Origin of the sequence: Empedobacter sp. UBA7611, assembly GCF_002484365.1 — a bacterium.
Classification (GTDB): Bacteria; Bacteroidota; Bacteroidia; order Flavobacteriales; family Weeksellaceae; genus Empedobacter; species Empedobacter falsenii_B.
In genome coordinates this window covers 1-56707 of the sequence record NZ_DLJR01000023.1, presented here as the reverse complement: position 1 = coordinate 56707, position 56707 = coordinate 1, and the positions used below count along the sequence as shown (strand labels likewise).

At 29.5% G+C, this 56707-nt stretch carries 56 protein-coding genes and 1 other RNA gene; 21 read left to right on the top strand and 36 right to left on the bottom strand.

What is annotated here, in order from left to right; all coding sequences use genetic code 11:
* Positions 1-449: 449 nt before the first annotated feature.
* The 5 genes from B3R94_RS03340 (at position 450) to B3R94_RS03320 (ending at position 6380) form a co-directional block, all read left to right on the top strand.
* Positions 450-1763 carry a T9SS type A sorting domain-containing protein gene (locus B3R94_RS03340; protein ID WP_038335404.1) on the top strand — a complete coding sequence of 438 codons (1314 nt, stop codon included), beginning with the start codon at positions 450-452 and terminating at the stop codon, positions 1761-1763.
* A gap of 182 nt (positions 1764-1945) precedes the next feature.
* Positions 1946-2044: signal recognition particle sRNA small type (gene ffs, locus B3R94_RS03335), an RNA gene on the top strand.
* 81 nt (positions 2045-2125) lie between these two features.
* Complete coding sequence (locus B3R94_RS03330; RefSeq protein ID WP_125349700.1) at positions 2126-3778, top strand: CTP synthase; 1653 nt, start codon at positions 2126-2128, stop codon at positions 3776-3778.
* Positions 3756-5600, top strand: a complete 1845-nt coding sequence (yidC, locus tag B3R94_RS03325) for a membrane protein insertase YidC (protein WP_125349701.1) — start codon at positions 3756-3758, stop codon at positions 5598-5600. Before B3R94_RS03330 ends, yidC begins: the two co-directional genes overlap by 23 nt.
* Positions 5601-5813: 213 nt before the next feature.
* Positions 5814-6380 (top strand): acetate uptake transporter, encoded by a 567-nt coding sequence (locus tag B3R94_RS03320; RefSeq protein ID WP_114998990.1) that lies wholly within the window; start codon positions 5814-5816, stop codon positions 6378-6380.
* Positions 6381-6445: 65 nt separating this feature from the next.
* Here B3R94_RS03320 and B3R94_RS03315 read toward each other — a convergent pair whose 3' ends face one another.
* The gene (locus B3R94_RS03315) at positions 6446-6760 is read right to left on the bottom strand and encodes a GlsB/YeaQ/YmgE family stress response membrane protein (RefSeq protein WP_125349703.1); all 315 of its coding nucleotides are present in this window, start codon (positions 6758-6760) and stop codon (positions 6446-6448) included.
* A 119-nt stretch (positions 6761-6879) separates the two neighbouring features.
* Between B3R94_RS03315 and glmM the strand changes: the two genes are divergently transcribed.
* The 4 genes from glmM (at position 6880) to B3R94_RS03295 (ending at position 12124) form a co-directional block, all read left to right on the top strand.
* Positions 6880-8262: a phosphoglucosamine mutase gene (glmM, locus tag B3R94_RS03310; RefSeq protein ID WP_291098678.1), complete on the top strand. Its 1383-nt coding sequence runs from the start codon at positions 6880-6882 to the stop codon at positions 8260-8262.
* A 92-nt stretch (positions 8263-8354) separates the two neighbouring features.
* Positions 8355-9734, top strand: coding sequence for a tetratricopeptide repeat protein (locus tag B3R94_RS03305; RefSeq protein WP_291098675.1), 1380 nt, complete (start codon positions 8355-8357; stop codon positions 9732-9734).
* A 104-nt stretch (positions 9735-9838) separates the two neighbouring features.
* Positions 9839-10432: an ACP phosphodiesterase gene (locus tag B3R94_RS03300; protein ID WP_291098672.1), complete on the top strand. Its 594-nt coding sequence runs from the start codon at positions 9839-9841 to the stop codon at positions 10430-10432.
* A 63-nt stretch (positions 10433-10495) separates the two neighbouring features.
* Entirely contained in the window at positions 10496-12124 is a 1629-nt protein-coding gene (locus B3R94_RS03295; protein ID WP_291098669.1) for an acyl-CoA carboxylase subunit beta, read from the top strand.
* Between the two features lie 53 nt (positions 12125-12177).
* On the opposite strand, the gene B3R94_RS03290 is transcribed toward B3R94_RS03295, so the two are convergent.
* The 10 genes from B3R94_RS03290 to B3R94_RS03245 form a co-directional block, all read right to left on the bottom strand.
* On the bottom strand, positions 12178-12753 hold the full coding sequence (locus B3R94_RS03290) for a sugar transferase (protein ID WP_291098666.1): 576 nt from the start codon (positions 12751-12753) through the stop codon (positions 12178-12180).
* A gap of 5 nt (positions 12754-12758) precedes the next feature.
* The gene (locus tag B3R94_RS03285; RefSeq protein WP_291098663.1) at positions 12759-15242 is read right to left on the bottom strand and encodes a polysaccharide biosynthesis tyrosine autokinase; all 2484 of its coding nucleotides are present in this window, start codon (positions 15240-15242) and stop codon (positions 12759-12761) included.
* Between the two features lie 2 nt (positions 15243-15244).
* A complete protein-coding gene (locus tag B3R94_RS03280) occupies positions 15245-16030 on the bottom strand; it encodes a polysaccharide biosynthesis/export family protein (RefSeq protein WP_280045535.1) in 786 nt (261 codons plus the stop codon).
* Positions 16031-16032: 2 nt separating this feature from the next.
* A complete protein-coding gene (locus tag B3R94_RS03275; protein WP_291098657.1) occupies positions 16033-16989 on the bottom strand; it encodes an MraY family glycosyltransferase in 957 nt (318 codons plus the stop codon).
* A 133-nt stretch (positions 16990-17122) separates the two neighbouring features.
* Positions 17123-17869: a glycosyltransferase family 2 protein gene (locus B3R94_RS03270; RefSeq protein WP_291098654.1), complete on the bottom strand. Its 747-nt coding sequence runs from the start codon at positions 17867-17869 to the stop codon at positions 17123-17125.
* Positions 17860-18978: an EpsG family protein gene (locus B3R94_RS03265; RefSeq protein WP_291098651.1), complete on the bottom strand. Its 1119-nt coding sequence runs from the start codon at positions 18976-18978 to the stop codon at positions 17860-17862. Before B3R94_RS03265 ends, B3R94_RS03270 begins: the two co-directional genes overlap by 10 nt.
* A 6-nt stretch (positions 18979-18984) precedes the next feature.
* Positions 18985-19974 (bottom strand): glycosyltransferase family 2 protein, encoded by a 990-nt coding sequence (locus B3R94_RS03260; protein ID WP_291098648.1) that lies wholly within the window; start codon positions 19972-19974, stop codon positions 18985-18987.
* A complete protein-coding gene (locus B3R94_RS03255; protein WP_038335334.1) occupies positions 19974-21038 on the bottom strand; it encodes a glycosyltransferase in 1065 nt (354 codons plus the stop codon). Before B3R94_RS03255 ends, B3R94_RS03260 begins: the two co-directional genes overlap by 1 nt.
* An 8-nt stretch (positions 21039-21046) precedes the next feature.
* Positions 21047-21595 (bottom strand): serine O-acetyltransferase, encoded by a 549-nt coding sequence (locus B3R94_RS03250; RefSeq protein WP_286474923.1) that lies wholly within the window; start codon positions 21593-21595, stop codon positions 21047-21049.
* A gap of 3 nt (positions 21596-21598) precedes the next feature.
* Positions 21599-22735: a glycosyltransferase gene (locus B3R94_RS03245; RefSeq protein ID WP_291098642.1), complete on the bottom strand. Its 1137-nt coding sequence runs from the start codon at positions 22733-22735 to the stop codon at positions 21599-21601.
* A gap of 71 nt (positions 22736-22806) precedes the next feature.
* Here B3R94_RS03245 and B3R94_RS03240 point away from each other — a divergent pair, with 71 nt between their 5' ends.
* Positions 22807-24162 carry a hypothetical protein gene (locus B3R94_RS03240; protein ID WP_291098640.1) on the top strand — a complete coding sequence of 452 codons (1356 nt, stop codon included), beginning with the start codon at positions 22807-22809 and terminating at the stop codon, positions 24160-24162.
* A gap of 4 nt (positions 24163-24166) precedes the next feature.
* On the opposite strand, the gene B3R94_RS03235 is transcribed toward B3R94_RS03240, so the two are convergent.
* From B3R94_RS03235 to B3R94_RS03205, 7 genes are read right to left on the bottom strand one after another with little or no spacing between them, the layout of a single operon-like run.
* A complete protein-coding gene (locus tag B3R94_RS03235; protein WP_291098637.1) occupies positions 24167-24757 on the bottom strand; it encodes an HAD-IB family phosphatase in 591 nt (196 codons plus the stop codon).
* Entirely contained in the window at positions 24757-25482 is a 726-nt protein-coding gene (locus B3R94_RS03230) for an SDR family NAD(P)-dependent oxidoreductase (protein ID WP_291098634.1), read from the bottom strand. The genes B3R94_RS03235 and B3R94_RS03230 overlap by 1 nt, the downstream gene beginning before the upstream one ends.
* Positions 25479-26801, bottom strand: a complete 1323-nt coding sequence (locus B3R94_RS03225) for an FAD-binding oxidoreductase (RefSeq protein WP_291098631.1) — start codon at positions 26799-26801, stop codon at positions 25479-25481. Before B3R94_RS03225 ends, B3R94_RS03230 begins: the two co-directional genes overlap by 4 nt.
* Positions 26791-27666 carry a UbiA prenyltransferase family protein gene (locus B3R94_RS03220; RefSeq protein WP_291098627.1) on the bottom strand — a complete coding sequence of 292 codons (876 nt, stop codon included), beginning with the start codon at positions 27664-27666 and terminating at the stop codon, positions 26791-26793. The genes B3R94_RS03225 and B3R94_RS03220 overlap by 11 nt, the downstream gene beginning before the upstream one ends.
* A 1-nt stretch (position 27667) precedes the next feature.
* Positions 27668-28720 (bottom strand): acyltransferase family protein, encoded by a 1053-nt coding sequence (locus tag B3R94_RS03215; protein ID WP_291098625.1) that lies wholly within the window; start codon positions 28718-28720, stop codon positions 27668-27670.
* A complete protein-coding gene (locus tag B3R94_RS03210; protein ID WP_291098622.1) occupies positions 28720-29631 on the bottom strand; it encodes a glycosyltransferase family A protein in 912 nt (303 codons plus the stop codon). Before B3R94_RS03210 ends, B3R94_RS03215 begins: the two co-directional genes overlap by 1 nt.
* Positions 29618-30802, bottom strand: coding sequence for a glycosyltransferase (locus tag B3R94_RS03205; protein ID WP_291098619.1), 1185 nt, complete (start codon positions 30800-30802; stop codon positions 29618-29620). Before B3R94_RS03205 ends, B3R94_RS03210 begins: the two co-directional genes overlap by 14 nt.
* A gap of 104 nt (positions 30803-30906) precedes the next feature.
* On the opposite strand from B3R94_RS03205, the gene B3R94_RS03200 reads away from it, so the two are divergent.
* Positions 30907-31422 (top strand): hypothetical protein, encoded by a 516-nt coding sequence (locus tag B3R94_RS03200; RefSeq protein WP_219035330.1) that lies wholly within the window; start codon positions 30907-30909, stop codon positions 31420-31422.
* Positions 31423-31465: 43 nt separating this feature from the next.
* Here the strand turns inward: B3R94_RS03200 and B3R94_RS03195 are convergent, their stop codons facing one another.
* From B3R94_RS03195 to B3R94_RS03180, 4 genes are all read right to left on the bottom strand, one after another.
* A complete protein-coding gene (locus B3R94_RS03195; RefSeq protein WP_422653381.1) occupies positions 31466-31885 on the bottom strand; it encodes an alpha/beta hydrolase in 420 nt (139 codons plus the stop codon).
* Positions 31886-32073: 188 nt separating this feature from the next.
* Entirely contained in the window at positions 32074-32832 is a 759-nt protein-coding gene (locus tag B3R94_RS03190) for a TIGR02757 family protein (RefSeq protein WP_286486431.1), read from the bottom strand.
* Between the two features lie 39 nt (positions 32833-32871).
* Positions 32872-34092, bottom strand: coding sequence for a LuxR C-terminal-related transcriptional regulator (locus B3R94_RS03185; protein ID WP_291098611.1), 1221 nt, complete (start codon positions 34090-34092; stop codon positions 32872-32874).
* Between the two features lie 68 nt (positions 34093-34160).
* Positions 34161-34835, bottom strand: a complete 675-nt coding sequence (locus B3R94_RS03180) for an ABC transporter ATP-binding protein (RefSeq protein WP_114998944.1) — start codon at positions 34833-34835, stop codon at positions 34161-34163.
* A 285-nt stretch (positions 34836-35120) separates the two neighbouring features.
* Here B3R94_RS03180 and sucC point away from each other — a divergent pair, with 285 nt between their 5' ends.
* From sucC to B3R94_RS03165, 3 genes are all read left to right on the top strand, one after another.
* Positions 35121-36314: an ADP-forming succinate--CoA ligase subunit beta gene (gene sucC / locus B3R94_RS03175; RefSeq protein ID WP_180905863.1), complete on the top strand. Its 1194-nt coding sequence runs from the start codon at positions 35121-35123 to the stop codon at positions 36312-36314.
* Positions 36315-36489: 175 nt separating this feature from the next.
* Positions 36490-36960 (top strand): hypothetical protein, encoded by a 471-nt coding sequence (locus B3R94_RS03170; protein WP_291098609.1) that lies wholly within the window; start codon positions 36490-36492, stop codon positions 36958-36960.
* A 39-nt stretch (positions 36961-36999) separates the two neighbouring features.
* On the top strand, positions 37000-37521 hold the full coding sequence (locus B3R94_RS03165) for a hypothetical protein (RefSeq protein WP_286474944.1): 522 nt from the start codon (positions 37000-37002) through the stop codon (positions 37519-37521).
* Between the two features lie 56 nt (positions 37522-37577).
* Here B3R94_RS03165 and B3R94_RS03160 read toward each other — a convergent pair whose 3' ends face one another.
* Positions 37578-37958, bottom strand: a complete 381-nt coding sequence (locus tag B3R94_RS03160; protein WP_219035017.1) for a PUR family DNA/RNA-binding protein — start codon at positions 37956-37958, stop codon at positions 37578-37580.
* Positions 37959-38075: 117 nt separating this feature from the next.
* On the bottom strand, positions 38076-39833 hold the full coding sequence (locus B3R94_RS03155; protein ID WP_291098605.1) for an ABC transporter ATP-binding protein: 1758 nt from the start codon (positions 39831-39833) through the stop codon (positions 38076-38078).
* On the opposite strand from B3R94_RS03155, the gene nusB reads away from it, so the two are divergent.
* The 6 genes from nusB to B3R94_RS03125 all read left to right on the top strand — a co-directional run bounded on the left by nusB (position 39824) and on the right by B3R94_RS03125 (position 44762).
* Positions 39824-40846, top strand: a complete 1023-nt coding sequence (nusB, locus tag B3R94_RS03150; RefSeq protein WP_291098603.1) for a transcription antitermination factor NusB — start codon at positions 39824-39826, stop codon at positions 40844-40846. The genes B3R94_RS03155 and nusB overlap by 10 nt on opposite strands.
* Before the next feature lie 44 nt (positions 40847-40890).
* The gene (locus B3R94_RS03145; RefSeq protein ID WP_038331125.1) at positions 40891-41382 is read left to right on the top strand and encodes a DUF1573 domain-containing protein; all 492 of its coding nucleotides are present in this window, start codon (positions 40891-40893) and stop codon (positions 41380-41382) included.
* Positions 41383-41406: 24 nt separating this feature from the next.
* A complete protein-coding gene (yajC, locus tag B3R94_RS03140) occupies positions 41407-41763 on the top strand; it encodes a preprotein translocase subunit YajC (RefSeq protein ID WP_125350678.1) in 357 nt (118 codons plus the stop codon).
* 70 nt (positions 41764-41833) lie between these two features.
* A complete protein-coding gene (gene coaE, locus B3R94_RS03135; RefSeq protein WP_291098601.1) occupies positions 41834-42436 on the top strand; it encodes a dephospho-CoA kinase in 603 nt (200 codons plus the stop codon).
* A 72-nt stretch (positions 42437-42508) separates the two neighbouring features.
* Entirely contained in the window at positions 42509-44062 is a 1554-nt protein-coding gene (locus tag B3R94_RS03130) for a sensor histidine kinase (protein WP_038331121.1), read from the top strand.
* Between the two features lie 4 nt (positions 44063-44066).
* The gene (locus B3R94_RS03125; protein ID WP_019974263.1) at positions 44067-44762 is read left to right on the top strand and encodes a response regulator transcription factor; all 696 of its coding nucleotides are present in this window, start codon (positions 44067-44069) and stop codon (positions 44760-44762) included.
* 60 nt (positions 44763-44822) lie between these two features.
* On the opposite strand, the gene B3R94_RS03120 is transcribed toward B3R94_RS03125, so the two are convergent.
* The 3 genes from B3R94_RS03120 to B3R94_RS03110 are packed head-to-tail and all read right to left on the bottom strand — an operon-like array spanning position 44823 to position 47216.
* Positions 44823-45851: a glycosyltransferase gene (locus B3R94_RS03120; protein ID WP_291098598.1), complete on the bottom strand. Its 1029-nt coding sequence runs from the start codon at positions 45849-45851 to the stop codon at positions 44823-44825.
* On the bottom strand, positions 45848-46657 hold the full coding sequence (locus B3R94_RS03115) for a glycosyltransferase family 2 protein (protein WP_291098595.1): 810 nt from the start codon (positions 46655-46657) through the stop codon (positions 45848-45850). The genes B3R94_RS03120 and B3R94_RS03115 overlap by 4 nt, the downstream gene beginning before the upstream one ends.
* Position 46658: 1 nt before the next feature.
* Positions 46659-47216: an acyltransferase gene (locus tag B3R94_RS03110; protein ID WP_291098592.1), complete on the bottom strand. Its 558-nt coding sequence runs from the start codon at positions 47214-47216 to the stop codon at positions 46659-46661.
* A 108-nt stretch (positions 47217-47324) separates the two neighbouring features.
* Here B3R94_RS03110 and B3R94_RS03105 point away from each other — a divergent pair, with 108 nt between their 5' ends.
* Complete coding sequence (locus B3R94_RS03105; protein ID WP_291098589.1) at positions 47325-48332, top strand: glycosyltransferase family 2 protein; 1008 nt, start codon at positions 47325-47327, stop codon at positions 48330-48332.
* Here the strand turns inward: B3R94_RS03105 and B3R94_RS03100 are convergent.
* The 9 genes from B3R94_RS03100 to B3R94_RS03065 all read right to left on the bottom strand — a co-directional run bounded on the left by B3R94_RS03100 (position 48320) and on the right by B3R94_RS03065 (position 56496).
* The gene (locus B3R94_RS03100) at positions 48320-48994 is read right to left on the bottom strand and encodes an NAD-dependent epimerase/dehydratase family protein (RefSeq protein WP_291098586.1); all 675 of its coding nucleotides are present in this window, start codon (positions 48992-48994) and stop codon (positions 48320-48322) included. The two genes, B3R94_RS03105 and B3R94_RS03100, sit on opposite strands and share 13 nt — an antisense overlap.
* A 1065-nt stretch (positions 48995-50059) precedes the next feature.
* Entirely contained in the window at positions 50060-50905 is an 846-nt protein-coding gene (locus B3R94_RS03095; protein WP_291098583.1) for a hypothetical protein, read from the bottom strand.
* Positions 50902-51693, bottom strand: coding sequence for a glycosyltransferase family 32 protein (locus tag B3R94_RS03090; protein ID WP_114998910.1), 792 nt, complete (start codon positions 51691-51693; stop codon positions 50902-50904). Before B3R94_RS03090 ends, B3R94_RS03095 begins: the two co-directional genes overlap by 4 nt.
* Positions 51690-52676, bottom strand: a complete 987-nt coding sequence (locus B3R94_RS03085; RefSeq protein ID WP_291098578.1) for a hypothetical protein — start codon at positions 52674-52676, stop codon at positions 51690-51692. The genes B3R94_RS03090 and B3R94_RS03085 overlap by 4 nt, the downstream gene beginning before the upstream one ends.
* A gap of 3 nt (positions 52677-52679) precedes the next feature.
* Entirely contained in the window at positions 52680-53048 is a 369-nt protein-coding gene (locus tag B3R94_RS14200; RefSeq protein WP_349680737.1) for an acyltransferase family protein, read from the bottom strand.
* Between the two features lie 7 nt (positions 53049-53055).
* Positions 53056-53730 (bottom strand): acyltransferase family protein, encoded by a 675-nt coding sequence (locus tag B3R94_RS14195; protein WP_349680736.1) that lies wholly within the window; start codon positions 53728-53730, stop codon positions 53056-53058.
* Positions 53730-54752, bottom strand: coding sequence for a hypothetical protein (locus B3R94_RS03075; protein ID WP_286474975.1), 1023 nt, complete (start codon positions 54750-54752; stop codon positions 53730-53732). Before B3R94_RS03075 ends, B3R94_RS14195 begins: the two co-directional genes overlap by 1 nt.
* Positions 54753-54778: 26 nt before the next feature.
* On the bottom strand, positions 54779-55585 hold the full coding sequence (locus B3R94_RS03070; RefSeq protein ID WP_291098573.1) for a glycosyltransferase family 2 protein: 807 nt from the start codon (positions 55583-55585) through the stop codon (positions 54779-54781).
* Positions 55586-55779: 194 nt separating this feature from the next.
* A complete protein-coding gene (locus B3R94_RS03065; RefSeq protein WP_291098570.1) occupies positions 55780-56496 on the bottom strand; it encodes a hypothetical protein in 717 nt (238 codons plus the stop codon).
* Positions 56497-56707: the final 211 nt, after the last annotated feature.

Below are 56707 nucleotides of genomic sequence, written 5' to 3'. Positions count from 1 at the left end.
TAACAAGGGGAAGATTACAAAGATCCTACATTAAAAAGAAATATCTATAATTTAATTAGCCTAAATGCAATTGCAAAACAAGATTGGCAACTTTTTGAAGAAGCTGATAGTTTATCTTCTATCTATAATAAGCAAGTTGTATTATCAGAAACGAAATCTGTATATAAAGCTATACAATCAATTGAAGAAGACGCAAATTATGATGAAAAGAAATCGTTATTTACTTCTATTTTCACCATTATTCTATCATTCATTATAATATTATTAATCAGTTTTTTATATTTTAGAAAAAAGAAAAAAATCACTTCAGAAAACATTGCTTTAAATCAAGAATTATCCAGATTATTAAATAAAGAAAAGTAAATTAATAATTCACGAATTTCAAATAGCAAACAGAAGTGATTTCTGAAAATGAATATTAATTTTGAATTCAAGAAATTAATATTTATATGAAAAAACATTACTTTTTATCCCTATTTGTTACTTTATGTACTTTACAAATAAATGCACAAACAGAAGCTTATTTTTCTCAAGCTTTAGGTACATCAATTAGAAGTATTAATAATAATGGATTAGGTTTATCTGCTGTAAAATATTTCGATTACAACACAAAGGTTTACACAATTGCTGAAACAGCTTTAGGAATAAGTCAATTAAATACAATTAATGACAATGGTGATATTACTGGAGAAATGAAAATTTCTGGAACAAGTAATAAAGTACCTGCTTTTAAAACAAAAACAAGTGATTGGAAACAAATTGGCGTTTTTCAAGATTTTGTTTTCGGCAAAAGTACCTTTACTGTTTTTGATTATTCCGAAAATGGAAAGTATATCGTTGGTCAAATGTCAAAAAGAATTAATAATAAAGACATATATGGATCTTTTATTTACTATACAGAAACAGGCGAACTAAGACCTATATTTAATGAAAAATATTTAGCATTAGCTGTTTACACTATTAATGACGAAGGGTTAATGGCTGGATGGGTTGATGATGAAGGAAATAATGGAGGAACAAGACGAATCCCCTGTTTAATCGATCAAGATTTAAAGATTACATACATAGATGAAACTCTTCCGAAATCCGCAGTTTCAGATATTATGAAAATTAATGTAAATGGGCTAATGGCAGGAGAATGGGAAGGGCTTCCTATGGTCTATAATCATAAAACAGGTGAAAGAAAATCTATAAAAATCTATGATGGTTTTTATGCAGGAGCTTTTGAAGATATTTCTGATAATGGAATTGCTGTAGGATATATGACTACTATGAATAGTGCTAATCAACTAGTTAGAGAAGCTGTAATTTGGCATGAATCTTTTGGAGATCAAGTACAACTTTTAAGCGATTATGTTAAAAAAGCTGGTTTCTCTATTGATACTTATGATGGAATGATGGGAACAGCTTTAACAATATCTAATAACGGAAAATATATTGGAGGTTATGATAATTCTGCTTTTAACTTTGGAAGAGGATGGGTTGTCAAGCTAAGTGAAAAACTATTAAATACAAACGAAAGTATCAAATATACAAGTAATATAAACGTCTATCCTACTTTGGTTACATCAACACTTAACATTTCATCTGATTATATTATCAATCAATATACAATTACAACTATTGACGGGAAAGTAGTTAAAAAATCAAATCTTAATAATATAAAAGAAAAGATTGAAGTATCATCATTATCAAAAGGAATTTACATTATTACAATCAATTCAAATCATACTACCAAATCTGTAAAATTTATTAAACAATAATAAAGTAAATTCATTTCATCAATTACTTTTATTAAAGTAAATTAATTTTTTTCAATGTGGGTGGAACTTTTATAGTTCCACTTTTTTATTGTAAATCAATTCATTATTTACATTTTTGATAAAATTATTTATTTTTTTCCCTAAACCCTTTTATTTTTACAAAACTTTCTTACCTTTGCATCAGGCAAGTCCTACACAACCAGCTCCTGTTGAATCCTCCAGGACGGGAACGTAGCAAAGGTATACGGTCGTAGCGGTGTGATGTAGATCGCTTGCCTATTTTTATTTTTCTAAATTTCACTCCCACTTTTTTTTACCCCATTATTTATTCGTAAATTTGCAACCATTGATTTAAAGATTCAATGGAAACAAACAAAGCACCAAAGTACATTTTCGTTACCGGAGGAGTAACATCGTCGTTAGGAAAAGGAATCGTAGCATCATCATTAGGAATGCTACTAGAAGCAAGAGGATATAGAGTAACAATTCAGAAATTGGATCCCTATATAAATGTAGACCCAGGAACACTTAATCCTTACGAGCATGGAGAATGTTACGTTACGGAAGACGGTGCAGAGACCGATTTAGATTTAGGACATTATGAGCGTTTCTTGAACCGTGCAACATCTCGTGCTAACTCAGTTACTACAGGTCGTATTTATCAAACAGTTATAGAAAAAGAACGTCGTGGAGATTATTTAGGAAAAACAGTTCAAGTTGTTCCTCATATCACAAACGAAATAAAACGTCGTATCAAATTATTAGGTAATACAGGTGATTATGATATCATCATTACTGAAATTGGAGGTACGGTTGGAGATATTGAGTCTTTACCTTATATCGAATCTATCCGTCAGTTAACTTGGGAATTAGGAGAACATAATTCTTCTGTTATTCACTTAACATTAGTCCCTTATTTAGCTGCTGCGGGAGAATTAAAAACAAAACCTACTCAACATTCTGTTCGTACATTAATGGAAAATGGTATTCATGCCAATGTTTTAGTTACACGTACGGAGCGTCATTTACCAAAAGATGTAAAAGCTAAATTGGCTTTATTCTGTAATGTTCGCAAAGAAAATGTAATCGAAAGTATGGATGCAGACACAATTTATGAGGTTCCATTCTTATTACATAAACAAAATTTTGACGAAGTTGTTTTAAAAGGCTTAGATTTGCCAACTGATCAAGAACCAGATTTTACAGTTTGGAACAAATTCTTATCAAATCATAAAAATCCTAAAAACGAAATAGAAATTGCTTTAGTTGGTAAATACGTTTCGTTACACGATTCTTATAAATCAATTACAGAAGCATTTACACATGCTGCTGCAACTTGCGAAACGAATGTAAAAGTTCGTTGGGTATATTCTGGCGATATTACAGAAGACAATGTTGGAGAGCAATTGAAAGGAGTTTCGGGAATTTTGATCGCGCCAGGTTTTGGAGATCGTGGTATTTTAGGTAAAATAATTGCTGCAAATTATGCACGAAGAAATAATATTCCAACATTAGGAATTTGTTTGGGAATGCAAATTATGGCAATCGAATTTGCGCGTAATGTTTTAGGTTACGAAAAAGCAGATTCAGCAGAAATGGATTTAACAACGCCTTATCCTGTTATCAGTTTGATGGAAGATCAAAAAGATGTTTCGGACAAAGGAGGAACAATGCGTTTAGGAAATTGGAAATGTGAATTAACTCCTAATTCAAAAATTGAGAAAATTTACAACACAACCGAAATCTTAGAACGTCATCGTCATAGATATGAATTCAACAATGATTTTTATGATGAATTTGTTGAAAACAATTTTATTCCAGTTGGTAAAAATCCTGAAACAGAATTAGTAGAAATTTTAGAACATAATCAACACCCATATTATATAGGTGTACAATTCCACCCGGAATATAAAAGTACAGTTGCTTCGCCACATCCTTTATTTATAAGTTTTATCGAAGCTTCTTTATTGAATAAACAAAATGATTTATTAAATGCAACAAGAGAAAAAATTTGATTTTAACCAAACGATTGGTTTTATTTTAATTGCAATTCTTTTTGGCGTATTCTATTTTCTAAACAAACCTTCGGAAGCGGAGGTCGAAGCTCAGAAAAAAGAATTAGTTCAAAAGCAAGAGCAAGCAAAAAAACAGGAACAATTAAATAAAACAGCTACAACACAAGCTTTTCAAACTGTAGATCCTACATTAGCAAAAGATATTGAAGTTAGTAATGATAAATTAAAAGTTACTTTTTCGCCAAAAGGAGCTCAAATTTCTGACGTACAAATCGTTGGATATACAGCTTACAATGACAAAAAAGATGGACACAAAGATCTTTTACATTTGATAAAAGATGGATCAAGTAAGTTCAACTTATCATTCAAAACAAAACAAGGAGCTGTTCTTAATGTTTCGGATTTAGTTTTTGTGCCTCAAGTACAGAAAAATGCGAACAATACAATTGTTACGTTTACAGCGAATGCTCAAAATAGTCAAATTCAATACATCTATACATTAGGAGATTCTTATGGTATCGATTTCGAAATTAAAACGCAAGGTTTATCTAACATCACTTCTGAGAAAAATGTAGATTTAGCGTGGACAATGGACGGTTTCAGTACTGAGAAAGGGAAAGATCAAGAAAAATATTGGTCGCATACTTATTTTCAGTTCAAAGGAAACAAAGACATCGAATACGAATTATTTGGTTCTGACGAATGGGAAGAAGAGGAAGCTATTTCTTGGGTAGCCAACAAACAACAATTCTTCGCAACAGTTTTATCAAATGATGAAGGGTTTAAAACAACAAAAGGTGGTTCTAAAAACTCTGATAAAGAGGATTTAACTTATAGTAAACACTATCACTTAAACTCTAAATTAGAGTTGAAAAATAGTGAAATCAATTCTAAATTCACATGGGATTTTATTCCATTGGATTATAAAATGTTGAAAGATTACAACGACAAAGGATTCCAAAACTTAATTGACTTTGGTTGGGGATTATTTGGTTGGTTGAATAAATATTTCTTCTTGAATGTTTTCAAATGGTTAGCTTCAGTAGGAATCACTTACGGATGGGTAATCTTTTTGATGACAATCGTTGTAAAATTGATTTTATCTCCAATTATGTACAAACAATACCGTCAATCTGCATTGATGAAAGTTGTTCGTCCAGAGTTGAATGAAATCAACGAAAAATACAAGGATCCGAAAGATGCGATGAAGAAGCAACAAGAAACAATGGCAATTTATCGTAATGCAGGAATCAATCCATTAGCAGGATGTTTACCAGCATTATTACAAATTCCTATTTTCTATGCGTTATTCCGTTTCTTCCCGAACTTAATCGACTTGAGAGGTGTTCCTTTCTGGTTCGTAGACGATTTAACAGCATTCGATGATTTAATCAAATTACCAGAATGGGTTCCATTCCTTAATGGTCACTTAAGTGTATTCGCTTTATTATACATTGTTGCAATGATGATTTATTTTAAAGTTTCTGGATCTATGGATAACTTCCAAATGCCACAACAAGAAGGAATGCCAAACATGCAATTCATGAAATACATGATGTATGTAATGCCAGTTTTCTTCTTTGTATTCCTTAACAATTATGCTTCTGGTCTATCTTGGTATTATTTAGTATCCAATGCGATTAATATTTTCATCGTGTTATATATTAAGAAATATATGATTCACGAAGCGAAGATTCATCAAATCATCGAAACAAATAAAACAAAACCTAAAAAGACAGGTAAGTTTGCTTCGAAAATGCAAGAAATGATGAAACAAGCTCAAGAAATGCAAGAGCAACAACAAAAGAACAAAAAGAAATAATCAAACTATATTTCAAATTCAAAGATCCGTTAATGATAATTAACGGATTTTTTATTTATTCAAGACAATAAAAAATTAAGTATTCAATTTATTACATACCAATAATTTATTCAATTAAAAATACTTTTGTAGTGTATATTATACACTTTTTATGAATAAATTCTTTTTTATTTATTATTTTCAGATTATTATTGTCTCAAAATAATAAATAACATGAATAATATTTACTCGATTAAAGACCAAACAGCAAACCCTGGACCTTTAGGATTATTTGGTTTTGCAATGACAACTGTTTTATTAAACATACACAATGCAGGCTTTTTTCCTGTTAATAGTATGATTATGGGAATGGGTGTTTTCTTTGGAGGTGGAGCACAATTTGTGGCTGGCGTTATGGAATGGAAAAAAGGAAACAACTTTGGTAGTATTTCATTCATGTCTTATGGCGCTTTTTGGTTAACACTTGTATTTACATGGTTAGCACCGATGTTTGGCGTAGAAAAACCGGACGGAAATTCAATGGGATGTTATTTAGGAATGTGGGGATTATTTACATTAATCAACTTTTTACAAACATTAAAAGGTAATTTGGTCGGAAAATTATTATTTGGTTCATTAACTTTATTGTTCTTTTTATTGGCAGCAGGTAACTTTACAGGAAGTCAAAGTATTTTACATTTTGCTGGTTGGACAGGAATCATCTGCGGATTTATTGCTTTTTACGAAGCTTCTGCAATTATGATTAATCAGAAATACGAAAAAGCAATTCTTCCTCTATAAATAGTATGAATAAAAAAAATCCTTTATCAGAGACTGATAAAGGATTTTTTTATAATTGTAATGAATTATTTATTAAACATTGGAGCTAATAATTTTTTCCAAATAAATAAGATTAATAATGATCCTAAAATTGAAAAAATCCAATCCAATGGACTGAAAAAACTTACTTCTCCATCATGAGAAATTCCTAAAATTGTACGCATATAAGCTCCTAAATATGCACCAATAATACCTATAAGTGCAGTTACCCAAAATCCTCCCGGATCTTTACCTGGCATTATTGCTTTAGCAATTCCAGCACAAATTAAACCGAACACTAAGTATACCAAAAAGCTCCAAACTCCGGTAATACCTAACATAATAAATGAAGTTGTCATCATAATTAATACTATTTTTTATGGTTTTAAAAATTGTTAAGTAAATCTTAACTAAAATCGTTCCAAAAAGATAAGAAAAGTTTTTGTAATTTGTAAATTTGTAACACTATAAAATAAAATTTATGTCTCTAATCAAATCTATTTCAGGTTTTCGTGGAACAATCGGAGGAAAACCAGGAGATAATTTAACTCCAATAGACGCTGTAAAATTTGCAGCAGCTTACGGAACTTGGCTTAAGAATCAATCAAATCAATCAGAATATAAAGTAATTGTAGGGCGTGATGCTCGTATTTCTGGACAAATGGTTTCTCAATTAGTTTGTTCAACTTTACAAGGATTAGGAATTAATGTTGTCGATTTAGGTTTATCTACAACGCCAACTGTAGAAGTTATGGTGACACATTTGCATGCAGATGGAGGAATTATTTTAACTGCTTCTCACAATCCAAAAGAATGGAATGCGTTGAAATTATTGAATGCAAAAGGAGAATTTGTTTCTGCTGCAGACGGCGCACAAATTTTAGCTTTCGCAGATAAAGATGATTATACATTTGCAGAAGTTGATGATTTAGGTTCTTATGAAACGTTTGATGATGCAATTGATTTACATATCGAGAAAATTTTGGCTTTGCCATTAGTGAATACAAAAGCGATTCAAGAGAAAAATTTCAAAGTTGCGATTGATGCGGTAAATTCAACTGGAGGAATTGCAATTCCTAAGTTATTACAACGTTTAGGTGTGATTCATTACGATATGTATTGCGAGCCAAACGGACATTTTCCTCATAATCCAGAGCCTTTAAAAGAACATTTAGGTGATATCTGCAAAAAAGTAATCGACGAAGAAGCTGATTTCGGGATTGTAGTTGATCCAGATGTTGACCGTTTAGCAATTATCGACGAAAAAGGTGAAATGTTTGGAGAAGAATACACATTAGTTGCAGTCGCAGATTATGTATTATCAAAAACGCCTTCAGCAACAGTTTCTAACTTATCATCTTCTCGTGCATTACGCGATATTTCTGAAAAATATGGTCAAAAATATTCGCCATCAGCAGTTGGAGAAGTGAATGTTGTGGTTGAAATGAAAAACGTTGACGCTAAAATTGGTGGAGAAGGAAACGGTGGAATTATTTATCCAGAATTGCACTACGGACGCGATTCTTTAGTAGGAATTGCTTTATTCTTGACATATTTAGCTGAACAAGATAAATCAGTTTCTGAAATTAGAGCTTCTTTTCCAGCATATTTTATGGCGAAAAAGAAAATCGAATTAACACCAGAAATCAATGTGGACGAATTGTTAGTGAAAATTCAAGAAGTTTACAAAAACGAAGAAATCAATACTGTTGATGGAGTTAAAATTGATTTCCCTACAGAATGGGTTCATTTAAGAAAGTCAAATACAGAGCCAATTATTCGTATTTATACTGAAAGTACTTCAGAAGAAAATGCAAATAAATTAGCTGATAAAATGATCGAAAGCATCAAAAATATTATCTAAAACAATCTATTTTAATTGTTTAACAAATGTGCAAAACTCTAACAATTCGTTATGATTTTTGCACATTTTATTTTGTAAATTAGTCTATCACTATGGACGAAGATTTTTTTAATAACGAGCTAATTGAAGGTTTTGAGCAAATGCTTGATAATCGTGAATATAGATATTACGATTCAGAGGATTTGGTCGAAATTCTTGAATTCTATATTGAAGTAAATGATAGCGAATACACAAAACGTGCGCTAGATTTTGCAGAAAAAATGCATCCCGAGAATATAGATATCAAAATCAAAAGAATTGAATATTTTCTTACAATTGAGGATTTAAAAAAAGCTGCAAAACTCATCAAAGATTTAAAAGATTTAGCTGCAAACGAGTTAGATTATCTTTTGGTGCAAGCGCGATTTTGGGGAATGAAAAATATGCCTCGAAAAGCGATAAGTTTTTATGAAGAAGCTTTGCAAATAGACGAAGAAGAAACAGATTTTATTTGCAATTGTATCGGAAATGAATATTTGAATTTAGATGAAGTTCATTCTGCGTTGATTGCTTTCAGAAAAGCATTGAAATTCAATCCAGAAAATGATTATACTTTCTACTCTATTATTCAATGCTACGAAGAAATTCATAATCCTGATGAATGCATCGAATTTTTAAAAGATTTTATTGACGATAATCCATATTCAGAAGTTTCTTGGTTGCAACTTGGTTTGTTGTACAATCACAAAAAAATGTATGACGAAGCTATAAATGCGTTGGATTACGTGCTCGCGATTAATCCTAATTCTATTGTTGGCCATGCTAACAAAGCAGTTTCATTGGAAGAATTAGGAGAATACAATAAAGCAATAGAAACACTAGAAGAAACATTAGAATTTGATGATTCGCCCGCTGTTACGCATATGAAAATTGGTGAATTGTACGAAAAGTTAGAAAAACCACAAAAAGCATTGAAAGCTTATCATATTGCGATAAAAGAAGATCCACAATTGGATAAAGTTTGGGCAAAAGCAGCTTCGCTTTATAACAAATTAGAAAATATTGAAGAAGCCGAATATTACATTCAGCGTGCAATAGAATTGAATGGCGATAGTTACGAATATTATACAGATTCAACTTACTATTTTCTGAAACAAATGAAGTTTGAGGAAGCTATAAAAAACCTTTCAAAACTTGTTGAAATGAAACCTTTAGTATTCAATACTTGGTTTGCTTACGCCGAAACTTTGATTGCCGTTGGCGAATACGAACAAGCGATCGCAGTCTTATTAACAGGCGCTTTGAAGAATTTTAATCGTGCCGAATTTTTCTATCAATTAAGCAATGTTTATTATATTACAGAGCAAGATCAATTAGGAAATGAAGCGTTGCAAAATGCATTAAGTTTGGATCGAAATTTAAAAGATTCTATGATCGAATATTATCCGATTTTAGAAGAAAAAATCAATCAAATTTCTGGAAATAACGAATAAAAATATAATTCTTAAGCCATCTTTTTTAGATGGCTTTTTTCTTCACAGTAAAATAACACAGGTTTATTCAAAAAAACTTAACTTTATGATACTAAACAAGCCTTATGAACTTTGTCGCACATCAATATTTATCTTTCGGAAATCAATCGCTTCAAATTGGAAATTTGCTTGGTGAAACTGTAAAGGGAAAACAATATTTAGATTTTCCAGAAGATATTCAGAAAGGCATTTTATTGCATCGTTCAATTGATACATTTACAGATTCTCACGAAACTGTCAAACAAAGTTCAAGTTATTTTCACGAAACACAACACAAATTTGCACCAATTATTATTGATGTGATTTATGATTATTTTTTGATTAAATATTGGAATAATTATTCTGAAACTCCTTTCGAAAAATTCAAATCAGATTGTTATCAATTATTTAAGGATGAATACAATTCGCTTCCAAAAAAACTACAAGAAATCATTTTTTATTTGTTGAAATATGATTGGTTCGAAAATTATTCGACCATAGAAGGCGTTCAAAAAACATTAAAAGGAATCGGAAGTCGAGCAAAATTTGAGAATAATTTACATCAAATCATTCCCGAATTTGAAAAAAATTATTCTAATCTCGAAACTGATTTTCTATCATTTTTTCCTCAAATTCAAACGCATTGTAAGAACTTTGTATTCGTTGATTCTCAAGTCTAAATTTCATTTTAAGAATTCGATAAAATTCATTAGTTTAGGGCTGTAAACAAACAGAAAACCACAATGGATTTAACTTTTAATAAAAGAGAGGATCATAACAAATTATTACTTTCAAAACTACGCCAAAAACTGAATCAAGTTTACCTTGGTGGAGGTCAAAAAAGAATTGATGCGTTGCATAGCAAAGGAAAAATGTCTGCAAGAGAACGTATTGATTATCTTTTAGACGAAAAAAAACCGAACATAGAGATTGGTGCTTTAACAGGAGATGAAATGTACAAAGAACACGGCGGATGTCCTTCGGGAGGTGTTGTTGTGAAAATTGGTTACATTTCTGGTAAACAGTGTATTGTTGTTGCAAATGATGCGACAGTAAAAGCTGGTGCTTGGTTCCCAATTACAGGTAAAAAGAATTTGCGTGCTCAAGAAATTGCGATGGAAAATAAATTGCCAATTATTTATTTGGTGGACAGCGCAGGTGTTTATTTACCAATGCAAGATGAGATTTTTCCTGATAAAGAAATGTTTGGTCGAATTTTCCGCAATAATGCAATCATGTCATCAATGGGAATTACTCAAATTTCTGCTGTGATGGGAAGTTGTGTTGCTGGTGGAGCATATTTACCAATTATGAGCGACGAAGCAATGATTGTAGACAAAACAGGTTCTATTTTCTTGGCAGGAAGTTATTTGGTAAAAGCAGCAATTGGCGAAGATATTGACAACGAAACTTTAGGTGGAGCAACAACACATTGCGAAATCTCTGGCGTGACTGATTATAAAGCAAAAGATGATAAAGATGCGTTGGATAGAATAAAATCTATTGTTGGTAAAATTGGTGATTATGAAAAAGCTGGATTTAATCGAATTGAAGCAGCAAAACCTGCTTTAGATGAGAAAGAAATCTATGGTATTTTACCTGAATCACGTTCTGAGCAGTACGATATGTATGAGATTATTAACAGACTTGTTGATAACTCGGAATTGGACGAATATAAGCCTGATTATGGGAAATCAATCATCTGTACGTATGCGCGAATTGATGGTTGGGCGGTTGGAATTGTAGCTAATCAACGTAAAATTGTGAAGTCTAAAAAAGACGGAATGCAGTTTGGTGGCGTGATTTATTCAGATTCTGCAGATAAAGCAACTCGTTTTATTGCGAATTGTAACCAAAAGAAAATTCCGTTAGTTTTCTTACAAGATGTAACTGGTTTTATGGTTGGATCTAAATCTGAACATGGTGGTATTATCAAAGATGGTGCGAAAATGGTAAATGCAGTTTCGAATTCTGTTGTTCCAAAATTCACGATTATAGTTGGAAATTCTTATGGCGCAGGAAACTATGCTATGTGTGGAAAAGCATATGATCCTAGATTAATTACAGCTTGGCCTTCGGCTCAATTGGCAGTTATGGGAGGTGAACAGGCTGCGAAAGTTTTGTTACAAATAAAAGAAGCCACTTTGAAAGCACAAGGTGTAGAAGTTGATGAAGTGAAAAAGCAAGAACTTTTGAACGAAATTACAGCAAAATACAATGATGAAACAAGTCCTTATTATGCTGCGGCACGTTTGTGGACAGATGGAATTATTGATCCTTTGGATACGCGTAAATGGATTTCGATGGGAATTGAAGCTGCAAATCATGCTCCGATTGAAAAACAATTTAATTTAGGTGTTATTCAAGTTTAGAAAAACAAAAATATTTTTAAAAATAGAAGAGAATCCAATTTTAGGATTCTCTTCTATTTTTTGAATATTGTTTGAAACATGTAAATCAAATCTTGTCGAAAACTCCAATTCTTTACATATTCTACATTGATCTTAACTTTATCTGGCCAAAGAATTTCATCATTATATTTGATTGGATCATTTACATTGGATAAAATTTGTTCTTCATTTCGATATTTTAATTGAGCTGGACCAGTAATTCCAGGTTTAACTTTCAACATCAATCTATCCTCTCCAATCAATTTATCCGCATAACCAGCGACATCAGGACGAGGTCCAACAAAACTCATTTCTCCTTTTAAAATATTGAACAATTGAGGTAATTCATCCAATTTATAATCTCGAAGAATCTTTCCAATTTTGGTAATTTGATGTTGATCCGTTGTTATTGTCGATTTAGAAACCCCTTTCATCGTTCTGATTTTATAAATATTGAAAAATCTTCCGTCTTTCCCAACTCTTTTTTGTGTAAAAACGCCAAATTGATTGGTATCTATAGAACTTATGATAATTAACAAAACAATTAATCCCACTAAAAAAATTAGTAGGATTAATGCAAGTATATAATCAAATATGTTCTTTAAGATCATTTCAATTAAAAGAATTTACCTTTAATTCGAGAAGCTAAACGTTTTATTTTTCCGAATGATGAATTATCAAAATTCTCATCTCCAGCAAAATAGCCGTAACCGTATCCATAACCGTAACCGTAGCCGTAACCATATCCGTAACCATATCCGTAACCGTAGCCAGTTTTAATTTGGAAATCGTTGAATACAATTCCGACATTCGAAACTTCACCTTCATCGTATTTATTAGAAATTGCATTGATAAAGTTTTTCTCCGAGTAATTGTAACGTGTTACATATAGTGTACAATCTGCATAACGCATCAAATCGTACGAATCTGTTACTAATCCTATCGGTGGTGAATCTATAATTACAAATTCGTATTTCTCTTTCAATTCAGCAAATAATTGATCCATTCGTTTACTCAAAATCAACTCTGAAGGATTTGGAGGAATTGGACCTGCGGTAATAATATCTAAATTTGGTAAAATTGTACGTTGCGTAATTTGATTTAAGTCTAAATCTCCAGCAACATAATCCGTTACGCCTAATTTATTATTAATATTAAAATCATCAAATATTTTTGGTTTACGTAAATCTAATCCAATCAGAACCGTTTTCTTATCCATAGAACCGATTGAACTCGCAATATTCATCGCATTGAAAGTTTTACCTTCACCTCCAATAAATGATGTTACCAAAATCGTTTTGTTATGCTCATCAAGTCCTGGATTCTTGTATAAATATTTCAGATTAGAACGAATTGATCTAAACGATTCAGAAATTCCTGATTTTGGATTGTTAATTACAACCAATGGCGAATTATCTCCTAAAGGACCAACTAAACCAATAATCGGAATATTTGTACGACTTGTAATATCTTTTAGTACACGAACTTTGAAATCTAATAATTCTTTAATCACCACATAAATCAAAGGAATCAATAAACCAATTCCCAAAGCTATTAAATAATTACGTTTTGGATTTGGATAAATGGAACCTTGACCTTGATTTTTAGCTGGATCAATAATCGTGATATCAGATACGATAGATGCTAAAGATAAATCAGTTGTATTTAATTGATTAATTAAAGTTGAATATAATGTACTGTTTAATTCAAATCCGCGATTTGCTTCCACGAATTCAATTTCTTCATAAGGTAAATCTTTCGCTTTGAATTCAGATTCCGCCAATTTCGCGTTAATCATGGATAGATCTGTATTCAACTTTTGTAAATGTGCATTAACTACATTCGAAATATTATTTCTTGTTTTAGCTAATCGACGATCAATTTCTCTAATCTCATCAGTGTTCTCTTTATAAACTTTTAACATTTGCTCGCGCTGATTCTCAAGACCTTCTAATTGATCTACATTCGTCATATAATAAGACACATCAAGACCGGCAATATTAAGAGCGATTAAATTATCAACACTACTCGATTTTTTAGGCATTAAACGATGTAATGCATTGATTTTCTCTTCTACAGTTACGCGTTCTTTATCTAATTCAGTAAGTTTCCCTAAAAGCTCACCTTTTTTTGTATCGAAATTATAAACTCCAGTTTTCTTCTGTAACTCTTGTAAATTGTTTGTTGCGCTATCTAGCTTAAGCTTTATAGCTGCAATTCGTTCTTGTAAATATTTACGTGTTTGGTAGGCTGATAAATTTCTTTCTGCTAATTCATTTTCTATTAAAACTTGAATTGAATTGTTTAAAATATCAACTGCTTCATTCAAACTTTCAGCATTTTTTGAAACAGCTATTATACTTGAAATTTTAGATGGATTTGTGACATTAAAATTCTGTACAGCTCTTCCTGTTGCATCTTTGATTGTGACTAATTTAAATGATATTGAGCTCTCAGAAAATGGTACATTTGAACGAGTCAACATGATTTTATAATTTTTACCTACCATCCATTGATTATAATAACCAATTTTAGGTAAATTCAACTCGTCAGACTTTATAATACTATCTTTAGTAAATTGATATAAAGAACCATTTTTGTTCTCGACTTCAAAATAAAAAGAGTTATGATCTTTAGGTTTTACTTTTACATCAACATATGCAACTTGTTGATGTAATGTATCAATATGAACATGAAAAGGAGCATCTAATTTATATATATTAGATTTTTTTAAACGTCCTTCTTCTGTATAGAAAATATAAGATTCTGCTCTTTTTACAACTTTCTCATTATGAATACGAGAAGTTAATGTATACGATAACCCATCAATTTTATTTGCATTTCCTCCCCAAATAAAATTAATAGAGTTAGAGGCTAATGAATTATTGGCAGAACTATTATCTTTAATTTTAAATGTTGTATTTGCTGTATAAATTTTGTTCAGCCTCCAATTATTAAGATAATATGCTACCGCCAACGCGATTAGCATCGAAATTATATATAATGGCCAAGCATTCAATAATCTTGGGATAAGCCTTTCTACATCAATAAAGTCAGATTGTTTTTTCTTAACTTTTTGATTAATTGTTGTATCTGCCATTATTATATTTTATCAAAGAATAAATAAACTCCTAAAATTGTTGCAATTGCTCCCATTATAGTAGTAACAACAGTAAGAGGATTTAGTCCTACACCCCATACTTTTTCTTTACGAGGATTAACAACAATAATATCATTATTCTGAATCCAATAATACTCAGAATTCATAATAGATTCTTTTGTTAAATCGACATAAACCTGCTTTGTTCCATCTAAATCTGTTCTAATAATTCGAACATTTTTCAAATCAGCATAGATATTATTCGTTCCAGATTGGGCAAAAGCATCTAACAACGTCACATTTTTTTTAGGTGCTCTAAATACACCTTGACTTGCTTCTCCTACAATAGTATATTCTATTCCCGCTAAATTAACATCGATAAAAGTTCCCTTTTCGTCGTAGATTTTATAGAATTCTTCTTGGATTTTCTTACGAGCTTGTTCAATAGTAAGACCTTCTAATTTTATTTTTCCAATACGAGGTAACTCAATTGCTCCGTCTTGTCTTACATACACTCCATTTCCTCCTTGAGTATTATTACCTGAAGTAATAAAATCACTAAGAATTCCCATAGAAGCTCCTGCAGCAGAAGAAATATTAATTAAAATTTGATCATTTTTTTGAATATGATATTCAGGTTTTTCAAAAGAAATCTTACCATTTGCATCTAATTTTAAATTAGGATCTGGTTGAATTAGTTGAACATCTTTTAAAGATATACATGAAAACAAATTCATGATTATCAACAAAATGAAAGTTTTGGTTAAAGTTGATTTTAAGTTAAGCATTTTTATAATGATATTTTTTTATTCTTTTTTAATACTACAGCATATCGTAGAGAGACAACAAAACTAATTGATAAAACAATAAAAATCAAAAATAGTTTATTAATTTCAATATTTCTAAAATAATACCCAATGAATATAAAAAAAATGTTAATAAGTACTAATATTATTGAAGTTTGAATATGAGTTAACCCTAATTTTAAAAACTGGTGATGAAGATGGTTTTTGTCTGCCGAAAAAGGACTTCTTTTTCTAAGAATTCGGATTGTAAAAACCGATAAAGTGTCTACGATTGGAATAACAAAAATAAAAAGTAATAAAACAGGTCCTGTTTTTAAACCTAAACTAGAGGTTTCACTAATGTATAAAAAGCGAATTGCCATAAAAGTTAAAATAAATCCTATAACCATTGAACCAGTATCTCCCATGAATATTTTAAACTTTTTGGACAAATTATACCTTCCAAAACCTAGTAAAACAGCTAATGTACTAACAGCTAATATTCCTATTCCGTAATCAAATATTCTGTAGAATATATAAACAAAACACAAACTAATCACTATACCAATTCCTGAAGCTAAACCATCAATTCCGTCAATTAAATTGAATGCATTTATTAGTACTATAAATACAAAAATGGTTAATATAACTCCAACAAAATAAGGAATCTCGTAGATACCAAATAATCCTGAAAATGACTTAATCATTATACCAGAACCAAAAATAATTAAAATGGTACTTATTATCTGACCATATAATTTTTTATCTGGAGCTACAACTAATAAATCATCCATTAATCCAATAAAAAATAATATTGTAATTGCGGATAAAAAGAAAGAATAGTTAACACCTAATTCTGTAGCAAATATCGATGTTGAAACTACTATTCCAAAAAATAAAGCCACTCCTCCCAAGGTTGGCACTTTATTAACATGAGAACTTCTTTCTCCTGGTACATCCATCAATTGTTTTTTGTAGGAGATACGTATAATTTTCGGAATTGAGATCAATGTAATGATTAATGCAAAAAAATAGGCTCCCATTATGTTAATATATAAAGGAGAAATGTTTAGCGTATATAAATATTCTAATAATTTAAAATTTTCCATATTTTTTTAATCCATTCATAGCCCAAAAAAATGTATAATATGATGATTTGAAAATATTCATTTTTAAATAATATCTATAGACATCATATTGTTTTTTAGCAATTCGTAATTTATTTCGAGAAACAGAGTTATTTCGAATTCTGTAAATAGCTAAAGATTCATTGATTGCTCTTGCATATTTTATTCTACCTAACAAATCTATCCACATTGCATGATCTTCTCGAAGTTCTACATCTGGAACTGGTATTTTTCCAATTCGTTTTGAATCATATACAGATGTTAACATCGGAATAGGACAATTGTATAAAATTCGATTTCGATCTACTTTATCTACAGCAATAAAATCTGCTAACAATGGCTTTAAATTTTCATCAACACGCTTATAACTTGAATAAACTAACTCTTCATTATTCTCTATTAAATAATTAATTGTAGTTTCTAAAAAATTTGGTAACCACAAATCGTCACTATCGAGAAATGTTATAAATCTGCCTTGTGCTTTATTTAATGCTAAATTTCTAGAATAGGCAGCTCCTTGGTTTTTAGATTGAATAATTAATTTTATTCTATTATCATTAAAAGATTGAATTATTTCACCTGATTTATCTGATGAGCAATCATCTACAATAATCCATTCCCAGTTCGTATAAGTTTGAGATTTGATAGAATTGTAAGTGTCAGCTATATATTTTTCTGAATTATAGCATGGTGTTATAATTGATACTATTTCCATTTCCATAAACCGTAAATAGCTTCTTTATTAAAAATTGTTCTATAATTACCAAAATTCGATTTATGTCCCTGTTTAACTTGAAACCAAAAAATCAATAACACAGTATAAGATACAAAACTTACATAAATAAAATTCCGTTTAAACTTATCTCCATTAAAAGTATATACTAATCTTCCTACTGTAAGCCCTAAGAAAACTAAATAAAATCCTGGTAATCTAACACCAAAAATTCCCTTACCTAAAAAGAAGTAAAGTAATACTCCAAAAACAAAAAGATTACGGAAATAACAATATAATTTATCTTCTACAGCATATTTATTATAAATAATAATTGAAAGAATTGAAATAATCTTCACGAAATCACCTACTGCTACACCATCTCCTTGGTCATATAATTGACTTTGATAATCCTCAAACTTATCTTGCCCAATTGGCATATATTGCATAATAACCTCAATAATAGAATTTAATCCTGTATAGAAGCCTATGATAGAAAAAACAACTAACCAACCTATAAATTTTTCATCAAACTTCATTGGAGCAATCCAATAAGCAAGTAAAAAAACAATTATAGATTCATGAAATTGGAATCCAATTGCAATACAAATTAAAAATTTAATTAAATTTCGATCAATTACATAGCGAATTGAATATATGGCTATAGCATTTGCCAAACCTTGTCTAATATGCACATGCTCTTCGAACATAAAGTTTGGCATTGCGTATATAAATAGCACTAAAAAAGGAAATCCTCCATACTTATAAAATGTCGAAGATTTTAAAATCAAGGATGTAGTTGCAACAGTTAATGTAAGCATTCCAAAATCAAAACCATAATCAACTAGAATTTTGTTTAATCCTAAATAACCTTTTTCCATACTCGCCATTTCAGCAAATCGATCAAATTCTGACCAACTAGTACTTGCTAATAAGTTAAATGTATTAAAATAAGCCACCCAATCAGGACTCAAAGCGTAACCTAATCCTGCAGTTAGAGTCATTATGACAACAATTAATATATATAATTGTTTACTAACCTTTTTATTAGAAAACTCTAAAAAAGATGCAACAAGTAGAAATGCAAATATGAATAAATAAATAAAACTCACTACAGATTAGAATTTAAGTAATAGTTGAGGATTAATTAAGGCTATATAGTAAAAAAATCGTTTTTTCAATGGTAATGAATTTAAATAATTTCTATCGAAACGTATATAGTTTTTAAGTTCTTTTTTTGTTAAGTTATTCGCCTTTAAAAAGTCATTCAAAACATTTAACATTTTACGCTTCAAATTATTATCTTTCACATAAGCCAAATAAGCTAAATACGAATAATAACCTTGTATGATTTGAAAACGCTTTAACTCAGTTACAAATGTATTGTAATTACTCTGATAAAAATAATTTGCCACCTCATTTACAGCTACAAACATATCCAAACCTTTTTCTGTATGTGTTTTGCTTATAGAGTTTTGTCGTTCAAAATACTTATAAAAAGGTTCATTAATTTTAGAAATAACACTCGAATCTAAAACTAATTTCGGAATCAATTCTATATCCTCAAAATGAATTCCTCTTCTAAATCGATGATTTTCAAACAACGATTTTTTAAAGATTTTATTACAAGCAAAGCAACTCATTTCTCCAAAAATTGTAAAATCATCTGATAAAACTATTTTTTCTGGCAATTGAGGCGATTGTGGTAAATCACGAAATTCAGTTCCTTTTTCATCAACTTTTACCAAATCACATAAAACAATTTCAGATTGATGTTTTTTTGCCAAATCAAACATCTTTTCAAACATTGATGAATCTATATAATCGTCAGAATCAATAAAAGCGATAAACTCTCCTTTCGCTTTATCAATTCCAAAATTTCTCGCATCACTTAATCCTCCATTTTCTTTCTGAATAGAAATTATGCGCGAATCTTTAGAAACAAATTCATCAATAATTTCTTGCGAATTATCCTTAGAACCATCATTCACAACAATCACTTCAATATCTTTCAACGTTTGATTCAATATCGAATTTAAACATTTCGAAAGATATTTTCCGGTGTTATAAACTGGTACAATGACGGATATTTTAGGCTGAATTGACATTATATTTTATCAAAAATTGATTCGTATTTAGAAATAATAATCTCTTTGCTAAAGCGTGAATAAATACTTTTTACTATTTTTTCTTTATCGTGAGATTGATTCAAAATTTCTTTCATTTTTTCTGCAAAACCTTTTGAATCTGAAATTGGAAAAACTTCTGCATTAATACCTTCTTGCACAATTTCATTGATTCCTCCTGGACAATTATTTGCCAAACTATAAGTTCCACAAGCTCCAGCTTCCAGCAAAACATTCGGAAAACCTTCGTAACGAGAAGAAAGTACAAACAAATCTGCATTTTTTAGGTAAACAAATGGATTTGAAACTTTTCCTTTAAACGTTACATTATTCAAACTCAATTCATCTTTTTGTTGAGCTAGTTTATCTTTAAAAGCTCCATCTCCAAGAATCGTTAAATGTATATTTTCTCCTTTCAATTCATTCATCACATTTAATAAAAGATCAAAACCTTTTCGTGGTGAAAGATTTCCTATTGCCACAATATTTTTATAGCTCGTGTCAAAATCGATAGTAATACTTTCTATTTTTAATCGATTAATTAAATCAAAATCAACTGGATTATTAATTTTTATAATTTTATATTCCGAAATTCTAAAATTCTCAATCAAATCATTTTTCATATCGTCACTTTGCGCAATAATTTGATGAAAATTATTATAAAATCGATAAAAGAATAAAATTTCTTTACGTTTTACATGTTCAGAAACTACATTTGTTTCTCTTGTAATAAACTTCGTTCTAGGAAACAAAGAAATGATTAGTGATAAAAAAGCTGAAATTTCCCCCCAACCTGTAAAAACAATTTCTGGTTTTAACTTTTTAATCAACGGAATAATTTTGAAAATCGAATAACGAATTCGAGAAACGTTTAATTCAATAATTTCAACATCATCTTTCAAATGATTTAAATAATAACCTTCTTTTTTAAACAACACCAATTTTGGACAGAATTTCGTTCGATCCAATTCATTGCAAAGCGTTGTAATTACTCGCTCCGCACCACCTTGATTAAGGTCTGGTAATATGAAAAGTATTGTTTTCAAAAAAAAATTTATTCAATTCTATTATTAATATAACCTTCCGTAGCTTTTTCGTTCGAAATAATTTGCATTGGATTTCCTGTCACAATCGAATTGTCTGGCACATCTTGCGTTACATAACTGTTTGGCGCAATCAACACGTTATTTCCAATTGTAATTCCACCAACAATTACGGCATTTGTACCAACCCAAACATCGTCTTTCAAAATTGGAAACCCTTTCGATTTCCCTCTATTTGTCTGACCTAACGTAACACCATGCGCAATATTACAATTTTTCCCTATTTTACATTTTGGATTAACGACAACGGTTCCCCAATGCCCTAAATTTAACCCTGATCCAATTTCTGTTCTTGCAGAAATTTGATAACCATATTTAATCGAATAACGACGCAACAACAAACGATAAACTAAACCTAAAGGATGTTTAGCAGAATATTGTTGAGCTTTTCTTAAACAATAAATAAAACGAAAACCTGGACTCATAAAACCTTTCAATAAAGGAGAATTTGTCCAATATCCAAAGTTTCGATAAAAATCTTTCTGAATAATTGTTTTCATAATTTAGTTTAAATATTTTTCAATTGAATTTACTGCATTCCCCAACTCAAAAGGTAATGTTTTTCCTTCAATGATTTGTTGATATTTATGGGCAATTTCAGGATTTTGAATAAAATATTTCATTCCATCATAAATTGCTTCCTCTTCATTATGGATAATATACCCTAATTCGCCATCATTCAACATTTCTCTAACTCCCGAAACATCTGTTGCTATAATTGGTTTTGCTAAAACCATCGCTTCAAACAAAACTGTTGGGTAACCTTCGTAACGAGAGGATAAAATATAATAATCTGCCTGAACAAAATAGGGATAAGGATTTTCTTTGAAACCAATCAAATGTGCAGTTTCTTCAACTCTTAATTCTTCAACCAATTTTTTGATATTCGGAAAATCGTAACCGTCACCAACAATCCAAACTTGATGTTGAAAACCTTCGTCTAGCAATCTGCGATGCGCTCTCAATAGACGATCAAATCCTTTTTGTGGAAAAACTGTTCCGATTGAAACAAATGTCGGTTGATCATTTTTTTTCTGAATCTCACAAGGTTCTAAAGCTGACTTTATAATTTCATTGACATCAATAGGATTATAAATACGAACCACTTTTTGTTTTTGTTCATCTGAATTTGCTAAACCTAAAAATAATTGATTAATCTTTTCTGAAATCACTAGAATTTGATCAAATTTGAAAAAATTTTTCAATCGTTCTGTTGTATATTCAGGAATATTCGACAAATCATTGTGAATCCAAACTATCTTTTTAGAAGATTTAATCGGAGAATTCAAAATATCATCTGCTATTCCATGAATTGCCGCAAACTCTATATCGTATTTTTTGTTTGGTAAAATAAATTTATAAAGCAACTTCGGAAACTTTGACAAAATCTTCTGATAAATCACTCGAAAAGCTTTTTGCGGAATATCCTGCGGACGATTTGTCGTAATCATTTCACCTTTATTCAAATAATAGATATTAATCCAAGACGGAACATCTTTGAGATATTTACCCGAATAAAGATTTAACAACAAATCAATTTCGTATTTTTCTGGTGAAAGATTTTTGAGAAAAGTTACCAATACTTTTTCAGCACCTCCATGACGAAGTGAGCCAATACGTATTAATATTTTCTTTTTCATAGTTTAGGTTTGTGCAAAATTAATAATTTTGTGAAACCTTAAAAATAAATTACTTAAAATAACCTAAAACTATGTTAGAAAATTTTAAATCAGTTCTAAAAACAAGCCCATTCAAAATTATAGGATTATTAATTATAGGATGGATTGTGATGGTTGGATTGAATTATTTTTTAAACGAAAACCATTTTTTTACTGGTTCTAGAATTACTTTTCCAATAAGTGTCGTATATTTTTCTACTATCACTTTTCAAGGTGTTTTATTTTCAATATTTTTTTTATTAACAGGTCTATTCGCATTAAAAAATTATCATCATCTAAGTATTTTAAAATTATTTATTGCTTACATCTTGTTAATAATATTTGGAAACCTAGCTCAAGGTTCAATCCATCAAACTTTTTTAAGGTCTTTTCTTGATACTGATTTTCAATACTTTCATGATGTAGTTAAAATTAAAAATGGTTATACATTCATTTCAAGTTATAATGAGATACAAGATACTTTAACAATGCATGCCAAAACACATCCTCCTTTTGCTGTTTGGATACAATATATTATTTACAAAATTTTTAACGAATCAGTACTTGGTTTAGCTATCGGAATGTCTATTCTTTCACTTTGTTCATTTTTTCCTTTGGTAAAAATTATTGATTTTTTCAAAATAGAAAACTCTAAAAGAAATATTCTTCTCTTAATTTTTGCACTTATTCCTGCTGTAAACATTTATAGTATTGTATCAATAGATGCTGTGTTTCTATTTTTTAGTTTAATTTTTTTATATGGAATGTTAATCATATCAAGATCGAATTATATAAATATTAAAGGAATATTATTAACATTTATTGGATTTTCTTTAGCAAATAGTATATCATTTAGTGGAACTTTTTTTGCCTGTGTTGCAGCAATATTATCAATATATCAATTAATCATTGAAAAAAATAAATACACAATCATTAACTTTATAATTGTAGGAATCTTATTTCTTTTCTATATTTTATTACTTCAATTAATACTTGATTACAACCATATTGAAGCTTTTTTCAATGCTTCAAAACTTGAAAACCCTAATGGTTTTAGAGGATTTCATCAACCAATTGTTTATCTTTTTACACGTTTAGAGAACATTAGTGAAATATTACTTTTCTTGTCTTTTGGTTTTTTCGCCTACCTATTTACCCCAAAAGTATTTAATCTTAAAAAGAATGAAATTAATTTTTATTTGCCAATAATAGCGTTCCTCTCTTTAATGCTAATGTTTTTGACAGGTGCCTATGGAACAGGAGAAACAGCAAGAGCTTGCCTTTATCTTTACCCTTATATACTTTTACTATTAATCAATGTAAAGGAAGTAAACGTTTTAAAAAACATAGCTTATATTGCTCTTTTACAAACATTCGTAATGCAATTAATAGGAGATTATTTTTGGTAAATGATTAATTAAAATATCTAAAATTAGATTTTGTAGCAATCGAAAACATAGCTCCATCACCTTTCGTGTCACCAAAAGCTATGATTTGCTCATATAAAGACAAATCAATTTCTTTCTCAATTCTATTCTTTTTTTCCTCATAATTACAATTTGGTGAAGCAAATTTCCCTGTAAAAAAACCTTGTTCATCATATTTTGCTTTGGTACAAATTAGTCCCATTTCATAATAATCAGCAAAAGGTTGAATCCAAAAATCGACAGAAGCTGAAACGATAAATTTGTCATTATAATTACTTAATGATTTAATATATTCATCAGCTTTTAAATAAATTAATTCTTGATGATTTTTTTCGAAATAATTTTGAGCTAATTGATTAATTTCAACATAAGATTTTCCTTTCAAAAATTTCGAAATAAACATTTCTTTTACAAAACTAGCATCAATTATCTTTAATTTTGAAACGACAAATAATGGAATAAATATCAGATAATTAAAGAAGTAAACTTTAGGAAAAGAGAATTTTAAAAAATCGAATAAGGTATCTTTACAAGTTAATGTTCCATCAAAATCAAAAAGGTATAAATTGCGATTCATTACATTTTCATTTTTTTGAAAATAAATTCAGGAACATTACGAATTATCATCATTATTCCCCACCATAAAAATGTTACATAAACAACATTTTTCTTTTTCTTATAAGCCTTATAAATAATATTAGCCGCTTGGTCTGGTTGAGCTGTTAATGGTTTTGGTGTTTCGATATCAGCTGTCATTTGTGTATCCATAAATCCTGGAATAACCGTCATTACATGAACTTTTTTATGAAATAAATAATTTCTCAAACCAGCTAAATAAGCTGTAAATCCAGCTTTTGCTGATCCATAAATAAAATTGCTTTGACGACCACGTTCTCCAGCTACAGACGACAATCCAATGATAGTTCCCGAACCTTTTGCTTCGAATTTCTGCGCAAAATGATTAATTAAGACAATTAATTTTGAGTAATTAACTTCTACTATTTGTTTCGTATTCCAATCATCGTATAAACCTTCTTCCGAATTTTTTCCTAAATATCCAGCTGCACAAAACAATAATTCAGAATCAATGTGATGAAGTTGGGATAAATCATTTTCTTTGGTTAAATCAAAATGTACTACTTCACATGTTTGCTCATATTTCGCAAAAAAATGGTTGGCTAACTTAACCGTTTTATCAACATTGGAAGTAAATAAATAAACCATTGGAAAACGTTTTCCTTCTTTTAAAACTTTTTCTACAAAAGCTACTGAAACATCTGAATTTGATCCTAATACTATCATTTTTGCTTAAATCTATTGATACGTTCATTTTGCATCGACTCAAATTTTGGAGAATCGATGTGGTTTAAATAATCTGTTAATGCAGGATTTGACATTGCGTCCTTCGTTCGGTAAATATGTCCTCCGTAATCCATTACAATTTTATCTAAACTTGCAATTAATTTTTCTAATTTATTATTCACTTTAAAGTCTAAAGCCAATGTGTATCCTTTCATTGGAAACGAATTATACGCTTTTGGATTATTATCACCAAACAATTTCAATACTACTAAAAAAGAACCATTTCCACTAGCAGCAATTGTTTCCAAAATCTTTCGCATTCCTTCTTTTCCCGTCTCCTTTGGAATCACAAATTGATATTGAATAAAACCATTTTTCCCATAAATACGATTCCAATTATGAACAGCATCTAACGGATAAAAAAATGTTTCGTAATCCACATAATTTTTCAAATGCTTTTTACCTTGTTTATTAAAATACAACCAATTGAAAATCTTGATTGATAAAGGATTCAACGCAAAATTTGGAAAGAAAAATGGAATATTTAAGTTTAATTTTTTCTTAATTTTTAAAGGATTCTTTTTGAATTTTTGAGGTAACTCGTCTAAAGTTGCATGTTCGCCACGCAACATAATCGATTTTCCTAAAGAAGTTCCTTTTTGTAAACAATCTAACCACGCAACATTATACGTCCAAGATTCAGAAGATTCAAATAATTCGAAAATTTCATCTAAATTCTTTGCCTGAATTGCTTCATTTCGGATATATGCTGACTCAATTTTTTTCAACATAAATTTAGCAGAAATAATAATTCCTGTCAATCCCATTCCTCCTATTGTTGCCCAAAACAAATCTGTGTTTTCATTTCTTGAACAATGTAAAATATCTCCATTTTCGATCATTAAATCAAAATGAATTAAATGATCAGAAAAACAACCATCGATGTGATGATTTTTTCCATGAACATCTGATGCAATTGCTCCGCCAACTGTAATAAATTTGGTTCCAGGAGTGACTGAAATGAAATATCCTGCCGGAATTGAAACTTCTAAAATATCTGATAATAAAACACCAGATTCAACTTCTATAATGCCATGTTCGCGATCAAAATCGATAAATTTATTCCATTTCGAAGTTGAAATAATTGTATTTTGTAATGATGCATCTCCATAACAACGACCATTTCCTCTCGCAATAACTTCTTCATTTGAAAGAATTGCTTCCTGAAATTCTAGAATTGTAGTTGGAGAGACAACATTGGCTTTTATAGATGGATACAGTCCCCAATTGGCAACTGGGATTAATTTTTTATTTTCCATTGTTAAAATAAATCAATAAAACATAACAGATTCCCCACATAACAATTAAAATTTGAAGAAAATGATCTTTAAAAATCAATTTAGTCGGAGATTCGGTTTTAGCAAATACAAATGTCTGTTGCAAATAGCGCAAAACAGCTGCAAAAACAAAGACAAAGGTATAAATAATATAATGGTGAAATTTGGATTGAGTTTCTGGAGAAAGAATAAACATCATGTAACAAATTACAGCGACAGTACAAGTTATGGATAAAGCTGAATTAAGAAAATTGAGATTATAACCATCTAGAGATTTCCTTGTAATTCCTTGTAAATCGGCGTTAATTAATTCCCCTCTACGTTTTCCTAAAGCTAAAATTAGTGCCAAATCAAATACTAACAAAGTTGTCCAATCTGTTACTAAGATTCCTGTCATATATCCTCCTACAAAAACTCTTAATAAAAATCCTGTAGCAATAATGATAACATCTAAAATAGCTATTTGTTTAAGTTTAAATGAATAAGCAAGATTCATAAAGAAATAAATTGCAATTAATATTGCAACTTGTTTATTTCCTAAAAACCAAATCAATAGAGATGTAATAAAGATTAGTATAAAGAATAAAATTAACGCATTTAGTTTCGAAATTTTTCCACTTGCTAATGGTCTATTTTTCTTCTCTGGATGTTTTTTATCTTTTGCTATATCCACATAATCATTGATAATATAAATACTACTGGCCACAAACGAAAAGATTAAAAAGCCATAAAACGACTCAATAAACAAATCGACATTCAATAAATTTCCCGAAAAAAATATTGGTAAAAAAACAAATAGATTTTTTACCCATTGGTTAACTCGTATAAGTTTTAAATAGTTTAGCATTTTATTTTAATATTCTTTTGTAAAGTTTTATTAATTTTTTTTCAAAAAACTTATAACAAACTAATCCAAAAACGATAACAAATATAATTACAATAACAGGAGAGAAATATCCTAATTTGAAATTTTCATTTAAGTATTTCACAAAAACTACTCCTAAGTGATAATGAATTAGATACATACAATAAGAAGCTGCACCAATTTTTAATAAAAAGGGTTGTTCTAAAAATTTTAATTTTTCTGGTTTATACACAAAAAGTAATATAAAAATAAAAACAGAAACAGAAAATACAAGAATGCCAGAATTTAATTCTTTTAAAACAGATAGTCCTAATAAAAATATAATTATGTATAAAAATTTTTTATCTTTTGTTTGATAAAGTCTAAGTAAAAACATTCCTATAATAAACCAAATACATTCACTAAAAAGAGCTAAACATCTTGCGACAAGTCTATAATAATCGAGTTGAGATTCTGAAAAATAATTTAATAAATATGGACGTGCTGAATGAGAATAAAAAATCATTTGTAATGGCATCATTATGATACAAATTATTATAAAGTGTAATAAGTATTTTCTTTTATTCATAAAATACAATGTTCCTATTATAATATAAAAACATACCTCAACCCAAAGACTCCAATAAGCATTATCCAAATAATAATATTTAATTTCCCCAGAATATAAATCAAATACATGAGGATCAATAAAAGTATTTGCTATTAAATAGTTCCAAATATTTTTCGAATGTTCATAACCTTCTCCTGTATAAAAAAATGCAAAAAAGACAAACGTTAACGTGGAACAGATTATCATGGCTGGAGATAATCTTATAAATCTATTCTTTAGATAGGTTTTAAAATTATCCGTGCGTTCTAATGTTAAGGAAATTACAAAACCAGAAATCATAAAAAACAAAGGAACTCCAAATGCTCCGTAAAGAAATAATTCTCCTAATTCGGGATATACTTTTGAACTATAATAATGATGTATAAAAACCATTAGGATGGCAAGTACTCGTAGGCTATCAAAAACTTTTATTCTACCTCTTTCCATTACTTCACCTTTATATAAATTAAGCTCAACGGATAAAGCAATATTGACAACAATTTAAACTGTTTCAATCCTTTGTTTATTTCTGATAAATTTCGATGATTAATTATCGAATAAACTTGATATCCAACCAAATTACGAATTAAAGCTTTTGGATATTTGAAAAGTTTCGTCCCGTAAGAATTAAGAAAAGAACGATAACCTTCCATCAAGCCAAATGTGTTTTTTCCTGTCCAACGTGTATTGGAAACAGAAATTTCATCCGCTTCATCCAAATGATAGTTACGAACAACTTTATTAACAAATCGTGTTTTTACTCCATTCGCATCATATGTATTAAAAAATACCGATTGTGGAATGTAACCTTTGCTTTTGTAAGGTGAATAATTAAAGTTTTTCAACAATTGTTGATAAGTCTTTGTTATAAAAATTCCAAACTTATCTCCACGCACTTTATACTTGTAACGCATATCGAAAATAGAACCATCAAATCCATTATTTGGATATTGATTACCAACTATTTTTCCATCTGTATATTGCGACAATCCCATTACAGAAATATATTCGTCTTGACTTTTGATATTCTCTACCTCATCAAATAATGTTTGTAAAGCATTCTCTGGATAAGAATCGTCCGAATCGACAATCATAAAGTATTTAGAAGTAACTTTTTTAATTCCTTCAAAAACAGTAATGAATTTATGTTGATTTTCATTCCAGAAATATTCAATATCAATTAAACCTTCTGATTGAAAGTTTTCAACAATTTCTTTGGTATCATCAGTAGAACCATCGTCCATAATAATCCATTTAAAATCTTTGAATGTTTGATTTTTTAACGAATCATACACACGCGTTAACGTATGCGCACGATTATATGAAGGCGTGACAATGGTAATTTTAACCTCGTTCATTCTCAAGTTTGATTTGATATTGCTGTTCGAAAACTTCAGAAACTTGACGATAAATCTCTTTTTCATCAAATTTATTGTACGCATTTTCAGTTCCATCAACAATTTTAGACACTAAGGTAGAATTTGTCATAAAAGATTTCATCGATTCGTACATTTCATCTTCATTATATTGAATTAAAACTCCATCTACTCCATTATCTATCATTTCTGCAATTCCACCAACATTTGTCGAAATAATTGGTTTTCGCATGCACATTACTTCGCCTATAACCAATGGATATGACTCAGATTGTGTTGGCAAAATAAAATAATCAGATGCTTTAATATAAGGATAAGGATTGGTTTGAGAATCTAACAATAAAAAAGAATCTTCAACATTTAGTTCTTTACGTTGATTGATCAAATTTTCCATTTCGTTTCCTCCACCAATTACCGCTATTTTATGATTAAAACCATCATCTAATAATCGTTTATGCACCCTCATCAATGTATGATAACCTTTGCGATGATGTAATCTTCCCATAGAAGAAAAAACGGGTAAATCTGTTTCATAAGAATACTCAAAAAGCTCGGCTTTTTTCAAAACCTCATCCACTTTTATCACATTATAAATAACAGTCGATTTTGGATAGGTAACTTGATACAAATCCTCGATTACTTGACGTGTTTGCTTCGAGCCAAAAATCATAAAATCAAAACGTTTCATTTTTTCAATTCTACTCAAAACACGTTCTTGATCTTTATCATATCCAACATCTGTATGAAACCAGCCTATTTTTCTTGATTTTTTATCAGGAGAATTTAACACCATATCAAATTCTGCATAACCAGGCGAAACTTCAATATCGTATTTTTCTGGAACTTTTAATTTGTATAAAATTGAAGGAAATTTATCGTAAACTTCTAATTTCATTCGGCGCCAAATCAGCTGCATTTTTTGAACAAAAGAATTAGAACTCATCTGTTCTTTTCCTTTTTCTACAACAATTACTTTTAAATCTGCTGGAATTTCTTTGACCAATTCACCTTGATATAAATTAAGCATCAATGTGAATTCGAATTTATCTTTCGGCAAGTTGCGCAATAAATCTAAAACTACTCTCGGAACTCCACCCATTTCTAACGAACGAAGCCTAAAAAGTACTTTTATTTTCTTAGGTTGATTTGACATTTGGTTAGTTTAATAAACAAAAATACAACATTGAGTTTGAATTGAATAATACAACAATCTAAAAACTCATAAAATAATTCTTAATTTTGCAGAAAAAGTAGAAAATGTTCAAAATTGGAACAAAAGTTAAAGTGATAGATGATAATATTTCGGGAACAATTACCAAATTGAAAGGTGATTTTGTTTACTTTAATGATGAGTTTGGTTTTGAATATGAGTATCACCAAGACGAAATCATCAAAGATATTGAGATTGACTATGAAGAATATCGAGATGAGGAAATCAAAGAGTTTTCGAAACCAAAGTTTAAGACTTTTCGCAAATCTCATCGTCATCCGTATTTAACGCGAGAAATTGATTTGCATATCGAAAATCTGGTTGATAATTGGCGTGATTTGGATAATGCGCAAATTATACAAACGCAATTAGATGTTGCTCGAAATGAGGTTGAACGTGCAATGTTTGAAAGTCAAATTCGATTGATTTTAATTCACGGTTATGGAAAAGGAATTCTAAAAAAAGAAATTACCGAATTATTATATCGTTATACGAATATCGAATTCTATGACGCCTCGTTCAAGGAATATCATGGCGACGCCATAGAAGTTAAATTTATTTAGATCTCTTATAATGATAAAAAGCTGAATTAAATTCAGCTCTATGTTAAAATCTTTTGATCCAATCCATCAAATCATAATAATTTTGAGGAACAATTCCGTGTCCACTTCTGTATTCGTGGTATTCGAAATTAATATTCAACGATTTTAAAAACTCGTCACCCATTCGTCCTAATTCAATTGGCAGTACAACATCTTCTGTCCCATGAGAAACAAAGAAGTTTAAGTTCAAAAAATCTTTTGATTGTTCAAAATCTCCAATAATTTTAGCTTCTGGATAACCACTTAAAATCGCCACGTTTTTAATCTTTTCAGGATTATTTAGCGAAATCGCATAACTCAATATTGCACCTTGGCTAAAGCCCATCAATGTTACATTTGCTGCATCTAAATTTTCTTGTTGAACAATTGCATCAATAAATTCCACCAATTTATTACGAGATTCTATCGCTTGCGTTTCATCCATCCATTTTTCATTGTTCACAAAATTGATATCATACCACGCATATCCGCCATACACAATATCATGCAACGCACGNNGTCGAAACAACAGGTAAACGTTCGATATATTTTATTCCATTCAATTCTTTCATACAAACTTATTTTTAGCGAATTTAATTCTATTTTTTCTAAATAAAATTATTTTCAGTTCAGTTAAAACCCTTCAAAAACACCCAAACCAAATAAAGCAAAATCGTATTTCACAGGATCATTTGCATCCATTTCTCGTAATTTTGTATCGAGTTCTTTCAATGCTTTTGCATCATTTTGTTTTCGAGTCAGAATATTTAATTTTCGTGCGACATTTCCCGAATGCACATCCAAAGGACACGAAAGAATAGAAGTTGGAATGGATTTCCAAATTCCTAAATCTACGCCTTGTTTGTCATCACGAATCATCCAACGCAAGTACATATTGATACGCTTTGCAGCCGAATTATTCAACGGATCTGAAATATGTTTAGTTGTTCGAGTTGGATGCTCTATCTCGAAAAAAGTTTGTTTGAAATTCGAAATTGATGCTTGCATCGAATCTGAAGTTTGATGTTTTGCAAAAACTTGTTCCAATCCGCCATGATTTTGATAAATATTACGAAGCGATTGCATGAAAAATTTCAAATCTTCACTATTGAATGTTCTGTGAACAAATCCATCCAAATTCTCTAAATGATTCTCTGAGAAATTCATCACAAAATCGTAAGGCGAATTTCCCATTAACTGCATCATTTTATTCGCATTATTGATAATCATTTTACGATTTCCCCACGCAATTGTTGCAGCTAAAAACCCAGCAATTTCGATATCTTCTTTCGCAGAAAATCTGTGCGGAATCTGTACTGGATCAGAATCGATAAAGTCTAATGTATTATATTGAAGAACTTTTTCGTCTAAAAAATCCTTTATTTCTGTCATTTAGCAAATATACTAAGAAGTATAATATGTTATAGAGAATTAGAATTTCAATCCTAAGCGATTATCTATTCCTAAAGCTTTATAAATAATTTTTAAGTGATATTTTACGGTATTTTCAGAAATAAAAAGTTCTTCCCCAATCTCTTTATTTGTTTTTCCTTGTTTTACAAGTTCAATAATCTCTAATTGTCTTTCTGTTAAATTATAATCTTCTATATGAAGTAAATGCTCTCCTTTTTCGTTAGATTCTTTCATGAAATTCTCTAACTCAATTCGCATTCTGTTATTCTCTCTTTGTATAAATCGATTTTTCTCTTTGTTCGAATTATATAATTTTATTACAACTATAAGAAATGCAAAAACAGCAATCAAGCAAGTTATAAGTAAATAGCGAATTTTTTTCTCGTAATCAATTTCAATATTTTTTCGCTTGTCAAGTAATTTTTTATCAAGAATAGTTAATTTACCATTATAAGTATTGGTACTATATTTATAAGTAAGTTCTACAGCTATTTTCTGATAATAATATGCTTTTTCAAAATCTTTTATCTCTGCATAAAAGTGACTCATAATGTAATAAACAAACTTTTCATAAATCAACATTTTATATTTTTTTGAATAAAAAATAGCGTTATCAAATGCTTTTTCAGCCATTTGAGTATCTTTTTTAAATTCAGCTAAATCAATTAGTTTTATATAAACGGCTGCAACATGTTTCGGATTATCTATTTTGCCAAGTTCTATCGCATGGTTTAATGTTTTTTCTGCATTAACAAAATCTTTCTCTCGCATTTGTAATGTTGCAATTACATTATAATAGAATAATTGAGTTTCAGAATTTAATAAAGACAAGTCTTTTGTAGAAATTTCCTTTAATACTTTATCTACATCTTCCCATTTCTGATTATCAAAAGCAACAAATAATTGCTCTACCAACAAGCGTACTTCACCTATTTCTTTCAGCTTATTATCGTTCACTTCATCCAAATGTTCTTTTGCTAATTCTAAATTGCGCGCAACTTCAGGATAATTATATAACCTTTTATAGGTTAAAGATCTTTGTATATAAGCATTAAAGATGTCATAATGTGTAGATTTCTTATCCGTAATAACTTCTTCTAACCTTAATAAAGAAGTTTCATATTTGAATTGATCATTTAAAACTGAAATTTCATCATTCAATTTTTGTGGATCGATATTTTGGGCAGATAAAAAAGGAGTAGTAAGTAATAGAACAAAAAACAGTAAATTCTTAAACATTAAAAACAATAATTCTTAGAAGTTACAAATGTATCCTATTTTATTAAATCATTTTAATCGAAAAGATTTTACATACTATCAACAAATAAACCATCAGCCATCACCAATTTTCGATCGGTCATATTTGCTAATTCTTCATTATGCGTCACAATAACAAAAGTTTGTCCAAATTCGTTTCGAAGATTGAAAAATAATTCGTGTAATTCTTCAGCATTTTTAGAATCTAAATTACCAGAAGGTTCATCAGCAAAAACGACTTTAGGTTGATTAATCAACGCACGAGCTACTGCTACACGTTGCTGTTCTCCTCCAGAAAGTTGATTCGGTTTATGTGTTAATCGTTGCGAAAGTCCTAAATAGGACATCAACTCTTTTGCACGTTTTTCAGCATCAGCTTTTTTTGTTTTTTTGATAAAAGCTGGAATACAAATATTTTCTATTGCATTAAATTCTGGCAACAATTGATGAAACTGAAAAATGAATCCAATGTTTTCGTTACGAAATTTAGATAAATCGCGATCGTTTAACTTCGTGATATCTTGTCCCGCAATCTGAATAGAAGTATTATATTTCTTTGGCTCAGAACTTTTTTCTAATGTTCCTAAAATTTGAAGCAAAGTTGTTTTTCCTGCTCCAGAAGCACCAACGATAGAAACGATTTCTTTTTCTGCAATCGATAAAGAAACATTTTTTAGCACTTCTAATTCACCAAATTTCTTAACAATATTTTCTGCTTTTATCATGAGGTAAAGATATAAATTAAGTACTAAGTCTTAAATCATAAGTGATAAGTTTTTTTTGAATTCAAAATAAAGACATGTAAATTAAACTAGTTTTTAGTGTACTTGGTACGATTTAAAAATTATATAACAATTGTTTTGACTTTTTAAATCATTAATATTCGTATCTTGTAACCTCTAGATAAACAATATTAATCACTTTTTTAGCATAAGCTGATAAAATTAATATGGCAAAATTTAGAATACATCAACAATATTTTTATTTTTGTAATTGAAAAATCAAAAAAAATGAATCTTCACGAATATCAAGGAAAAGAAATTCTTAGTAAATATGGTGTGAAAGTACAACGTGGTATCGTTGCTACTACACCAGAAGAAGCTGTAGAAGCTGCTAAACAATTAACAGAACAAACTGGTACAGGTTGGCATGTTGTAAAAGCACAAGTACACGCAGGTGGTCGTGGAAAAGGTGGTGGAGTAAAGCTTGCTAAAAACTTGGACGAAGTTAAAGAGAAAGCAAACGAAATCATCGGAATGCAATTAGTTACGCCTCAGACTTCGGCTGAAGGTAAAAAAGTTCATCAAGTTTTAATTGCTGAGGATGTTTATTATCCAGGTGAATCTGAAACTGAAGAATACTATGTTTCTGTATTATTAGATCGTGCAACTGGTAAAAACATGATTATGTATTCTACTGAAGGTGGAATGGATATCGAGGAAGTTGCTGAGCACACGCCAGACAAAATCTTTACAGAAGAAATTGATCCAGCTGTAGGAATCCAAGGTTTCCAAGCGCGTAAAGTTGCTTTTAACTTAGGTTTATCAGGAAACGCTTTCAAAGATGGTGTTAAATTTATCACTGCTTTATATAATGCATACGTTGCGATTGACGCTTCTATGTTCGAGATTAACCCAGTTCTTAAAACATCTGACGATCAAATTATCGCTGTAGATGCTAAAGTATCTATCGATGACAACTCATTATTCCGTCATGCAGATATCGCTGCTTTACGTGATACAAGAGAAGAAGATCCAACAGAAGTTGAAGCTGGAGAAGCTGGATTAAACTTCGTAAAATTAGACGGAAACGTAGGATGTATGGTTAACGGAGCTGGTTTAGCAATGGCAACTATGGATATCATCAAATTATCTGGTGGTAACCCTGCAAACTTCTTAGACGTTGGTGGTACTGCTGATGCTGAGCGTGTAGAAAAAGGTTTCCGTATTATCTTAAAAGATAAAAACGTAAAAGCTATCTTAATCAATATTTTTGGTGGTATTGTACGTTGTGATCGTGTTGCTCAAGGTATCTTAGATGCTTACAACAATATGGGTGACGAAATTAATGTGCCAATTATTGTTCGTTTACAAGGAACAAATGCAGAAATTGCTAAGAAAATGATTGATGAATCAGGTTTCGCTGTTCACTCTGCTATCACATTAAAAGACGCTGCTGATAAAGTAGAAGAATTAGTAGGTTAAGATTTAACTTATTTACAATATATCAAACCTCTCAAAGAATTCTTTGAGAGGTTTTTTTGTATGATTTATTGTCATTCTGAACCTGTTCAGAATCCCACATGATGCAAAGTTGAAATAAATTTAGCTTAAGCTTGACATTTATATAAACAACCCTATCTTTATAAAAACCAACTACATGAAAATATTTAATTTATTTAATAAAAAAAGGAAAGTAGATAATAATTCTGTTCGATCAAACTTTACTAATAAAGAATTGAAATATTATGAAAAGCATGTTGATTTTTATTACACTAATTTAATAAACTCGATTATATTGTTCACTTATGATACAAATAAATTAGATGCATTGGCTCCTATATTACTTGATCCATTAACTGAACTATATGAAGAATTGGATTATGCTTTTATTCCAATTTTATTTGAAACAGTTTTTTATAATAATCTAATAGATGAATCTTTCAGAAATGATTTACTACAGTTTAAGGAGAGAGTTGATAAAATTCCAAATGAAATTTGGGATTGGGAATATATAGATACTCATGATGAGTGGAAAAAAATAAAAATTGAAGCTGATATTTTACTTAATAAAATAGGAATTTCCACAAGAATTTTTGACCTTAAATATCAATCTACAATAACAAAATAAAACATTGTTCATAATTTTATGTAAATAACATATTCTAAAATGAAATACATATACGCCACTCTACAATTATTAATAATTACTATATCATTCAATTGTAAATCGAGTTCAGTTTTACCAAATGCAAATTCTGAATTTTCTAATCTTAAAATTAATTCACGTTTAATTGATAAAAATGAAGACAAATTAGTTGATTCTTTTGAATTATTTATCAATGATTCTATTCAGACTAAAATCAAAAAATATAATTCAAAAATTGAAGCTACAAATTATTTCAAAAAAAGTAAAGCAGAAGTTAAAATTACATTTTATGAAGAAAATTCTGTTTTGAATTTAATACGAATAAAAGAAGAATCAAATAAATACGATGAAACTGATAAGTATATTGATTATATGATTGAAAATAATAAAATAAAAGATTTTCATTTGTATTATGGGCATCAATTAGGCTTGCCATTAGATTTGAATAAAAATATCTATGAACAATATGGGCTTAATCAATTTTTAACAGAAGATTTTTATAGAAATTTTTCTTTTGAGATTTATAAAAAATTAAATAAATAAAAACCTCCGCTCAATAATTTGAGCGGAGGTTTCTTTTTACGCATATTTAGTAAAGTCTATATATCGTCAAAATCGATATTGGTAAAAGATTCTACTTGCGTTTCCTCTTTACTCACAACTTTACTTTTTGGATCAAAATCTTTCTGATGTCTTTCCGAAATTACCTCTTGTCCTTTTTGTGCAAAAACAAAATCAGTCGTTTCGTCTAACATTTCCTTAAAGCTTTCAAAATCTTCTTTGTACAAGTAGATTTTATGTTTTTTGTAATACACATTTCCATCGTCCTGCGTATTTTTTTTACTTTCTGTAATCGTCAAGTAATAATCACCTGCTCTTGTTTCGCGAACATCGAAGAAATAAGTTCTTCTCCCAGCCCTTAATACCTTTGAAAAGACTCCTTCTGCATCCACCTTTTCTTGGTTTTCAAAATCATTCATAAGTCTAAATAGAGTTTAATTGTTAAATGTTTCCTAACAAATCTAAAAAAAATTAAGAAAACAACAACATTTTAAGCAAATATTTTCTATTATTTTATTAAATCTCTATTAATAAACTTAATCTAGCAGTTGTTTATTGTACAATTCATAATAATAACCATGCTTATTTAATAATTCACTGTTCGAACCATTTTCTAAAACATGACCATCTTCTAAAACCAAAATCTGATCAGCACGTTTTGCAGAAGATACACGATGCGTAATAATGATGGTCGTTTTACCATTAATTTCAGAAGATAAATTATTTAAGATTTGTTCTTCTGTTTCGGTATCTACAGCTGACAAACTATCATCAAATATTAATATTTTCGGATCATTCACCAAAGCACGAGCTATAGAAACACGTTGTTTTTGACCACCAGAAAGTGTCACTCCACGTTCTCCAACAACTGTTTCATAACGTTCTTTAAATCGATCAATATTATCATGAACAACCGCTTTCTTCGCAAAAACTTCAGCAGTTTGTTCATCAGTATCATCAGAACCAAACAAAATATTATTGGTTAACGAATCCGAGAAAAGGAAAGCTTCTTGCGGTACATAACCAATTTCTTCTCGAATAGATTCTACATTAATATCATGAATATTTTTACCATCAATCAAAATTTCACCAGAAGTCGGTTCCAACGAACGCGCAACTAACAAAGCAATTGTCGATTTCCCTGAACCAGTTTTTCCAAGAATCGCTAAAGTTTCACCTTTATTAATTTTGAACGAAACATTATCCAACGCTTTAATTCCAGTGTTTTCGTAGATATACGTCACATTTTTAAATTCGATTGTACCTTCTACTTCATGATTGACTAATTGTTTCTCTTTTACATCTGTTTCAGCATTCAAAAATTCGTTGATACGAAACATCGACGCTTCTGCACGCTGTACAACCATCGTAATCCAACCTAAGGAAGTAAATGGCCAAATTAACATATTTAGGTAAAGGAAAAATTGAGCAATAGAACCAATATCCATTGTTCCTTCTATATATTTTACTCCTCCCAAATACAAAATCACCAAATTACTCACACCAACTACAACAACCATCAAAGGGCCAAAGGCTGCCTGAATTTGAGCTAAATTAAGTGCACGTTTCTGATATTCGTCTGCTTCTACTTCGTATTTAGATTTTATAAATTCTTCTGAATTGAATGATTTTATCACGCGAATTCCAGCAAAAGTATCTTGTACAGACGACGAAATCGTAGATTGTTGTTCTTGTACGCGCTTACTTTTCTTGTTAATATTTCGTGCAACATTATAAATTAACAATGATAAAATAGGCAAAGGAGCTAATGTATAAAGCGTTAATTGCTTATCAATTTGCAACATAAAATATGCAATAATAACTACTCGTGACACCAAATCAATCGGATACATAATTCCAGGTCCAAGATACATACGTACCAATCCGACATCTTCGGTAATCCGATTCATCAAATCGCCCGTTTTGTGTTTTTTGTAAAAGGACAACGATAATTTTTGATATTTATCGTAAATCACATTTTTCAAATCGAACTCAATATAACGCGATGCCACAATAATCATTTGTCGTGTACCAACCGTCAAAACTCCTCCCAAAACTTTAAAAAAGAAAAAAGCCAAACTGGCATACATCAAACCATCTTTCAAAAGATCGAGATTATTTGTTCCTTCTTTCTTAAAATTTCGTAGCAATTCTTCAACTGTATTGATTGCTTCTCTAATATATGTAACGGAATAAACCTGCACCCAGTTGGCACAAATCGTAAAAATGAAGCCCAAAAATATTCTCCATTTATACTTCCATAAAAATTTATTTAACTTTTGTAATGATTTCACAAAACAAAATTACATTCTTTTTTTTACCTTTGCATCAATTTATTAGACGTTATATCATTGAAATTATGTTGGGAAGAAGACAACTACGCGAAAAAGTAATGCAGAATATCTATGCTTACAATAGTTTAGGAACTGAAGGCGAAGAAAGAGCGGTCGAGAAAAATATGATGAAAAGTATCGATCAAATCTACGATTTGTACATTTATCTCCTAAATTTGATTAAAGTTCAAAAGGACATTGCAGAGCATAAAATTGAACTTGCAAAATCAAAAAACTTTCCAACCCAAGAAGATTTAAATCCAAATTTAAAATTTGTTCAGAATAAAGTATTCAAAATTATTGAACAAAATCTTGAATTATCTCGTTATTCAAATGACAACAAATTTTTACTTTGGGATATTTATGATTCTTATCCAAACAATATCTTTAAAAATTTGACAGAAAGTGAATTGTACAAAACGTACATGAGCAGCGACAAACATTCTTTTGAAGAAGACAAAGAATTTATCTTGAACTTTTTCGTAGAATTTATTGCTGAATATGAAGATTTGCACGATTACTTAGAAGGAATTCAGATCACGTGGGCAGACGATGTACATATTGCAAATGCAATGGTGCATACAACGATAAAATCGTTCCGTCAAAACAGTTCTCCGTTGATTTCTTTGTTCAAAGTTTACAAAGATTTAGATGACAAAAAATTTACTGAAGAATTATTCCGTAAAACTATTCGTCACCAAGCAGAAACTAGAAAAATTATTGACGAAAAAGCTCAAAACTGGGAATTAGATCGTATTGCAACAATCGATTTGATTATTTTGGAAATGGCTTTGACAGAGTTTTTATATTTCTCAAATATTCCTGCAAAAGTTACGATTAACGAATATGTGGAATTAGCGAAAAGTTATTCAACAGAAAAATCGCGTGTTTTTGTTAACGGAATCTTAGATAAAACATTAAAAGAGTTAAAAGACAATAATAATTTACCAAAATACGGTAGAGGTTTATTATAATCACTATTTTTTCTTAATTTTGACTAAGACAAATAATTATAAAAATGAAAAGTAAATTATTTATTTTAGGTGCATTTGCATTATCATTCGCAATCAGCTCTTGTGGAGAAAAAAAAGCTAGCGACAATTTTACAGCAGAAGAAACAGCTCAACAAGCTGAAAATGTTGTAGATCCAGCTACAGCTCCAGTTTTAACATTAGCAGAAGCAAATCACGATTTTGGCGATGTACAAGCTAACAATAAAGTAGAAACATATATCAAGTTCAAAAACGATGGTAAATCTCCATTAGTTATTCGCGATGCGTCTGCAACTTGTGGTTGTACAGTTCCTGAATTCCCTTCTACTCCAATTGCAGTAGGAGCTACAGATTCTATCAAAGTTGTTTACACAGCTGGAAACATGAACGGAAAACAACAAAAAACAGTAACTTTAGTAACAAACACAACAAATGGTCATGAGAAATTTGACATTTCTGCAAACGTTGTTGGAGCTACTGCAAATGATCAAAATGCGCAACAAGCATTTGGACAATAAGTATTAAATCGATAAAATATAAAAATGATTCAAACAATCTTTTTACAAGCTGGCGCACAAGGCGGAGGAATGTCTATGCTTTTGATGTTCGGAGGGATGTTCGTAATTATGTACTTTTTCATGATTCGTCCTCAACAAAAGAAAGCAAAACAAGAAAAACAATTTCAAACGGATATCAAACGTGGTGATCAAGTTGTAACAACTTCTGGAATTCACGGGAAAATCAACGAAATTTATGACGACGCTGTTATCATTGAAACTGGAGCTGGAAAAATTAAATTTGAAAAGGCTGCAATTTCTCGCGAATTAACTGCTGCACGTTATTCAAAAACGACTGACAAAGCTGAGAAATCAGAAAAAGCAGTTGAAGAAAAAAACTAAGTTTAAGGTTAACATATATTTAACTGATTGCCGAAGGAATTATTCTTCGGCATTTTTTTAACTTCAAACCATGAAAAACAACCAACCTTTTGTAGCAGGAATTACTGGCGGAATAGGCTCTGGCAAAAGTACAGCAGCAAAATTCTTCGAAGAATTAGGTATACCGGTATATAATTCTGATACAAGAGCGAAAACGATTCAGAATGAAAACTCTGAAGTAAAAGTTAAAATTATTGCGGCTTTTGGTGAAAAAGCTTACAATGAAAATGGTTTGAATAAACCATTTATATCAAAACAAGTTTTTCAGAATAATGAAAAATTGAAGCTATTAAATTCAATTGTTCATCCAGCAGTTTTCCAAGATTTTGAGGATTGGAAAAAAGCTCAAAAATCGGATATTGTGATGAAAGAAGCTGCCATTTTAATAGAAAGTGGTAGTTACAAAGATTGCGATGTTGTGATAAGTGTAGTGGCCGATATAGAAACGCGAATTGCACGAACTATAGAAAGAGATGGTTTATCACGAGAAGAAATTCGTGCGAGAATAAACAATCAGATTTCGGACGAAGAACGAATTGCTAAATCAGATTTTATTATTGATAATAATGGCGATTTAGCTCACTTGAAAAATGAAGTGGAACAAACGTTTATCAAAATCAAAAAAATGATTTAATCGTCCAAATTTTAACAAAAAGATAGAAATTAGAAAAGATTAAACTATTTTTAATCATTCAATAAAAAATAAATGAAAAAAGGATTTTATAAAATCTTAATCGTTATCATGAGTGTTGCGCTTATAGGATTGATAATTATTCAATTCTATTGGCTAAACTTGACAATTCAGAATGGTACAGACAGTTTTAACAACAATGTGTACCAAGCGATGAATTATACAACTGAGAAAATAAATAAAAACGAATTAGAGCGTTATTATAAGAAATTCAATAATATACAATCTGATTTAAAATCAAATAAAGATAAACCGCAAGTTGTAACCAATCAAGTCATCAAAGATTCGCTTGGTGTAACGTACGCTTATGTAACGCGCTATGTGGTCGAAAAATCGATGTTGCCGTCATCTGGAAAATACAATGACAGCTTAACGAAAGCGAATATTTATTCGCAAGAACGCGTTTTCAAAATAGACAAAGATTCTTCTGCAAGAGGAATTCCAAATCTGAATTTGAATTTTGAGCACGCTTTACAAGACGGAACATTTACGCTGGAAAGTGCTGCGCGTTGGGATGCTGGTTCTACGCCAATCGACAAACGTGTGAATTATGCGATGTTAGATTCGATATTGAAAAACGAATTACGTAACAGAGGAATTCATCAAGCAATGCCAATTTTGGCAGTTTTGAAAAAAGATTCGACAGAAACAAATGTCAAATCAAAAGATTTCGATCGCAATAAAATCGAGTTTATGGTTCCACTATTTTTGGATAGAAAGGATCATATCGAATATTATCTGGCAGCGAATTTTGTTAACAGAAATTTAGCCATTGTTGCACCAACTGTTCCAGTTATTTCATTGACATTTATCTTAACCATGATTATCATTACGGTTTTCTCCTTGTCAATTTATTACATGCAATTGCAACGCAAAAGTTCGGAAATCAAGACAGATTTCATCAATAATATGACGCACGAATTCAAAACGCCTATTGCAACCATTAATATTGCGTCTGATGCATTGCGTAATGAAAAGATATTTACTGATCCCGAAAAGGTGAAATATTATGCCGATTTGATCAAACAAGAAAACAAACGTATGAATGCTCACGTTGAGATGGTCTTACGAATGTCGAAGCTTGATCGCAATCAAATGGATATGAATTTTCAGGAAGTAAATTTGAATGGCATTGTACAAAAAAGTGTTGAGCCGATAAGATTTATTGTAGAAGAAAGAAATGGTACAATATTTGAAGAATACAATGCTGAACAATCATTTGTAAAAGGAGATCCGTTCCATTTAGAGAATATCGTTATTAATGTATTGGATAATGCTCGAAAATACTCTCCAAACACACCGGAGATTAGAGTAAAAACATACAACAAAGACAACAATTTTTTAATTGAAATTTCTGATAAAGGAATGGGTATGTCGCAAAACGTTCTGAAAAAAATATTTGAACAATTTTATAGAGAAGAAACGGGAAATATACACAATGTAAAAGGTCATGGACTTGGGTTGGCTTATGTCAAAAAAATCGTTCAGCTTCACGGCGGACAAGTTTGGGCAGAAAGTTCAGCAGGAAAAGGAAGTACTTTTTTCATTAAAATTCCTCTAAAATCATAGATCAATGAGTGATAAACAACGATTACTTTTAGTAGAAGATGATCCAAGCTTCGGAAGTGTATTAAAGGATTATTTGGTTATAAACGATTTTGACGTAACGCACGCAATCGATGGTGAGGACGGTCTTGCCAAATTTAAAGAAAGTGATTATGATCTATGCATCCTTGATGTAATGATGCCTAAAAAAGATGGTTTTACATTAGGAAAAGAGATCAAAGAACTAAAAAGTGAACAACCAATTATATTTTTAACAGCGAAAAACATGCGCGAGGATGTTTTGAATGGTTACAAAATTGGAGCAGACGATTATGTCTTAAAACCATTTGATTCGGAAGTTTTATTGTACAAAATAAAAGCTGTTTTACAACGTAATTCTGGTGAAGAAGAAAAGTTTGAACAAGAAGATTTCAAAATTGGTAAGTTTACGTTCAATGCAAAATTGAGACAATTAATTTACGATGGTAAATCACAAAAACTTTCGCCAAAAGAAAACGAATTATTACGTTTATTGGCAGTTTACAAAAATGATTTAATGCCTCGTGAGATTGCCTTAACACGTATTTGGCACGATGATAATTACTTTACATCACGTTCTATGGACGTATATATTGCGAAATTACGTAAGTATTTGAAGAAAGATCCAGCAGTAGAAATCGTGAATATTCACGGTGAAGGATTCCGACTTTTAATTCAGGAATAAGATTAATCTTTATAGAAAAAAACCTCAACTACGTTGAGGTTTTTTTATGGTATTATATTTTTAATTATCAACTTCTGCTCCTAAATTTCTGTATTGTTGGCGAAAATTTTCAGCCCATTTAAACCATTCATCATATTGTGCATCAGGATGATTTTCTTTATCTAAAAAAGATTTGATATAGTCATCAGAAAAATCTTTTGGATAATTTTGCATGGCGTCAAACTCTTTATTTAACCAAGCTTCGTTTAAGATAAAATTCATTCGATTCACATCAAAATGATTTCCATATTCGTGATATGAACCTGTTGCAGATGATTTGAAGGTGGTTTTTAGAACCTCTTGATTAGTTCTTGCAAAAATTGCCTTTTTATTTTTGTAATACCAAGCAGCTGCATTTCTTAATTGTTGCTTTTCATCAACTTTTCCTTTGGCATCTGCCCAAATTGCTAACCAATATTCTTTTTGATATAAGCCCATTAAAATTGAGTTTAAAGACCAATATTTCCGTTTAGTTTTATTATCAACCAATCCTAATTTATATAAAACTGTAAAGAATTTGTATTTGTTGTACATAAACAAATCCATCACAAACTTGTTCGAAGTGAACAAATTTTTAGGTTTTAAAGAAGTTATATTATTCGAAATTTCAGATAATTCACAATATTCATTTTCAATATTGTTACCTAACCAACCTAATTTTAGCAAAGGAGTAGAAAAAGATTTCATTTCCTTTACAACCTCATCAATGTTGATAGGATTGGTAAACCACACATCATCTTCCGTTACCAAAACATAATCTGACGAAGATTTAACTGCTTTAAACCATAAATCTGTTGGAATTGTAAAACCATCAATTATATCGCCTTTTGTGATATTATCTTCAATTGCTGTTATCTTATCTTGGTATTGACTCGAAGTAATAATTTTAACATTTGGAAATTTTGATTTAATAACTTCTAAATACCTTTTCGGCGTACCATCATCCAAAATTTTAATTTCAAAATTACCTTTTACACAACTATAAATTGAACTTAAACATCGCTCCAAATAATACGGTCGGTTAAACGATTTGATAATAATTGTGGTCATAAAAATCTTCGTTTTAACTTCTTCCAGAAAGTATTCTCTTTTTCAAAGATAAACTTTGGTAAATATCCTATATCATCCACATTTTTACCATACAACTTATCAATACCTCTTCTTTTACAAGTATCATTTAAAACTTGATGCCAATCTTCTTTTTGTTGTATTGTTTTATTCTTATTTTGCGAAATACCTTTATCATGAATGCGGTATAAGTACTGGAAAGAATCAATAAAGTAAAACTCGCCTAACTCGTATAATTTCATGTATAAATCTTGATCTTCAGAAATAATTAACTTTGGATTTATTCCCTGTGTTTGATCATAAATCTCTTTCTTGAACGTAAAAAAATGAGCCACTTCAAAATTGATATTAAAAAACGTTTTATGATTATTTTTTATCTTTTTTGTCAAGTTAAACTCACCCTTTTCTTGTGAAAATTCATCAATTAATTTAATTTTGGAATATGTTGAAATGATGTCCGCATTATTTTTGTACGCATCCATAACATCTTCCAATGCATTAGCCACAATCCTATCATCAGGATCCACAAATCCACAAATATCACCACTTGCTTCCTCAACGCATCTTCTTTTGGTATACCCAACTTTTTTGTTTGCTGAATTACGGAATAATTTAATTTTATCATCCTGCTTCGATAATTCCATGAGTTTTTCATAAGATCCATCGTTAGAACAATCATCTACAATTATCATTTCATAATCGAGATAAGTTTGATTTAGAATAGATTGATAACATTCTTGGAAATAATTCCAATTGTTATAATGAGCGATTAAAACAGAGAATTTCATATTACAACAGCTTTACTAATTGTTCTTGTTTATTCACTATTATCGAATTGGCGGGTACATCTTTGTGAATCACACAACCTGCACCTATTATTACATTATCACCGATCGTAACATCTTTTAGGATAACAACATTTGCTCCAGTCCAAACATTATTACCTATTTTAATAAAACCAATATTAAAATCTGTTTTAGAAACTGAAAATGGTTCTTTTGTATACTGATGATTATGATCAAACAATTTCATCCCTTCTCCTAAAATACAATTTTCTCCAATTGTTATTTCTCCTAAACACGAAATCGTAGCTCTTGTGATGTATGTATTTTTACCTATTGAAAGTTTAGCTTCTTTCTTTACTGTCAAATAATTTGATTCATTAATAGTTACATTTTCTTCTATGTTGATATGAGCTGATGAAGAAATGTCATAAAAATTATTAATTCCCAATTTAAAATCATTTGAAATTCTAGATTTAGAATTTTGTTTGAAAAGCTTTAAAGCTTCATTCTTTTTAGCTTTATTTATTAATTTATCTAAGGTCAAAAATATTTTATTCAACATAGTTTCAGGTTTATTTTTACAAATATAATAAGTTGTATTTTAACACTTAATAATTAATATATATTATTAAATTTGTTTTCCAAAATAAATTTATCAAAATCTAATACTTTGATTTCAAATTTCCCTCTTATTAGCATAAATATTCCTATTTTCAAATGTGAAGATTATATTTTTAGATGTTTAGAATCTGTTAAAAATCAAACTTATCAAAACATCGAGATTATTCTGGTTAATGATTGTACACCTGACAATAGTTTGTCAATAATTGATAAGTTCACACAAGACAATCCAAATTTAAATATTAAATTAATCCATCATACAGAAAATGCAGGTTTATCTGTAGTTCGAAATACTGGCATAGAACATTCTAATGGAGAATATATTTATTTTTTGGATAGTGATGATGATATTACGAATGATTGTATTGAAAAATTAGTAAAGAATGTTGTAGAAAATAAAACAGAGATGGTCATCGCTCAAAATCGTTGGATTAATACTTTTGACCATTCTACAAAAGATTTTGGATTTTCTACAGATTTTTCAACTCTTGTTTATTCAGATAATCTTTCTATTTTCAAAGCTTATTGTCGAGGTTCTTTTCCTGTTTCGTCATGGAATAAGTTAGTTAAATTAAGCTTTATCAAAGAAAATAAAATTTATTTTGTTCCAGGATTATATGCGCAAGACGAATTGTGGATGTTTCATGTTATGGAAAAAATTAATTCGCTTTCTATCATAAAAGATATTACATATAATTATTATTTACATGCGAATTCTGTCGTATTTAATCGTACAAAAAAGAACTCTGAAAATCATCAAACTATTTTAGAGTGGATTTCAAAATCCTATCATCAAACAGAAAGTGAGAAACGAAAAAAATTAATACGAGGTTGGATTGTCGATTATAAAAAGACCATTTTACAAATGCAATGGAAAGTACTGAAAGATAAAGAGTATTTTATAACCAATTATCAACGAATGCAGAAAGCACCATCTTTCAGTTTAGTTGATTATCTTTCTAGTGAATTTACCAAAAAACAAAAAAAGGAAAATTTTTTATTAAATCTTCCTTCTCCAATTGGTTTTAGAATTTTCAAAAAACGTTATGAGGGATAATACTTATCAATAATATTTTTTAAGTAACTCTCCTTACTTGTTAATTCAAATTCATAATCCAACTCATGAATATCTATTGAGTAATGTTCTCCTTTATTCTCTATTATTTTCTTAGCAAATTGAGCATAATTCTTTTCTAAAGCCTGTATTATTTCAGGAATATTAAAATTCTCAGAATACGCTACATTTACTATTTTGTTCCATTTTTTTAAATTAATGTATTTTAATGTAATTTTCTTTACATCTTCTACATCAATCAAATTACGTGTTGCGTGTTGATGAACAACTAATTCCTGGTCATTCAAAATTTGTCGAGATAAATAATTCATTAACAAATTTGGGTTTCCTCCTCTTCCCACAGCATTACTAACTCTTAAAACAAGAAAATGTTCTGCTTTTTCTTTGATGATTTCTTCGATATGTAATTTATGTAACACATATAGTGAATTGTATTTAGATGAATCATAAATAGAACATGTACTGAAGTATATAAATAATTTTTCTGGATTATTTACTAAGGTTTGCTCTACAAGATTTTGCTCACGAAGAAACTCTTCTTTCCTCGTTTCTGATGAGTTAGATACACCTGAAGCAAAGAAAACAACCTCATCCAAATCAATTTCCGTAAATAAATTTGCGATTAACCCTCTACCTATTATCATAATTAAAAATAGTTTGGAATATACGTAACTGATTTTATTTGATTAAATATCGTAAATAAGATGTTCAATATAATAAGAAATAAAATAACATTATAAAAATTAATTTTCACAGAATTTATATAAAGACCAACAAAAAAAAGTATATAGAATGGAAATAATAATCTTATACTCAAGACATCAATTCTTGTAAAAAAATATGTTATCCACAAAAACAATAAATAAAAAAAACTTAATAAAATAAAAAAAATATTCTCACCTAATCCAACAAAAATAATTTTTTTAAATCTCCTATAATAAATAACTAAAAACAAGGCAAAAATTATTAGAACTATAAAATAAGGTGTTCTTTCTGTAAAATTTGAAAATAATGGATTAAAGCTTTGAAGCGTATTGTATAAACTTAATCGTAAATTCGTGGTAACATCTCCTAAAGCTGACCTATCACCTGTAAAATATCCTGTTAGTAATTTGTTTATAGATAAGTATAAAAAACTAATAATCAATGACACAAAACACGATAAAAGTAATAATAAATAGCTTTTATTTTTGGATTGAATGTAAAAAAAGAAAGAGAGTATAATACTACCTAAAATAATTGATATTAATGAGTATTTAGTTGTTACCATTAATACAAATAACAATGTTATACAAATAAAATTTTTAGGTTTATATGAATAGATTAATAATTTTAAATTAATAAAGAATAACAAAAAAAATGGAATTAATAATACCTCTGTCCACGAATATGAGATTATTGGTCTAAATCCCCAAGTTAGTGTTAATATCCAAAATATTTTCCATTCTTTTAAATATTTTTTAGCTATATAAAGAGAGAAAAGTATACAAAAACAGTTTATAAATTTTGATGATATAAAAAAATCTTTAAAAATTAAATTAATAACTTTTAACAAAAATGGATAAAAAATAGGGAATAAACTATTTTTTATAAAAGGCAAATCATTTGATATTTTATAATAATCATAAGAATCGTTTGTTTCAGTAATAAAATAATTACTTCCAAAAATAATGGTGATTATTTGTAATAATGGTATTAAATAATAAATTTTATTTCTCATAATACTTTTTAACACTTTTATGCCCTACATGTAGGATGATTTCATCACCGATGCCTTCGTCAGAATCACATACACACCATTGTTTTGGTAAAATATATGGATAAACTCCTGTTTGCCATGCTGCTTTCCACATGACTAACGAAGCACGAGAAGGATCTATTTTCATAATCTCAGCACAAGTTTTATAAAATAAATGCCCTCTTTCATTACTTTTCCATAATGTCATAGGACTTTGGTTGTACGAATGACCTAATCCTCGAGAAATGTCAGTAATTTCTTGTACATCTTTAGAAATCTGCATATCAACACGTAATAATTGTCTGTCGTTATATGGTACACAAAAACCGAATTTTTGCGTCAAATAAATTAAAGCTATTATATCCGAAGACACGATTTGCATATCACTATCCAGTATACATTTGAAGTCAGCTTTGGAATTGACCAAAGCCATAAATTTATAATAATCCGCCGTACGATAACCATATCTAGGATGATCTGGATCAATAACTGGAGAAGTTACTTTGATTAATTCTACACCATCAATTTGAAGATCAAAATCACTGTAGACTGTATATTTAGCATTTGGAAAATATTCTTTTAAAGTTTTAAGAGAAGGATTTAATCTATTCTCATCATCAAAACTAGAACCTCCGCCATTCGTTCTATTCTCTCCAAATTCTGCGAACAAAAACTCGATAGATATAGTGTTAAGCCATTCCATTTCTTCTACAGAAAATTCTTCATTTCTGAATTTAATTTCTGGTTTAGATTTTATAACCGAAGCATTTGCTTTGCCTAACAATACAGCGATGGCGTCTTTGATATTCTTTATCATCTCTTTTTGAAAATTTTACGAAGTAAATAATTAAAAATATAACGAGTAGGGAATTTATCAAGCACAGTATCTATTTCTAAAATTTTATGATTATAGACAACATTTTTGATGCGTTCTTTCGCATGTTTTTCATTAATAATTGTATTAAGACTACCATACATATTTACCATTTCCTTATATGTATTTCTCTCTTCTGTCCAGCTATCATGCCAAGAACCTGAAAAATGATGAGTTACATAATTAATCGGTAAATCCAACGAAAAATAAGTAGAAGGATATAATGCAATTCCTTCTTTTAGTTCTTGATAATTATCATAATTCGCATCAGCACCAAATTCTTCTACCAATAATTTGGAAAAAATTGCAGTATTAGGTTCTTCTTTATAATCATTATTTAGATAATAATCCATAATTTTTGTTGCCAAAACATGCCCTTTTTCTATTCCCCAAAAAGCAGAATATGGAATACCTTTGATTTCGAAACCACAAACAGCACGATGATGTAAAAAATCATTCAGCGTATTTTTAACTTCCATGTCGGTATCTAGATAAAAACCGCCATGTTCATATAGTGCTTTTGCTCTTACAAAATCGGATACAAAAGCCCATTTTTTGTTTTGATAGGCTGTTTTTACAAAATCATTTTGTGTGACATCAAAGTTATCTTCATTCCACTCAATAATTTCGTATTCAGGAAGGTATTTTTTCCAGCTAGAAATGCAATATTCTACAATTGTTGGTTTTGGATTGTTACCAAACCAACAATAATGTATTTTTTTAGGAATCATGTACTAAATATACGATTTATCCAATACTTAAAGTTGTATTGATTAATTATCTCATCACTAATTTTAATAAAAGGTTTCTGAATAAAACTTTCTAACCCTTCTAAATTTTTGAAATCTGTAATAAAGATATTATTAGGATTGTAAAAGTCATATTTCGCAACTGATTTATTATTAGTTATAATCTTATTATTATAATTCATAGCTTCAAAAAAACGAAGAGACAAACCATCATGCTCTTCTCGCTTTAAATCAATTAAAATCTTAGATTCGTTACTGATTTCCAAACATTCTTGGTAAGTAAAAGGCTTGTTTAACATGATTAATTTATCTGAAAATTTGGCATGAAATTCGTCTTGTTTTAAATAAAAATTGATTTTAGAATCTTGATTAATTCTCTTTAAAACATCATGAAAATCCGATAAAATATCAAAACGATTTTCTGTATTAACACCTATGTAAGAGAAGTCAATTGACTTTTCTGTAGTGTTTTCTTCTTCAAAAAAACAATTGGTTATTGCTTTTAAATTATAATTAGGATAATCTACTACATCTTGTTCATCAAAAACATATATTTGGTCGAACAGATTATTGTACTCTAATATTTTTTCTGAAACTGCTAATCCGTCCAATTGATAATCGATCATTTTAGTAGAAACCGAACGTGCGTATTCTAACACATTTTCTGGAATTAAATCACCACGAATAACAAAACAATAATCAAATTTTAGGTTTTGTTGTTTTAGTTGCTTTAATTTTCTATTAGTAAGATTAATAAAGTTACGATGATTGATCTTGTGGATATGTTGCGTGTCTTTTTTTATAACTCGGTAAAAGATGTTCTCCAAACGTTGTAATCCCGAAAACTCATAATAAGGAATAGACTCATCATAAAATTCATACAAAGAATAGCCATTCAGTCTGAAGTGTTTTACAAACTGTTTCGCTAGATTGGTGTTTTTGTATATGAAAAGGGCGGATGGCATTAGCTAAACTTCAAATTTTTTTTTTAAGTTGAGAAAATATTTTTCAAATGTATTAAAGGAGATCCACGAGATAAGTATTGTAATTCCAAATGATAAAAAATATAGTAAAAAATTGTAATACGTAGTATTTTTTAATTGGTCCAAGAATTTTATCAAAAGAAGAATAATCATCCAATGATACATATATATACCATAAGAAATCTTTCCTAAAAAATTAGTAACGGAATTATCTATATTAATCTTTCTATTTATAACAACGGCTAGTATCATAACTCCAAAAAAGAAAGCGTATGCCTCCTCTGTAAAAATGTAGAATTCTATCTTTGCAAACCAAATGAAAAAAGCTAAAAATGCTGCGGTAAATGAAAACATCGTGTTATTAAATATTTTTAATTTTTTTTTTGTTTTCAGAAAGTAAATAACCTAGCAAGCCTCCGTAAGCCATACAATTAAATTTTGTATGATAGAAAAACTTCTGGGTAAAGGAGAAGAGATTTGCGTTGTTAATAGTATTTAGATTAATGTAATTAATAATAAATGGAAGAGCTGTATAAATAATTATAAATGCTAATACTAGTTTTACAAAGTATTTTTTAGGTACAAAGTATACGATAATTGGCCAGAATAAATAAAACTGTTCCTCAACACCAATTGACCATATTTGCGGACTGTTTGGCCAACTAGATTTGAGAGCAGGAGGAATATTCGGAAATATAGAAAGACATAATAATAAAGTACGTCGAGGTATCTCCGTATTAAATAATATAAGGGATAAAAAAATAATGAGATAATACAGCGGCCAGATCCGCAAAATCCTTCTTATATAAAATTTTTTGAATGAGATTGTTCCATATTTTTCTTTTTCTTTTAGTAGAAGATATGTAATCAAAAATCCACTTAATACAAAAAATAAGGTTACAGAAAAATGTGCGTTTGGAAAAATCCTAAAATTTATTTGAGGTAAATTATATAATCCTTTTATAAATTCTATGTGACTCCAAACTACGATTAAGGCAGCAATAGCTCGCAATGTATTTAATCCTTTTAGTAGCATTAGTTTATATTTAGAATTTTTTTTAACCAATTGTCAAACCTGTATTTTAACACTATATTTTCATCAATTTCGTGATAAGGCTTATTAAGAAACTCATCCAAGCCTTTAAAATTAGAATAGTCTGTTATAAAAATGTTGTCAGGATGATAAAAATCGTAATTCTTTACATCAACATTATTAGTTATGATCTTGTTTTTGAAATATAGAGATTCAAAAAATCTAAAACTTAAGCCATTATGCCATTCTGGCTTTATATCTAAAGTTAAAAAAGAGTCACTAAGCTTTAGTAAATTCTCATCATAAGAAAGTGCTTTATATAGAACCTTAATATGCTTACTAGGTTGATTATGGATTGTTAATCTACTTCTATTAATAAGATTGATATCAAGTTGATAATTCTCACTAAGATATGATATAAAAGATGAAATTAATTGAGCCCTAGCTACAGAATAATTACCAACATAACTAATTTTATTTTTTTGTGGAATTGTATTGCTATTTATTGGAAAGAAGAAATTGGTTGCTTGCTGTATATTAAGTTCTCTATATTTTTGGACATCTGCAGGATTAAAAGAGTATATACTTTTAAAATATTTTGATGTTTTTTTTAGATTAATTATCTGTTCAACCTTTAAGGCGTCCCAAAAGTAAACTACCATATCATTAGAGATTTTACTAAACTTTTTCACTAAATCTTCACTGTATGGGCCTAAACTAATGAAGAGAACATAATCATATAGAGTAGTGTTTTTTTTAAAAAAATTAGTGAAAATGTGATCATAAAATCTTTTATCGTGCATGGCTTTTAAAGTAGAAAGGTAGTTTTTTCTTCTAAGAATATTTCTATTAAAAATATTTAGCGCTTTGTCAATCGGCTTTTTATATTCGAAGGGAAGTTTCTCGTTGACATTATCAAAATTCAAAATTTCAGCATCCAAATTTGTAGCCTTTAGAATACGCAAAGACTCGTGACTTAGTAGTCCGAGTTCCACGATAAGTATTTTTTTTGAAGCGTTTTTCACTTAATTTTAATTATAAAGTATAGATATTAGCCGATGAATTTATTTAATAATCTAAATACTCTACTTTCATATAATTTTCGTAATTGTTTAGATTCGACAGTTAAGTTTTTAATTTTTTTTAAATTTTCATGGTAACCCCCTTGGTGATCAATAAAAAAATGATAATGCTTGTAGAAGATAAAATTTTGCATAGAAATTAATCTTTCATTTTGCAAGGTAATCAACATTGAGTTAGCTTTTATTCTGTAATAAAAACCTATGTAATCAAGCTTTTTAACAGTTCCATTGTTTTTTAAAATGGAAATCCAAAAGTCCCAATCTTCCAATCCATATATTAGATTTACATCATAGCCATTAACAGTTTCCCAGTCAGTTTTTTTGAAAAATGCGGTACAAAATATTTGATTGTTGTATGCTAAACCTTTTTGGCTAAAAGAAGGTAAGTCCATCTTTCCTACTTCATCTCCAAATTTTTCGCCTTCACAATATATTATTTTATAATCATGATTAAATTGAGCAGATGCCAATTCTAAATATTGGTTTCCTATTTTATCATCGCAGTCTAATGGTAATATCCACTCGCCTTTTGCTTTCTCTATACCTGCATTTCGGGCAGAAGACAAGCCTCCGTTTTCTTTTTTGAGATAGATAAATCGTGTATCTTTTTCTACCCAATGTAGTGCAACTTCTTCTGTATTGTCTGGTGAGCCGTCATTTACAATAATACATTCCCAATTTTGATAGGTTTGGTCTAAGACTGACTGTAGGCATTCGTCCATATAAATAGACTGATTGTAGCATGGAACAATAACCGAAATAAGAGGTTGTTGCATGATGTGTATATTTAAGTATTTCTAATTTAGGTTGTTTACAAAGTTACTTTATTTGTAAGAATATGCAAGTTATTATTTGATGTTCTCTTCTCTACTTTTTTTAACCGTATTTATTTATCATTATTTATTTTATTCGATAATTATGATATTAACAATGAAAATCTGTTTACTAATTATAGTTTATGCTTTCTTATTTATAGAAATGTGGTGAGTGTATAGTGAAAAGGATGAAAGAGTTTTGCTTGTTCGTTGTTTTGTGTCACAATGGATATTCCGATAAAAGGAAAAATTGTTGATGAGTTTTGTTGTTCTTGTATTTGTGGAGATAACTTAATTTCTGCAAGTGGTGTAGCAAGGTTATCTATTGTGGCATAGAAATTTTGAAAATTGATAAGGTTTAACTCTAATTCTTCGGTGCAAACCAACCATCCTATACTGATTTCTAAATAAGCGTTTGGGAATTTGGATTTGTGTTGGAATACTAGGCCTGCTTGTATTTTTAATTCATTTGTTGGTGCATTATATTGCACATAAAATGGGGATAGTTTGCACTTTTTGTTGAGTGAACGATGTTGTAATTTACCATTTTTGTGGGCTTCTACTAGTGCTGTGTACATGGTAGATTGATTGGTTTCTTTTTTTATAGTAGAAAAGAATGAAACCAATTGGTTATGAAAAGTACCGTCTTTTTGTTTCCAGTTGAATGGTAGTATGTTTTTCTTGAAGGATGCGGAAAACATCGATAATTCTTTGAAACGTTTCTTAACTTCTATTGTATTTGGATGCTGTTGTGCTGAACTATTAACAAATCCACCTGCATATTTTTTGACAAAAGATTTACCATTACGTTGAAAAAAAATTAAATTTCCTAATTTACCATTTATATTAAATTCATTATCTGTTTTAGCCATAAATTTACTATATTTAAATATTGAAAATCAATTAATTAAATATAGTGAATTTATTTCTATTTTTCTCCTTTTTAATTGTTTTTTACTTCTTCAATTGTATTCCTAAGTTATTTTTATAGTAGTTCTATGCTACCTCTGTGCTACCTTTATGTCGCCTCTAAGCCGACTTAAAGAGGAGGTTTGTTATAGGAATGTAATCTTCCCTAAAAAC

Bases quoted from the DNA above. Each gene is read 5' to 3' on its own strand.
- B3R94_RS03065 (WP_291098570.1), bottom strand. From the start codon at position 56,496: ATGGCTAAAACAGATAATGAATTTAATATAAATGGTAAATTAGGAAAT.
- B3R94_RS03290 (WP_291098666.1), bottom strand. From the start codon at position 12,753: ATGATCTTAAAGAACATATTTGATTATATACTTGCATTAATCCTACTA.
- B3R94_RS03230 (WP_291098634.1), bottom strand. From the start codon at position 25,482: ATGATAGTATTAGGATCAAATTCAGATGTTTCAGTAGCTTTTGTAGAA.
- B3R94_RS03160 (WP_219035017.1), bottom strand. From the start codon at position 37,958: ATGAATGATTTTGAAAACCAAGAAAAGGTGGATGCAGAAGGAGTCTTT.
- B3R94_RS03225 (WP_291098631.1), bottom strand. From the start codon at position 26,801: ATGGAAAATAAAAAATTAATCCCAGTTGCCAATTGGGGACTGTATCCA.
- B3R94_RS14195 (WP_349680736.1), bottom strand. From the start codon at position 53,730: ATGCTACTAAAAGGATTAAATACATTGCGAGCTATTGCTGCCTTAATC.
- B3R94_RS03190 (WP_286486431.1), bottom strand. From the start codon at position 32,832: ATGACAGAAATAAAGGATTTTTTAGACGAAAAAGTTCTTCAATATAAT.
- B3R94_RS03110 (WP_291098592.1), bottom strand. From the start codon at position 47,216: ATGTTGAATAAAATATTTTTGACCTTAGATAAATTAATAAATAAAGCT.
- B3R94_RS03115 (WP_291098595.1), bottom strand. From the start codon at position 46,657: ATGAAATTCTCTGTTTTAATCGCTCATTATAACAATTGGAATTATTTC.
- B3R94_RS03095 (WP_291098583.1), bottom strand. From the start codon at position 50,905: ATGATAAAGAATATCAAAGACGCCATCGCTGTATTGTTAGGCAAAGCA.
- B3R94_RS03295 (WP_291098669.1), top strand. From the start codon at position 10,496: ATGGATTTAACTTTTAATAAAAGAGAGGATCATAACAAATTATTACTT.
- B3R94_RS03340 (WP_038335404.1), top strand. From the start codon at position 450: ATGAAAAAACATTACTTTTTATCCCTATTTGTTACTTTATGTACTTTA.
- B3R94_RS03285 (WP_291098663.1), bottom strand. From the start codon at position 15,242: ATGGCAGATACAACAATTAATCAAAAAGTTAAGAAAAAACAATCTGAC.
- B3R94_RS03320 (WP_114998990.1), top strand. From the start codon at position 5,814: ATGAATAATATTTACTCGATTAAAGACCAAACAGCAAACCCTGGACCT.
- B3R94_RS03205 (WP_291098619.1), bottom strand. From the start codon at position 30,802: ATGTCAAATCAACCTAAGAAAATAAAAGTACTTTTTAGGCTTCGTTCG.
- B3R94_RS03300 (WP_291098672.1), top strand. From the start codon at position 9,839: ATGAACTTTGTCGCACATCAATATTTATCTTTCGGAAATCAATCGCTT.
- B3R94_RS03180 (WP_114998944.1), bottom strand. From the start codon at position 34,835: ATGATAAAAGCAGAAAATATTGTTAAGAAATTTGGTGAATTAGAAGTG.
- B3R94_RS03195 (WP_422653381.1), bottom strand. From the start codon at position 31,885: ATGGATGAAACGCAAGCGATAGAATCTCGTAATAAATTGGTGGAATTT.
- B3R94_RS03170 (WP_291098609.1), top strand. From the start codon at position 36,490: ATGAAAATATTTAATTTATTTAATAAAAAAAGGAAAGTAGATAATAAT.
- B3R94_RS03330 (WP_125349700.1), top strand. From the start codon at position 2,126: ATGGAAACAAACAAAGCACCAAAGTACATTTTCGTTACCGGAGGAGTA.
- B3R94_RS03270 (WP_291098654.1), bottom strand. From the start codon at position 17,869: ATGGAAATAGTATCAATTATAACACCATGCTATAATTCAGAAAAATAT.
- B3R94_RS03210 (WP_291098622.1), bottom strand. From the start codon at position 29,631: ATGAACGAGGTTAAAATTACCATTGTCACGCCTTCATATAATCGTGCG.
- B3R94_RS03125 (WP_019974263.1), top strand. From the start codon at position 44,067: ATGAGTGATAAACAACGATTACTTTTAGTAGAAGATGATCCAAGCTTC.
- B3R94_RS03260 (WP_291098648.1), bottom strand. From the start codon at position 19,974: ATGTCAATTCAGCCTAAAATATCCGTCATTGTACCAGTTTATAACACC.
- B3R94_RS03165 (WP_286474944.1), top strand. From the start codon at position 37,000: ATGAAATACATATACGCCACTCTACAATTATTAATAATTACTATATCA.
- B3R94_RS03315 (WP_125349703.1), bottom strand. From the start codon at position 6,760: ATGATGACAACTTCATTTATTATGTTAGGTATTACCGGAGTTTGGAGC.
- B3R94_RS03120 (WP_291098598.1), bottom strand. From the start codon at position 45,851: ATGACCACAATTATTATCAAATCGTTTAACCGACCGTATTATTTGGAG.
- yidC (WP_125349701.1), top strand. From the start codon at position 3,756: ATGCAACAAGAGAAAAAATTTGATTTTAACCAAACGATTGGTTTTATT.
- B3R94_RS14200 (WP_349680737.1), bottom strand. From the start codon at position 53,048: ATGTTTTCATTTACCGCAGCATTTTTAGCTTTTTTCATTTGGTTTGCA.
- nusB (WP_291098603.1), top strand. From the start codon at position 39,824: ATGATTTCACAAAACAAAATTACATTCTTTTTTTTACCTTTGCATCAA.
- B3R94_RS03220 (WP_291098627.1), bottom strand. From the start codon at position 27,666: ATGCTAAACTATTTAAAACTTATACGAGTTAACCAATGGGTAAAAAAT.
- B3R94_RS03085 (WP_291098578.1), bottom strand. From the start codon at position 52,676: ATGCCATCCGCCCTTTTCATATACAAAAACACCAATCTAGCGAAACAG.
- B3R94_RS03235 (WP_291098637.1), bottom strand. From the start codon at position 24,757: ATGAATCGCAATTTATACCTTTTTGATTTTGATGGAACATTAACTTGT.
- B3R94_RS03305 (WP_291098675.1), top strand. From the start codon at position 8,355: ATGGACGAAGATTTTTTTAATAACGAGCTAATTGAAGGTTTTGAGCAA.
- B3R94_RS03200 (WP_219035330.1), top strand. From the start codon at position 30,907: ATGTTCAAAATTGGAACAAAAGTTAAAGTGATAGATGATAATATTTCG.
- B3R94_RS03100 (WP_291098586.1), bottom strand. From the start codon at position 48,994: ATGATAATAGGTAGAGGGTTAATCGCAAATTTATTTACGGAAATTGAT.
- B3R94_RS03145 (WP_038331125.1), top strand. From the start codon at position 40,891: ATGAAAAGTAAATTATTTATTTTAGGTGCATTTGCATTATCATTCGCA.
- B3R94_RS03245 (WP_291098642.1), bottom strand. From the start codon at position 22,735: ATGAAAAAGAAAATATTAATACGTATTGGCTCACTTCGTCATGGAGGT.
- B3R94_RS03240 (WP_291098640.1), top strand. From the start codon at position 22,807: ATGTTAGAAAATTTTAAATCAGTTCTAAAAACAAGCCCATTCAAAATT.
- yajC (WP_125350678.1), top strand. From the start codon at position 41,407: ATGATTCAAACAATCTTTTTACAAGCTGGCGCACAAGGCGGAGGAATG.
- B3R94_RS03070 (WP_291098573.1), bottom strand. From the start codon at position 55,585: ATGCAACAACCTCTTATTTCGGTTATTGTTCCATGCTACAATCAGTCT.
- B3R94_RS03215 (WP_291098625.1), bottom strand. From the start codon at position 28,720: ATGGAAAGAGGTAGAATAAAAGTTTTTGATAGCCTACGAGTACTTGCC.
- B3R94_RS03130 (WP_038331121.1), top strand. From the start codon at position 42,509: ATGAAAAAAGGATTTTATAAAATCTTAATCGTTATCATGAGTGTTGCG.
- coaE (WP_291098601.1), top strand. From the start codon at position 41,834: ATGAAAAACAACCAACCTTTTGTAGCAGGAATTACTGGCGGAATAGGC.
- B3R94_RS03090 (WP_114998910.1), bottom strand. From the start codon at position 51,693: ATGATTCCTAAAAAAATACATTATTGTTGGTTTGGTAACAATCCAAAA.
- B3R94_RS03185 (WP_291098611.1), bottom strand. From the start codon at position 34,092: ATGTTTAAGAATTTACTGTTTTTTGTTCTATTACTTACTACTCCTTTT.
- glmM (WP_291098678.1), top strand. From the start codon at position 6,880: ATGTCTCTAATCAAATCTATTTCAGGTTTTCGTGGAACAATCGGAGGA.
- B3R94_RS03280 (WP_280045535.1), bottom strand. From the start codon at position 16,030: ATGCTTAACTTAAAATCAACTTTAACCAAAACTTTCATTTTGTTGATA.
- B3R94_RS03275 (WP_291098657.1), bottom strand. From the start codon at position 16,989: ATGGATGTACCAGGAGAAAGAAGTTCTCATGTTAATAAAGTGCCAACC.
- B3R94_RS03250 (WP_286474923.1), bottom strand. From the start codon at position 21,595: ATGAAAACAATTATTCAGAAAGATTTTTATCGAAACTTTGGATATTGG.
- sucC (WP_180905863.1), top strand. From the start codon at position 35,121: ATGAATCTTCACGAATATCAAGGAAAAGAAATTCTTAGTAAATATGGT.